Here is a 57,671-nt window from a genome sequence, read left to right on the forward strand (position 1 = left end):
GAACACTTGCTCCGACAAAACAATGTGGGAACTCCACGAACACTTGCTCCGACAAAACAATGTGGGAACTCCACGAACACTTGCTCCGACAAAACAATGTGGGAACTCCACGAACACTTGCTCCGACAAAACAATGTGGGAACTCCACGAACACTTGCTCCGACAAAACAATGTGGGAACTCCACGAACACTTGCTCCGACAAAACAATGTGGGAACTCCACGAACACTTGCTCCGACAAAACAATGTGGGAACTCCACGAAGGCTTGCTCCGACAAAACAATGTGGGAACTCCACGAAGGCTTGCTCCGACAAAACAATGTGGGAACTCCACCGTTTTTGTTTTTACAAGAAACGTAGGAACTCCTAAAAAAGACCAACTTCGCAAGAAAAGGGAGAGTCAAATCGAATGAAAAAGAGCTTCTGGATTCTATATTTATCATTGAGTATCGGATGTTCGAGCACCGGTTACGATCGCGGCCCTTTACCGGAAGTGAATCCGAGTAAAATCGTGATCGATTCCGAGGAAATCAAACACTATCTCTCCCTCAAACCCCAACTCCGATTTCCATTTCGAGTTGGAGTGTATTTTCTGGATCCGGAAGGATACAAATACAGAATCGACGCAAAGGATAAAACCGCGATTCTAAATAGCGAAGAAGTTTTAAAGGCGGAAAAAATCGTCTCTCAAATGTTTCTCATTTCTGCCTCCGTTTACGACTTGGATTCAGAAAAATACGAAAGCGGCTTTCGAAATCACTATCCGAACAGAACCAGAACCTTGGATGGAATCAAAAAGATTCGGATTCTCGCTTCTCGTTACGGAGCCGACGCGGTCTTGGTGATAAAGGCGACCCCGCGTTACGCACAAAAACCGAACATTCTCAGTCTTCTCTATGCGACGATCGTCGGTATTTGGCTAGTTCCCGGATCTTATGGAGAATCCACATTCACATTGGAAGGAACGCTCTGGGACGTAAGAAACGAATATCTTTATCTCACGACGGAATCGGAAGCCTCTTCATCCTCGACAAGACCGTACGGATGGATCGACGAATACTCGATCGTCGCCGAAAGCAAAGAGAAGGCGATTCGGGAATTCTCTGCCGAAATCGTAAAACGATTTAAGAGTATGAAATAAAATTCTAATTTTAGAATATTCTAAAATACTTCAATAGATTTCGATCGCGTACCCTCCGGGGACGCCGACCCCGGTAAATGCGGGGGTATTGTAGCTTAGATTACCGTTCGAATCTACGATCTTATACATGTAAACCGTATTCCCGGTAGATTCGGTAGAGTAGGCGTATTTTCCGCTTGGATCGACGATAAAATTCCTCGTACCTTGGCTTGCCATCAAAGGGCCTCCGACCGGAGTCAAAAGACCCGTCACCGGATTTAGAATTCCAATACTTACGTTAGTGCTAGCGGAAGCGCTGTTTGCCACATAAGCGAAACGGCCGAGCGGATCAAAGTGGATGCTCCACGGAGTTGTTCCCGTCAAAAACCCCCCCGCCAAACTCAGTAAACCGGTCGAATCCATACTAAAAATACTTACCGAATTACCGTTGGAATTGACCCAATAGAGAAATTTACCGGACGGATCCATATTGATTCCGACCGGATTTGAGCCTCCCGGTGTGATGGCGATCGGATTTAAAAGTCCGACGGAATCGATCGAATAACCATTGATATTCCCGCTTGCGAACAAAGGAACAAAAGCGTATTTACCCGTCGGGTCGATCGTAATGTCTCTCGGATCACCGATCGTAGAAATTTGTGCAATCGTGTTCGGAGTCAACGTGCCCGTGTTTGGATCGATCCTGTATTGGTAAATTTCGTTCGTAGGAGAGGCCGCAACCGCGAACGCAAAATTTCCGGAAGGATGAATTTTGAAACTTGTGGCGTTTGCCGCACCGATTCCATTGACGCTGGTTAAGTTACCGGTGGCAGGATCGATCGAATAATAATAAATCGAACCTGAGGATTGATTGGCGCAGTAGAGAAATTTTCCCGAAGGATGGATCGCGAGCGAGATCGCACCCGGCGCCGAAGGAATTGTTGCGGGACTGTTGTTGATCAGAACCCCCGTGGCCGGATCGATCGTAAACATCCAGATATCACCGGTAGTAGGATTGGTTGCATAAGCCCAGTAACCCCTTGTATAAAAACCAGTCTCGGAAGTAAACGTATCGACCATGTTTTCTCCGGAAGAATTGTAAACATCGTTCGTAATCCGAATCTTGTAATTCGTTCCACCTTTAAAAAGTTTCTTTGGTAGAATTTGGATCCTCGGATTTTCGCTCACGTCGAGGGACGCGCCTTCGCAAGAGCTGAAGTTATCCGTACTGAGTTGAATCGAACCGGAACAAACTCCAGGACTGCTCTGAATTGTAAGGCTGCTTGTGTCCATCGACTCGCTGAATGAAAATTGAATATTGCCTCCCCTGGAAACGGAAGAGGTTCCTTCCGCGGGAAAAAGATCCTTCACTTTTAGATTCGCGCTGACCTTGTTTCGGAATCCGCAGGTCGCACTTTTATCGTTGAGGGAAGCCTTGATTAAAAAGATCGTATTGAAGTCTTTGTGAAACGGATCGCACGTATTTTGAGACGGCAATGGTTGGCAATGGATCAGAGATAAAAGGAGAAAAATCGAACACAAAGACAAACCTAAGAACGAGGACTTTTTACAAACTTCTTCGCTCAAAACAAAAAAGGATCGTTTCCAAACCGACTTAAATCCGCCTCTTGGAATAGGACAATAAATTCTTTCCATGTCTCAGACTTGAAATAGAAAAACCCTCTGTCAAGAGGATCGGGGTTTTGAGGAAGGTGCAAAAAATCGTAACTTATAAATGGAATCTCCAAAGAAAATTAGGAAATTCTAATTTGTTTTTGATCCACCGACCGTTTTGTATAAAGTTTCAGTTTCCCGGAAAATTTCAGGTCAAAATTCGGTTATGTCTTTTGGGCCGGGAGGTTTTTTCAAAATGGGGTCGTTCGAAATTCAAACGGAAACAAACTCGAATTACGTTCGTCTTCCTTTTTCGAAGATGTCATCGAGGGAACGATCGGAAAGGATTTCCCCTTTGAAGGATGGAGGATCTATTTTAAAACTTTCGCGTATAAGGGACTTTTTTTGGAGCTCGAAAGTCGAATTTCGAAATCAAACCGTTTCTTCCGGGGAAGAATCCAAAGTTGCGTTGAATCTTATTTGTGGAAGAAAGTTGAATGACTAAAAAGAAAGAGAATGAAACACCTTCACTCGTGGCGCCGGTTTTGAAACAACTTCTTCTTTTTCTCCTCTTCTTCGGAAACCTATCCATAAGGTCTCAGACGGATCCTTTGCTTCGCGGATCTTGGTATGAAGATCAAGAGAAAAAAGAGGAAATACTACACAACAAAGTAATGAAACTCTTTCGAGCCGACGTGCATTTTGTATGGAAGACGGATCTTCAAGGAAGGAACTACAAATTTTATAAAGACGGAAGAGTGGAGTTTTTGATCGATCGGGATTACAAGGAAGTTTTTCCGGACGTCTCCGAGCTCGACGTTCACAGAAGCGAAGCCGAGGCATTGGCGCGATACGGGGAACCGTATTCCGCAATTCGTTTATTAAAAGGGATCGGACTTTGTTATCGGATTCAATTCGGAAAGTTGGTTCCCGAAGGATATCAAACCGCGACGGAAGAATTGAGCCGTTTGATGAAACACATGGCTCACAAAAACAAAGAAGTCTCCGATCTCACAGATCCTTACGGCTGTTCCAGAAAGAATATTCTAAAAATTGAAAGCGCTCCCTTTCGATTTTCTCTGGAGACGACTGCGGATTGGAAACATTATTTTCCGGAACCGGATTCTTCCGAAAGCGGAGAAGAGGAGGATCATATTTGGAAGGTTCGTAGATTTTATAAAACCGTATCTACTGATCTCGATTTGGGGGAATGGGAAAAGGTCTATCAATCCCAGTCTCAAAAATTTCTTGAATTCAAACCGGATCGAATCCTTTTTACGATCGGACTTTCCTATCATCCGGTCGCCGCGGTCTACACCTCAAAAAATTATTTCCAACTCTGGGATCTCAAACGAGGAATCAATCCTCGAACGATCCGAGAGATGAATCTTCGAAGAAAAAAAGAGGACGACGCCTATGTAACCCGGTTCAACTGGATTCACATCGACGGAAGACAAGTTCCTATGGTTATCTTGGAAAAATATTATTTACGGGAGAATCGAGGGCTTTTGTTTTCGATCTCGGGCCCCGAGAAACAGATCGATCCGATCAGACAACTCTGGTCGCAATTGAATCAAAAGTTAACCGTAGAATGAAGATATGATTTTAGCATTGGTAAAAATCGGAGACAGAACTCCGCCGCCAGGTCCTCCTTCGCAAAATTCTGATTGGAAACTTCTTTTTGTTGGCCTTTGTTTTGTGGATGGAATGGCTCTTCTTTTTATTCCTCTTGGAATTTACGGATCCGTATTGGTAACGGCGGCCTTGCTCCTTTTTTTATTTCTTCCGCTTCTATTTCTCGTGATCCGTTTGAGTTCCCGTTTCGGAAATTTATTGTTCGTCGCTTTTTTTTTAAGTCTTCTTTCCGCGGGAGTTTCTTCGCTTTATATCAGCCAGAGTGTAGGATTTTTTTTAAGAATTTCGATCGGACGAAATACAAACCTGATCGAAAACGGCAATTTAGAAAACGAAAGAATTCTGGTCTTTCGCGATGTCAAAATTCTCACCAACTATGTCTCGTCGAGATCCGCAAAAACCGGCAAGGATACCTCATCGCCTAAACCTACGAAGACGATCTACTTTCACGTGGCTCCGCTCGTTTCCAAGACTTGGAAGGAGGGGGATCCGATCTACGTTTGGGTTGCTTGTGAAAGGATGGAACTTCCGAACTGCGACTGGGGAGATTCCGTGCATTTTTGGGGAGAAAATCTCAAAAACCATTCCTTATACGCCTACTATAAACTCGCGGTGCAAGAAGCCGGAAAGATCTATAAGTTTCCGATCGCAGAAGCTCCGATCCTATTTCGGCGCATCGCAAACCCTGAGAAAAGGCTGATTCGGACCGGACTTTACGGACTTTCGGGGCTTTTTTTTCTGAATTATTCCTGGTTTGTCTGCATATTTCTGGGCAGATACTTCGGGAAGGGAAAATGAAAGGACAAAGAAAAAAATCTTCAATTCCCTAAAAAACTTTTTCGTTTGCTAATTTTGATCCTTTATCTTCCGATATTTATACAGAGACGGGTAGTAGAATCAGATTTTCCCTTTCTTCCGTGATACCTTTGGATGAATTCAAAGAATGGAATATAAAGGCGATTCGGATCCTCGGGATGCCTCGGCGCTTCTCTTTCTTTTTGGATCGTGAAGCGGTTAAAAGAATCGGACCTAAGTCTCTAAACGATTTTTTATTTTTGTATTTTGTAACCAGGAGAAATTCTCATGAGGAAGAAGATCATCTTACTTGCCGGACTGCTCTGCATTCTTGCTGTACCAGGTGTCTATAGCCAGCAAACCGGTAACAATCAGGCTGGTGGAAATCAGCAAACAGGCGCGGCCCCGGACCCTCTTGAGAAACTCATTCTCGAGAATTTCGAAGAGGCCGAAGACTGGAGAGCGAAATCCACGACTCCTCTGGGAGAAACCAAGGTTCTCAAAATGGTTCAACGCGGTTTGATGAGAGACGTATTCGACGAGAATACGGTTCCCGATAACGGCGGAGATCAGATCGAAAAGAACCACATCCTCGGAATCAAAACTCATTATACAAATCGAGGTTTTGACAGAGTGGAAGTGTTTCCTCCTCACGAGTATGTGGTGAAAGGAAAAGCTCGCCAGCTTTCGATTTGGGCCCTCGGAAGAAAATTCCGTCACACTCTCTTTGTTAAATTGAGAGATTATAGAGGAAACACTCATAACGTCCGTTTGGGAAGATTGGATTATTTCGGTTGGAGAAAACTGACCGCAACGATACCGGGTTACGTTCCTCAAAGCACAAGATTCGCTCTTCTTGATAAGAATCTTCACTTCGTTTCCTTGTTCGCGGTAAGCGACGTTCACGAAGTGGGCGGACAATTCTACTTTTATGTGGATGATTTGGAAATTCGTGCCGATAAATCGGATGCGAAGTATCCCGGATCTGAAATTAAAGATAACTGGTAATCTTCAAAGAAAGGAAGCAGGCATGGGAAGGTTCATGAACTCGTTCAAAATTACAACAGCTCTCGTGGCGATTCTTGGGGGAATAATTCTTCTGGGATTCGTAAACGGACAAAATATCATCAAAGGCAAACGTGGTATCGATACCGCGACCGGGATCGACGTGAGTGGAATGGAACTTCGTTCCATCACGGTGGAGTCTTGGGATAACCCGGCTCCTTCCGCGGCTTACGGCTGGGAAGTTGCGACGGACAAGGATACACAACAACCTCAGAACGGACAGCAAGTTCAGTATTCACCGACCGCGCAAAACGCTCAATCTTTGAGAGAGGTCAAGCTGATCTCCGGAAAACCCGGAGACATCAAGAATGTGGATTCCGGAACTGCTAAGGTTCTCGGGGTAAAATTTCAATTTACCTTTCCGGGTGAGAACGCGGTTACCGTTCGTCCTCCAAGAGTTCCCGAATATGAAGTTCTTCGTACAAAAGCTTATCTGGATGCAAACAACCAAAGGAAAATTTCCAAAATCTACGGTGTGGAATTTCCCGGGGTCAGTAAAGCGATCTCGGTTTGGGTGTGCGGAAGAGGAAACGAATACAATCTCGAAGGTTGGATTGAAGACTGGAAAGGAGATACTCACATTCTCCAATTCGGATCCCTGGACTTTATCGGATGGAGACCGCTTACGGTTTCTATTCCCCAAGGAGTTCCGCAAGACGTGAATTCTTATCCTCAGGTGAAGACGATCGTTTTCAAACAGTTTAAGATTCGTTCTCGTCCGGATACAAGCGGTGAAACTGTTTATCTTTTCTTTGACGAACTCCGAGTTCTTTCCGACGTCTTTGAAGTTCACTTTGACGGAGCTTCGATCGATTTCGACGACGAAGACTGCAAGAGCAAACACAAACTTGACAAGATGCTCAAGACAAAAGTGGAAAAGGAATGCGGCGGCTCTAACGCAAATAAATAAAACTTTCATCAACGGGATGTTCTAAAATCCCGTTTTCCTATCTCGGTAGGGCCCAAACGAAGGCTTTACCGGGAAATCCCCCTCTCTTTAAATTCTGGTTTACGGATAAGCCAACTCAGCTATAATTGATAAATACAGGGCTGTCAGAGAGGAATTTTACCCCAAACGTCCCAATTTTCATCAAGCCGAGACTCAATCGGTGGAGTATCCTATGTCTAACGAAATATCAGCAACTACGGAATCCAGACCGGCCAGCGATCTGGATAAGCTGACATCTCTTTTCAATGAAGAAATCTATGTTCGCACGGATGCGAATTCAATTCCAGCTTCCAAGTTCAAGATTTTCGACGATCTCATCGAATTTTACAAGTCCGCCGGAAAAATAGACGAAGCAAAACAAAAAATAGAAGAGTATCTTGCAGAACACGAGGATAGTATTTCCGCGCGTTATCTACTTGGAATTCTTTCCTTGGAGAGAGGAGAGATCAGCGACTCCGGTTTATTAAAAAATCTATTAGAATCCTTTAAAGTTGCGGGTAAATGGGCGATCATCGAGCACATTACCGATCAAATTCTAAAATACGGGGACCAAAGACTTGCTTTGAAATACAAAGCGGAAGCCCTGGAAAAATTAAAGAAGAATAAAGAACTCAAAGTCGTTCTTGAAAAACTTGCGAAACACGATCGTAAGAATCCTGAAATTCTAAAAAAATACGCCCTTTCGATCTTGGATGAGAACAAAGAAAGAGCGATCACATATCTCAAACAAGCGATCGAAACTTTTGCGAAAACAAAAGACTATCCTCAGCTGGAGGAAATTTGGCCGATCATCGTTTCGAACAACCACGAAGACATTCAATTTTTTGAAAGAATCGAAAGGATCATGCTCGGTCACAGAGAACGGACGAGACTCGTCGGTTATCTCTATCCGATCGTGGAACCCTATAAACAACTCGAGGATTGGGACAAGGTAGTCTATCTTTTAAAGAAAATTCTCGAACACGAGGCGTCTTCCAACAAAGCAAGAAACGAACTCATCCGCGCCTACAAAGCGAAGTATGCAAATCATTCTCTCTTGGAAGATTTTCTTAAAATGTCCGAGATCGGAAACAATCGTAAACCGATCAAGGTCTGTATCGCGAACTTCGAAAGAAACATCGTATTCGACACCAATAACTATGTTCTTCATAGAAACTGGGGAGTAGGTAAGATCACGTCGATTTCGCCTAACGGAGATTCTATCTTCGTCGATTTTAAAGATAAGAAGGATCACAAACTTTCCATTCAGATGGCGATCACGAGTTTAAAACCTCTGAAAAAGGATCATATCTGGGTGAAGTTTTACGAAAACAAAGAAGAGATCGTGGATCTTTTTAAAAATAATATTCCGGATTTTTTCAAAGAACTCTTAACTTCCTTCGACAACAGAATGGTGACCGCAGACATCAAATCGGAAGTCTCCGGAAAATTCTTACCCTTGGCGGAATGGTCAAAGTGGTGGAACAAAGCAAAGAACGTAATCAAAAAAGAACCGAACATCGGTTTTGATCCAAAGAAAAAGGACGAACTCGTCTACAGAGAGAAAGCGATTTCTCTTTCCGAAGAACTTTCCGAAAAATTCATTCATCAAGCGGATGTTAACAAAAAGTTGGACATCGCGATGGAAGCTCTGGACAACCGCGAGGACGCGGAAGGCGCGATCGAAGCATTCAATCACTTTTATTTCGAGGAAGAAGAAGCGGCGGATCCGGTTCGTAAACTGGTGGCTTATTTATATTTAGAAGCGGCATCGGAAGAACTCGGAGACGAGGAAATTCCCCGTCATTTAACCGAAGCAAAAATCGCGGAACTCATAAAATCGTTACCTACGAGCGCACTCGTTGAAATTTCCACGAAGATCGGAAACGTCGAGATCAAAAAAGGTTATGTGAATCTTCTTCGCAAACACGCAAAAAACCCGGATGAAATTCTTACGGGAATTCTTTTTGAAGTTCCGATCAAGGTTAACAAATACGTTTTCTCCATTCTGGAAGAAGAAGGAAAATTCGACCTTCTGAATGCGTTTATCAAATCGGCGGCCGCGAGAGCGAAAGAAGTTCCGGAAGTTTTTATCTGGATCGCAAAATCGATTCTTACCAAAGTTTGGGAAGGAGAGTGGCTGGCGGCGTCCAAACAAGAAGAACGTCTGGAACTCATTCTCAGAGTTTTCCGTATGTTCAAACCTCTCGCGAAGATCGAAGACAAAGGAACCAAACTCAAGAATGCGTGTAAGGAAATCCTACACGGAAACGAAGACGAAGTTCTCAAGGAAGCGATTCACGCGGGGGATTCCGAATACATCCGCAAACTTTTCGCTCTTTACAAAGAAGTCCCATACTTTACCGATCTAGAAAAGGATCGTCTCTACGCTCTGATCATCGAGTTGAAACCCGACGTCGCTTGGGAAGAAGACGAGGATGAAGACGAAGAAGACGACGATATTCTCAACAGAATTCCGGAAGGTGCGATTCTGGTTACAAGACGGGCGCTCAATCGCAAGAAAGACGAATTCGAACATCTACTCAATGTGGAAATGCCTGAAAACTCCAAAGATATCGGCGAGGCTCAGGAACGAGGCGACTTGCGAGAAAACGCGGAATACAAGGCCGCTATGGAGAAACAGGTTCAGCTGCAAGCCGCGATCAAAAGACTGGAAGCCGAGATTAAGAGCGCGATCATCTTGGATCTTACCAACGTCAAAACCGATAAGATTAATATCGGCGCTACCGTTAAGATGAAAAACGAATCCACGGGAGAAATTGTGACTTACTCGATTCTCGGAGCTTGGGATGCGGACACTGAAAAACATATCATCAGTTATCAGTCTCCGTTGGCAAAATCGCTTCTTAACAAAAAGGTCGGAGATTCTGCGGTTCTAAACCTCACCGGTGCGGAAACCAAGTTTACCGTCCTAGACATCGGACGATCGAACCTTAACCAAGAAGATTAAAAAGACATTCTCTTTTTTGAATGTGAAAATCCCGGGTTGCAGCCGCAATTCGGGATTTTTTTTGTTCCATTTGCAAAACAAGTTCCGATCGTGTTCGCAAAACTTACGCGGATTTGGAATCGTATTCGTTCTTTTCTTTTTCCAACTTTGCATTCAGGATTTCGTTCGGAAGAAGATGTCTCTGGATATAGAGCGATAATTCTTCCGCGTTCAGTTTTTGAATCAATGCATCCGGAATTTTTTCCCAACATCGATCAAACGTCGAGACCGGGTTTAAACCCTTTTCTTTGAGACTTCCCACTTGATCGCAGAGAAATCGAATTCGGATCCGATTTCGTTTGGTGGTGTTCGCCATTGTTTGTATTCTCCTGATACGATCTTTTTCTAAAATCGATATTAACCGACACCCCGGACAAAAACGAATCGAGAGTTATTTTTCTTTATCCTGGTCCCTATTACGTTCGATTTTGATTGGAAGAGTCCTTTCAAAACTTTGAATATACGTTCCGACTTGACAATATAGAACTCAGTCTTTCGTTTGGCTCATGCTTCAAAAACGGAACAACAAAGATCAAAAAAATCTTTCGGAAACAAAAACCCGAACGATTGCCGGTTATGCTCAGGATGGGTCCCTTTATAAAACCACTTTGAACCAAGATTTAAGATCGGGCAGAGTTTTAAAAGGTCTTCCTTCCGATCCCGCGGTTCCAAAGGATCCAAAAGATACGATGACTCCAAAGGAAGTTGCGGCTCTTCTGAAAAGAACCATCCGAAGGGTCGGAGATTATAGAAGGGAAGGTTTGCTCGGGAAGTTTTGGAGGCTTCGAGACGGAAGCGTTTTGTATTCCAGGATCGGCGTAGAAGAATTTTTTAGAAATCATTTTGTGGAAATCGAAGAGGATGTTTAGATCTTATCTATTTTTTTATTTTACAAACGATTTCCATTTACGGTTTTTATTGATTTGTTCGTCGAGCCTTGATAGGCAAAAGTAAAACCTCGTTTCGACGATCTAATTTGTTTTAGAATTCGTTCTCAATATTTTCAGATTTAATTCCTATATCTTATTATGAATCATTCCTGTTTCTATACGGTTTATTGATTCATCAATTTTTGACCTCCGCGCTTCGTATCTCTTCTTCCTCTTATCCTTTCTTTTTAGATTTTTTTCAGAATTTTGTTCTTAAGAATTCTTAGATTTTAAATCAAGATATCGTGTTTTTTGGGACCGATAGGAAATCCCGTCCTTTCCCGTTCATTCCAGACGTAGATTCGTTTTCCAATCCGTTGTAAACTCACCGCAGTGAATGGGATGAGCCGGTTTGGTTTTTCCGCTTTTACAAGGAAGTATTCGTATTTTATGAAATTTGAAGATATAGAATCCGTAATGAATAAGATGATCTTGGAAGTTTTAAAACCAGATCCTCCGATTCCTATGATTTTGGCGGACCAAATCGTGACTTCTCCCGTTTACCCGTACGGCACCTATAAAGTCCTCGAAATGATTCAGGATTTTTCTAAGAGCGCATCCAGATGGATTCAAAAAATCGATTCGGATAGTTTTAAAGAGATCAGTCGTAAAAATCAAAGAACTAGAATCGAAGTTTCCTTTTTGCACGATAGTTCCATCGCTTCGTGCTGGGATCTTTGCGAAAAGGCGATGGATTGGTTCGATTCTTTGGAAGGATTGATCGAATGCGAAAATCTCGGAGTAACACCGGATGTGATTTCGGCTAACGTTCTTGATAGAACCGTTTTGACGGATGCGGGCGTTTACGAATACAAAGCCGGGTTCGAGCTCTTTTTCAAATCGAGGAAATACGGTGAAAAACAAGGCGAATCAACTGCGAGCGCACCAACGGTTGAATTTCAGGAGGAAACATGAGCGCACAGACAATCTCAAAAATAGAACCGATCAGTATCAATCTATTTCTTAGAAATACACCGGTCTCTCAAATGGGGTTTGGATTACCTTTGATTCTTGGAATCAAGGCTCCTACCTACTTTCTACAAGTTTCGAACAATGCTTCGGGACTCGTTTGGAAATCGGCAACTCCTGGAGTTGTTTTTATCCAATTGAAATACGTCGTTTCTGGAAACAGCACGGCCCTCAGCGTAGTTCGCGTTGGAACAGGAACCGAAATCGATCCTTACGTGATTACGGTTAACGTTGCCACTGATTCCTCCGGGATTCCTACTTCTACGGCTCATCAGATCAAACTCGCAGCGGAAGCCGTCGCTAACGTCGCAGGAGCGAGCAAGATCGTGGAAATAATCGAAGTCGCAGAGTCGGGTTCCGGTATCGTCTCCTCTTTTGTTCAAACTCCGTTGGCTTACGAACGTTATATGGAGATTACTTCGGCGGACGATCTTTTGGGGCTCGGATTTACCTCTTTGGATAAGGAATACATTCAGGCGGCAAACGCTTTTAGACAAGCGCCAAGACCAAAGACCGTAGCCGTATTCTTGTTGACTTCCTGGTCGAACGCATCGACTGAAATTTCGACGCTAAGAAGTGGAGGAAAAGACGCTTGGTTTAAAACTATCGCAACCACACACGACAAGACCGAATTACATGCGTTAGGCGACTATCTTGCTTCCATAGAAAAAATGTTTTTTGCCTGCACGGACGATGTCAGCGTTCTGACCGGAAGAAATTCTATCTGGGAATATTTCATTCTTCATAAGAATCCGGATTCTTTTCCAGAAGCGGCTTGGGTTGGAAACTCGGCTCCCCGTAGAGTCGGTTCTTACAACTACGCCTATCTCCCGTTAGATGGTGTTGTTAACTCCGGATACGGCAACTCTCAAGTCAGTTCTATCTTTTCCGAGAACGGCAACTTGATCGTAGACTTCGGCGGTAAACAAGTTCCTTTTCCTGGAATTTCTACAGGACAAGTTTATGCGGACGTGGTCGAAAATCGGGCCTGGTTAAAAGCTCGTTTGAGGGAGAATATCACAAGTCTTTTTCTAAATTCCGACGTCGTGCCTTACACGATACAAGGAATTCAAATGATCGAAGCAAGGATGCGCGAGGTTTTTGTTCAAGCGGGTGTTCAAGGTATCATAGCTCCGGTTGAAACCGAAGCAGATAAAACCAGATCCGATCTCGGAGACTATCAATACAAAATCAACTTGCCTGAAACGATTGATGAAATCCCAACCAACGATCGAAACAATCGAATCCTTCCGAACATCACCTTCTCATGCCGTTTGAGAGGAGCGATCAACGAAGTGGATATCGACGGCGAACTAACCTAAGGAGCATTGGAATGAATGGAATTTGGGATCCAAAAAAATTAAACGTTAACTGCAACGGACGCGACGTATCCGGGATGAGTCAAGCGGACGGGTTCTTTAAAATCGAACCTGTAACAAAAGAATACATCCTGTCTCAAGTCGGCATCAAAGGAGATTGGAACATCTCCGAGGTGTATGACGGAAGGGTGAAACTGACTATCACACTTCTTGGAGATTCTCCGGAGAATGAATTCTTTTACGCGATGGGAGAGGGAAGACTTCCTTGTGTGTTCACGGTTAAGGATAAGAGCGACGGTGGAATGCTTGGTTTCTCCGCTCAGGGTAGAGTTTGGGAAAGGCCGAACATTGAAAAAGGAAAAGAATACAAAGACCGTGCATGGGTCTTTCTTCTTCCCGATTACAAAGGAGTTCTCACAGCATGACAAACGAAAATACAGAAATCGAATCTGCGAATAAAGAGCGTGTATCGGCTAAACGTTCGGCAGTTGGATCCGACACCTCTTCGTCTCCGAGCGAACCTATTTTGGAGACAGTGGATGACGACGCAAGAGTCGCGCAGATTCATTTCGTGGACGGACGGAAGTACAAACTTCAACATCCGGGGAATCGTAAGGCTCTTCGTTGGAGACAAGAGTCGATTTCCCTAACGGAAGGACTCAACCAAGACAAACTTCTAGATAAGTTCTTTAAGTTTTGTGTGAAAGGAGTCGGTCATAGTTTCGAACCTACGTTAGACACGATTGAACCGAATCACGTGGAGGTGTGGCTTCAGATAGCGAACCGATTTCTTAAGTGGGAGTTGGAATAGTCGATTCCCCGATTTCGGCGAGATACCCTCCGAAGAAGCATGGATGAAGTGGATCGATGAGGAAGTTGAAAAGGAACTTTTTATATGGAAACCCTTCATCCTCGGCGCGGCACATTTTTCGCAGCGAGAACTCGAAAATGCGTCCGCCGTACTCTACATTAAAATGATGGAAGTAGTCGATCGGAGAAAAAAAAGAGAAGCCGAAGAAAAGACCGAAGAGTTGAAGTTTTTAGCGAAGCTGATTCGAGGGTCGGGTTTTTGAGAATTTAATTAGAATAAGGTAAGGTTTGGAAATAGAGAGACTATGGCATCAAAAGAATTGAACACAACGATCAAATTGGATCTAAATCCTGCCGATCCTTTTTTGGAAGTTCGAAAAGAGTTAGAGGAACTTCAGTTTCTACTCGAAAACTTTTCGGACTTCACTTTTATTTTCTCCAAATCCGGGATGAGAGCATTTCAGAATTTTGGAGGCGCGATTCAGGAAACTTTTAAGGATGCGCCTGTATTGACTCGATTCTCAAGTAAGATCGGTTTAACCGAGAATGCGATTCGGAGTTTGTATTCTAATACGAGGGGAAATGTCGAATTGGAGAAAGGATTCTCCAATCTTGCAAGGACTTCCGGATTGTCCGAAAAGGAAGTCTCGAAGTTGAACTTTCAACTCGGAATTTCAACTCGAGTTTCGACTTTTCTTTCCTCCGCATTTAAATCAATGGCTACGATCGGGTTAGCCGTGTTTCGATCATTTGTCGGTTCTGCATTCGAAGTGGGTATCGCATTAGAGAAACAGAATACAACGTTGAAAAATATTTCCGGTTCCGAGTATCCAAAACTCAAATCGTCTATCGATGCAACTCTGAAAAGTTCGAAAGGACTTGTAAGCGAGGGAGATCTTCTAAAGTTCGCGAACGATGCTATCAAATCTGGAAATTCGATCGCTTTTATTTCCGAGAATATGGCCGGACTTCAACAAGTCGCAGCCCTAACTTCGACAGATATGTCGACTACGATGAACCAAGCTATGTCTTCGATCAAAGACGGTTCGTTGGATTTTTTTACTCATAACGGGAAACTATTCGAAGCTTACGCCGAGGATTTTGAAAATATCAATCGCTCCGGTTTGTCCGACGCGGCTAAGCGGATAGAAAGAGAAAAGCTCATCGGAACCGCACTTCAAAACAATACCGCATTACAAGGCGCGTATGATTCCCAGCTTAAAACATTCTCGGCTACGATAGAGCGCGTTGATAAGCTCGTTACCATCCTAAAAGAAACTTTCGGAAATCTGATCTTAAACGCATTGGAACCGTTCTTAAGCGTATTCATCAATATATTCGATTACTTCACCGTCGGCGAAAACGCGATGAATCGAGTAAAAAGCGCGATGGTAATACTCGGAAGCGTTATCGTCGGAGCGTTAGTTGCTATAGCTTTGGCTTCGGGAGTGACTCTTTCTTCGCTGCTTGGGATGGCGGTCTCAGCGATTCCCGCTTTGTTTTCGATGGCGGCGGCGGGATGGGCGGCGATTGCCCCTTGGATTCCGTTTATCGCAATTGGGATCGCAGTAGCTGCGGTCATTGCCGGAATCATTCTTCTCGTTCAAGATCTTCTTACTTGGATGGAAGGGGGAAGTTCCATCATCGGTAAATTTTTGGGCGAATCCAAAGAGGCCGCCGGGACGGGGGCTGATATAAAACAGACGCAGCTCGGGAATACCGCAGTGGCTGGGGGAAAGAGCGGTGCAAACGCTCTTGCGAATCTAAAAGGAGATCACAAATCCTTTCTGACCGCAATGACCCCCGGCTCGTCCTTAGGCATTAATAGTTTAAATAATTCTAATGGAGTTTCCAATTCGATGTCGGGATCCTCTTTGTTCCCGAGCCATTCGGGTTCAAATTCTCGAAACGGAAGTATCGTCGTGAATATATCGGAAGTTAATTTAGGTTCTGGTTCATCCAAAGAAGAAGCTCAATCCTTTGCGAAGTATTTGGAAAAAGAATTGGAAAAGGTCGCTCTAAAAATCGGACTCGGATCCGGTTTGTCTCCGGAGGCAATTTAATGGGAATTTTAACGGGAAGGGATCGGATCGCGCTAACGGACGGAGATGATGAAGTCGAGTTGAACGTTTCACTCGACGTTCAATACACATATCCGGCCGAAGTAACACAGCATACTGTAGAAAAAAAAGCAAGAATGACTTCGATAACGGATCACGTAATACCGGGGAAAAGAGGAATCGAATTGAACGCAATTTTATCCTCTTCGGTTTCTGCGCTTTCTCTGACGAATACGACGGTGGATAAAAAGTTAGAAACTCTCGTCCGCTGGCAATCGGATGGAACGTTAGTCACTCTTTTGGGATACGGAACCGGAGGAATCATCGGGCGCATTCTATCCATGCTTCCTTCCTTCTTTCGATTTGTAGAACCTAGCGACCCTGACAACAGATATCTTGGCAAGTCCACGGATGAAATTCCAAACTTACTTCTGGGAGACGTTTCGATTCAAGAAACTAAAGAAAACGGTGACAATGTTTCGGTAGGCATTTCCTTGTTTCCGGTTATGATAGCGGAGGCGAAAACCAGAGAGCTAAAAAGTTCAAAATCTGCCGGTAAAAAAAATCCGCAAAAACAAACAAAAGCCGGGAGTCCGCCTCCCGCAAAATCGACGAGTTGGCTGGGGGCCATGTTTCAATGAATGAGTTTAGCTATCTACCGGTTGATCCGAATGTATTCCCGATTCGTTATACCTATCCGATCGGCGATAACGAATACGAGTTCGAGTTTGCCCAAAACAAACTCGAAGATTTTATCACGGTTGTAGTTCGAGATCAGGAAGATCGAATTCTTTTTTCCTCTCGTTTAATCTACGGTGTTCCATTGAACCATATCGTCGTGGACGGTTTTCCGATTACGATTCGGATTACACCGTTTGATTTGAACGACTACTACAAGGACGAGTTTGTCGATATTCTCGTGAACGTCCGAACATTCGGCAACCAAGTAAAACTCTATTTAGGAGGGGAAATATGATAGGAAATTCTAAACTATTCGGCAGGGTCGCATCACTGGAAATTCTTCCAAAGTCCGGTTTAAGTAAGGAATTCAAATATCCTCCTTTCCACATCGAGTTTGAAACCGAATTGGATAAACTGAATCTTACTCAGGTTACGCTATATAACGTGAATGATGACAGTATGCAGTTGATAGGCGCTAAATCGAAAGGAAAAGGATTCCAATATCCCACGGCATTTTTGAGCGCCGGTTACAAGGATGAAAACGGACTCGTCGTCTCAGGAGAGGTTATCGATCCCAAGTTTAAACAGGACGGTACCAATAAAAAACTCGAGTTTAAGATCAGTGGAAATGTCGGCTCGTGGTCCGGATTTTATATTATGAAAACTTATTCTAATCTTCCCGCTCAGACAGTTATATTAGATATTTTGAAACAAGGTAATATCAAAGCGGGAAAAATCACTCTTGGAGAAAATAAAACGATCAGTTTTAGCGCCAATACGTCTCTCGGAGATTGTATTTCAAGATTCTGTAATTTGACAAAATCTCAATTTTGGTTCCAAGACGGTTTTTTCCATTTAGATAAACGGGATCCTGCAAAAAAGAACAGCGTCATTTTTTTGGACTATTCTTCCGGATTGATAGGAGTTCCTGAAAAAGGGCAGAATACCTGGAAGGTTACGAGTCTTTTTAGGCATAAGTTTAAGAAAAATCTTGTCGTAACCGTAAAAGGAGGGGGACTCGATTCTGATTGTCGAATTGTTGCCGGTAAACATAAATTTTCAACCTTTGATTCTTCCTGTTATTCCGAATTGGAGGTGTTGCCTATATGAAACTCGACGAAGCGGTCTTAGGAGCGATTCAAAATAACTTGTCTAAGGTTCAGGTCGGTCTTCCCGGAATTATTGAATCCTTTAATCCAAGAGAGATGACGGCTAACGTTAAAATTCCTTTTAAAAAAAAGGACGGTGCAGGAGAAGAAAGGCCGTTTCCAGTTTTATCCGGTATTCGGGTTGGAACTCTTTGGGCCGGCGACTTCTTTATCAAACCCGAATACAAACGCGGAGATAAGGTTTGGGTTTCTTTTTCCACACACGATATTTCCGGTGCAATTCGCGGTGCGGATTCGCTCGCATCCGATTCCCTTTTTGATCTTCAGAGCGCTTGTGTGGTTACGGGATTTAAAGGAAACGGAGATACGCCTGCGCTCGCTGCAAATCAACCGGGTCTTTTGATCGGACACAAGGAAGGGAAATCTTTGATACAGCTAAACGGCGATACGATTAAAATCCAAGGAGGTATGATCGATCTTTCCGAATATGCGGTGTTAGGCGAAACATTGGTCAATTTTATCAAATCTCTGATCGACGTTTTTGTGAATAATTCTTCGGTATTTACGACAAATACGGCGCCAGGCACTCCGGCGGGTTTGGCTTCTTCAGTCGTCTCGCAGTTGAATCTTAGGAAAGCAGAGGTTGAACAAATTTTGTCAGGTAAGGTTAAAATAGGATGAAAGGATTAAAGATTGAAAAAGGGGATGTAGTTCGTATTAACGGAAAGCCGGTCGTTATTCAAGATTTGGAATGTTATTCCCAAAGGATCAAACATTCGATCAGGCTCTCGCTTTCCGAATCCGTTTACGAACCTTTTACCGGAATCGATTGGCAAACCGTCTTTTCCTCGAAAATTCCCAGAGAAAGAATCCTGATCGAAATAAAAAAAATCATCCAAAAGGATTCGGAAACCGTATCGGTGAATAACATCGAATTGTTGGAAAACGATTCGAACAAAAGAATTATGAATATTCGATTTATTGCAACTACTATCTACGGAATTATTGCGGAGGAACTATAATGTCTGGCGTTACTGAACAAGGCTTTATTCGAAAAACCAGGGATGAGATCATAGCCGAACTGGAAGAAAATTATAAAACACGTCTTGGGAACGATATCGATCTTTCGATCGTGAGCGAGGATGGAATTCGAATGAGAATTCTCGCCGATGAACTCGATAAAATTCACCAACTTGCCGAAGCGGTCTTTTACTCCAATTTCGCGCATACGGCAACCGGTGTTTCCCTGGATCGGGTTTTGAATCCGCTCGGTTCCGAGCGTCAGCCGGCCAAACGTTCTATTGTCGCTCTTGCGTTTTCAGGACTTGAAGGTGCGTTGATCCCAGCCGGAGTGATTTGTCAGACTGGTTCTGGTATTCTGTTTATTACGATCGAATCCGGCGTCATCGCCGGTGGGACAACTCTTGTCAATGCACAAGCCGTGGAAATCGACTACGGTGTGTCGGGTAACGTTTTGGCAAATACGATCGATACGATCAACACGCCGGTTTCCGGAGTGGATTCCGTAACCAATCCGGAACCGGCTCGTGGCGGAAGATCGATCGAAACAGATTATGAATTTCTAAATCGTTTTATACAAGAAGGCGTAAACGGAGGCTCTTCGGCGGCCAATGTTCAAGGTGCGCTGAATAACTTGGAATCCATTCTGAACGCGGTCGTTTATGAGAACGTATCCGATTTTATGGACGAGGACGGAAGGCCGCCTCATTCGATGGAGGCTGTGATTGAAGGAGGTAGCCCGGAGGAAATCGGAGATCTCTTCTTAAAAAATTGGCCCGGTGGTATTGAAGCTTTCGGCGCTGAGATGACGACCGTCTTGGACAATAAAGGCGTAGCAAGGACTTATTACTTCAATCGCCCCGAGGATGTTTTAGTTTATGTTAATCTCGATATCGTAAAAGATTTGGGACTTTGGGTTCCCGGTTCCGAGTCGATAGTCAAAACGAATTGTATAAAAGTAATCGGCGGGGTGGACACGATCGGCGCAATTTCAACGGCATTCAAAGGAGATGGAACTGGGGCTGATGTTTTCGCGTGGAAGTTGATCGCAGCACAAAGCGGTTTGAGCGAATATGATTCCGTGAAAGTTCTCGGTATCAAATCGATGAACGCGAAGGTCGGATTTTCTTATCCTGCTTTGTTGGACACGTTGGTTATCAGTAGCAGGCAACGTGCCAAGTTGGTAACGGCTAACATTCAGGTGAATTTTGTATGACACATGTGGAAGATGTCTTAAAGAAATATCCGTCTTCTCTTTTCGATCAGGGTCCTGATTCAAACATTGGCAAGAAGTGGCAGGCGGAATTGGATTTATTGAACGAGTCGTTTACGGTCTTAGAAGGGATTCGAGGAATTTCCGACTATAGAAATCAGAGCGGCGCGATTTTAGACCTTATCGGAAAGAATCTAAAACAAGCCAGAAACGGAACCGACGATTTTAGATATCGGGTATTCCTTGCGATTGCAAGACAAAAAATAAAATCGAAAGGTGATATCTTTTCGATGAACGAAATCGGAACTCAAATCCTTGCGGGTACGGGAACGTTATATGAAATTCGAGAGCTATGTTACGGAGGGGTTCCGATGCTCTTGGATGGAAATCTTACGTTGAATGGCGATTATCCGCTTTCAGGCAGTACAAAAAGACCGGCAACAATTCGAGTGATCTTCAATGGTCACGTAGATTCATTGATCGTGGCACCGGAATTCAATTTGGCGATTTCTCAGATCCGAGCGGGAGGAGTGCGATCGATTATCAGCTATCGATTTGAAATTTCTACGTTAGACGGTCGTTTGTATGGTTCCGCATTGCGGCCTTTGGTGATGGACGGAACTTGGGATTGGAACGGTTCGACGTTACTATCAGGGGAGAATGTCAAAATTCTCCCGTATGAAATCGCCTTTGGCTCAAGCGGTCTGGGAGAATTAAGGACTCCACAACCGGAGGACACCGGATTACAAAACGAAGTGTTTCGAAAACTGGTCGAAATCCAAATCAATCTGGACGGCTCGAGAATTTTTAAAACCACGATTAGACAATCCGAATTGGTCGGGTATGACGTTGATGAGATCGGATTGTTTGACGAAGAAGGGAATCTTCTTTTTCTCAAGTCGTTTCCCGCGAAGTCTAAGGACAATTTGATTCTTTATGAATTCGTAATCCGGGAGGAGTTTTTATGATTTGGGTCTTAGCAAGAGAAACAAGCATCGAAATCGCCGGAAAGGATAAGATAAGAATCGAGTTGGTTCCGATTGGAAATTTTCGATCGCAGAAAGGACTGTTTCAATACTGCGAGAAGAAAGGTTGGAAACGTTCGGGATCGGATATGGAAACTGAATTCATTCGAGAATTGGATATGAAACAAATGAAAAAACAGTTGAAGTCCTATTTTTCAATCGAACAGGCGTTTAAGATATATGAAAGATTTATTATATTAGAACAAGACCTAATGGGGTAATTATGGCTGTATTCAACTCTTCTAAAACTAGGACATGGACAAGAAATACTCCGGCGGACGGCGATCTGTTTGACGATGAGGTCGACCGTCAGTATGAGAACTTGCAGTATTTAAAGGATCGTATCGATGTCGCCGAAACGAATTTTATAAACCTGATTCTTCCGCTGGGAAGTATCATAGAAGATAGTTTAAATTTGGCTCCGGTCGCCTACTTCAAAGAAGCGAACGCTCAGGGCATTTCTAGGACTACTTTTTCGGCTCTTTGGAATTCCGTTCGAAGAAACGTATTGGGGATTATACCTGCTACCGATCGGCTCAGCGTGAACTCGCATGGCTGCGAGGAGGGCCAGCTAATTAAATTTTCGTTCACAGGCGGCGGGGTTACGGCTCTTACGAATTATTATGTTCGAAATCCAAGTGAAAATGACTTCCAGATCTCATCCACGCCGACCGGAAGTATCCTCGATCTAACCTCTTCCCAAACGGGGGAAATGCTTGTAAACGTTGAATACGGTTTCGGCGACGGTGCGACAACGTATAACGTTCCGGATCGAAGAGGTCTGTTCTCAAGGGGAGCGGGGATACACGGAACTCGAAGCAAGGCCGCCGGCGGAAATTACGATGGCGGATCGGTAGGATTTGCAGGACAGGATCAAGTGCAAGGGCATGGTCATGAACTTTGGGGTGAGAATGGAAGCGCCGCTGGGTCGTCAACGGTCCATTTTAATTCTCTAGCAGCTAATGTGTCTAATTTATTTTCCGGAGGAGGACCAACAGGTCAACCTGTCCGTAATCTAAACACGGATGGAGTAAACGGCGCACCGCGTATTGGGACCGAAACCACACCCGTCTTTGTAGCGGTAAGATACAAGGTGAGGGTGATCTGAAGTGCGAAAGCGAACCTGATGTCTTTATTTTGGGACAAAGTCCGAACTTCGAAGTAGCGTTTTTAGGAAATTATAGAAACTCAAAGGGCATTAAAAAGTTATAATATATCAAGGTTAGGAAGGAGAAGAAATGGCAGTATTCAATTCGAGTAAAACAAGAACGTGGAGTAAGAATACTCCGGCCGACGGGGATTTGTTGGATGAAGAAATCGACCGTCAGTATGGAAACGATCAATATTTGAAGGACAGGATCGATCAGACGGATTTAAATCTTTCGGGAGCTCAAATACCGCTTGGTGGTATCATAGAAGACAATTTGGATCAAACAAACGCAGCCCTATATAAAGAGGCGACTGCACAAGCGATCTCGAGAACTACATATTCGGCGCTCTGGAATCTGATCCGTAGAAACGTAAGTGGTATCGCGCCTTCTACAGACCGAATCAGCGTGACGGCACACGGTCTCTTGGAAGGGCAGTTGGTTAAGTTTGCATTTACCGGAGGAGGAGTTACGGCTCTTACGAAATACTTTGTAAGGAACCCAACTACAAATGATTTTCAGATTTCATCCACACCGACAGGGAGTATTATAGATCTCACTTCTTCGCAGACGGGAGAGATGATCGTAAATGTCGAATATGGTTTTGGAGACGGTGCGACGACATACAACGTGCCGGATCGAAGGGGGATTTTTGTAAGAGGTGCTGGAGTTCATGGAACAAGAGCGAAAGCTATCGGAGGAAATTATGACGGAGGTGCCGTTGGTTTTGAAGGACAGGATCAGTTTCAAGGTCACAGGCATACTAACGATGGGATTTCAGCAAATTTAATTCACGCCGATAATTATTCAGGCTCCGGTACCTCTCAAGTTGGTCAAGCGGGTATAAACGTTCTCAACCCAAGCTCTGATGGTACGAACGGTAATCCGAGGACCGGAAACGAAACAACTCCTGCATACATAGCAGTAAAATACAAAGTGAGGGTGGCATGAACTATATCATTGAAAAGGAAAGTAAGAAAGTTGTTTGGATCAATTCTGATCCACAAAGGCTAACGGGGAAGAAAGTTTGGAACGAGTTTGATTCAGATCGACACGAGATCGTTTACGCGCTTCATTACAATCCCCAGATTCAGGAAACGTTCAAAGCGGTCGTTACGGACGGTCTCGCACAGGAATTTCAGTCTAAAGTTGTTTATGACAAGATCACCGGACATAAAAGAATTCTTCAGCATTGGAACGATGAAATGGATTCCGAAAAAGAAACCGAGGAAAAACCGCTTTGTGACGAGAATGGAAAAATCCTTTTACATCAGGCTTATACGAAATCAGGATGGAAGCTGGATCTCGATCGAAAAAAGAAAGAATCGATCGAACAAGTAAATCAGATTTGTTCAAAAAAGATCGTTTCGGGTTTTCATTCAAATGCATTGGGGACTTTGTATCAATACGAATCCGCCCGGGAGGACCAAATTAACTTGATGGAATCCGCTTTCTTGGAATCTGACGTTTCTTACAAATGCAAAAACTCCTCCGATGAAAATGAGTTTCGTATTCACACTCCCGAACAGATACGAAAAGTGTTAAACGACGGATCTATTCGAAAACGAGCCTTGTTGCAGAAGGCGAGTGAGTTGAAATCGATGATTCGTAACGTCGTATCTATCGAAGAGTTACAAGAGATCGATTTGGAATCCGGTTGGGCGTAACGTTCTTTCGGTGATAAACTTCGGTTGCGTTCGAAGCGAGAACGCAGCCGAATATACAGAAATTTTAATATGGAGAGAAACCGCATCGACAGCTTTCACTTTCACATTTCGAGTAAGACCTTCTAAAAAAGTGACTTAAATAAGACCGCTTGATTCTGAAATCTAAAATTGAAAGAATCTATCTGTTTTTGCAAAAGAAAAAATCTATTTGAATCTATTTCTTTTGAATAAAGTGGAATCAAAGAACAAATTCGGAAATGATTTTTTTAATGAGAATTTTTTGCGTCCAGGGAATAAAGTGATCTTCGTCTTCCAGAGAAATGGTCTTTAAAACGCTTTTGGAAAGTTGTTTCTCAAAAAATTCTAAGTTTTGATAAGGGACCAAAGAATCCTCTTTCCCATGAATGAGAATCGTCTCACAACGTATATCTTTCCAAAAGGGTTCTAATTCAATAAGCTGTTCTTTGAGTGGAAGCATTTCCGCGTTGCTATGATTGAGGTCTCGTGGAAGAAAAACTTGGACCCAAGTCCAATCCGCGATTCGATTGTACCACTGGACTTCTTCGACTTCTCCGCTGAGAGGAGCTGCCAAAAGTAAAAGTCCGTCGATTTTAAGAGTCGGAAACGAAGCGATTCTTGCGGCAATCGGTCCGCCGTAAGAATGTCCTACGAGAATCGTTTTTCCTTTCTTAGAATCGGTGACCTTTTTTTTAAAAGCGAGGATAGCCGTAGATAGAATCGAAGCCTGTTTATTCACGTCCGGTAAACTGATTTCAGCGCTCGACTTTCCGAATCCCGGCCTATCCACGGAAAGAATACAAAACTCTTTCAAAAGGTTTTTGTCTCCAAGGTAGGATGCGTAATTCTGCCAGCCTCCGGGGGAGCCGTGTATGAATATTATAATATTCTTATTATTAGATTGGCACCCGCTCGCGACACCGTAAATTTTGGTTTTATCGTGATAAAAATAAAACTCCCGAATTAGAACTCCTTCTTCTTTGAGTTGTTGAAAACTTTCTTCTGGATTTTTCTTCAGATCTTCCGGAATCATACAGGAGGAAAATAAGAGAAATACGAAAAATGCAATAATTCTAATGTAACAAAAATTGATCGACATAGAATCTTATATTACCGCTCGATTAGGAAACAGGAAATTCTCCTCTTTGTATTTGGTCGTAAAATCTCATAAACGTCCGGTTTGGCAGAAAAGGACTTTTGAGATCATAAAGACCCTCTCGGATCCCTTTGACGAGATACATGTCGATTTCACCTTTGTTCTTTGCTTTAATTTTTCCACGGTGTTCGCAAACAAAAAAATCTTTGATATGTTCATAGGTTTCGCTAGATATATTCACCTCGCCCGGAATTCCCGAACTTTCCATTCTACTCGCGGTGTTGACAGTGTCCCCCCAGATGTCGTAAGCGAACTTATCGGTTCCCACAACTCCCGCGACGACGGAACCGGTATGGATTCCCAGTCTGAGTTCCCAAAAGGGAAGGTTTTTACTTTCTCTTTCTGTTTTTTTGAGATGCATAAATCTCTGAAATTCCAATCCACAAAGGACCGAGTCTATACAATGAGTTTTATTTTTTAACGGAAGTCCGCCCGCAGCCATATAAGCGTCTCCGATCGTTTTGATTTTTTCCATCTTGTGACTTTTAATGATGGAATCAAATTCTCGGAAAAAAAGATCCAATTCGCTTAACAATTCTTCGGGTGTCATTGTTTCGGCGATTTGCGTAAAGCCGGCCATGTCCGTAAAGAGTACCGTGACGCTCTCGTAACGAATCGGCGCGACGGAATCGTTTCTTTTTAATTCTTCTGCGATCGCTTCGGGAAGAATGTTTAATAATAAAGAATCCGATTTTTTTCTTTCTATATTCAAGTTTCGAGTGAGAATGAAAATTAAAAGTCCCGTGAGAATCTGAACAAAAAGATAATTTCCGCCCGCGTCTAAATATCTTTCGGTTTCATTGGGATACGTCTTGATCCATCCTCGGTTGAAGAATTCGGTCGCGTAAAGAAATGCGGTTGCGGCGGCATACACCAAATAAACCATCCAAACGTTATGGTTCCTTAATAGAATAGTCGCGATTACGAGAGCCGGAATAAAGTAATAGTGATTCCCTCCGATCGATCCACCGTTAAAAAACCACATGGAAGAAAGATAAAGGAGGATCGTGAGGTTAAAAGGCCAGAACAGAGAGTAATAGAGATTTTTAATTCTGGAAACAAGATACATTCCCATCAGAAGGACTCCGGAAACAAAGTTCAAAAGGAAAATCACCATGAAGTTTTCGAGATAGAACGAGGAAAACGCCCCGAAAATATTGAGCGCTCCGTTTACAAAGGCGACGGTGTTGAACAGTCTATGTTCTAAGGAGTTTTTTTTCGGATCTCCGAACATAGAATAAACGAGTTTTAAAACTTTTTCGGTCATAGTCGATATTTTGCTCTCCATAAGATAGAGATAAATCATTTATTTCCGATCGTTCTAAAAAGCGAAAATCCGTTTACTCTCTTCAATCGGAACGGTGATTTACCTTTCTGTTCCCTCTGTAGAATTGAAAAACGGTCTTTACGATGTTGTAGAGGTTCGTTTTCCGAACTCCGAGTTTACGGTTTTGGGTACCGATTTGAAAAAGTAAATTCCACTGTTTGAACAGGATCGAATACATTTCAAAGAGTGAAAATTTCGGATCGTAGAGGTTCGTGGATTCCGAAGTGATTCCGTTCAATTCTACGATTCCGAATTCTTCCCCTTTTCTTAATTTTTCATCGGATCGATAACGGATATCGTATCTTCCAAAATAGAATCCAGTAAATGTCCGTGAGATCTCGTCTATTTTTGCAGTCAATTTGTCTGTGATTAAATCCTTTCCGTCCGTAAAAAGAGTTCCTTGGCAATGATTTCCAGCCTCGGCGAGTCTCATTTTTTTACCTTTAGGAATAACTTGTTTCCAAAGTTCTTTATGTCTTTCCCTGAATACTTTCCGTTGATATCGAAATCTAGAATGACTTAAAATCAATTCTTCTAAAGTGTTCGAGCCGTTGCCTTCGATGATTGGAAAAGTTTTTCTCGTAATGGATAAAATATGTCCGATCTTTTCGTTTGGAAATCGGTAATAAAAAACCCCGGCTTCTTCCGGGCCGGGATGATATTCTTGAAGAATGAAGTCCACGTTTGTACTTCTTAGGTATTCGATCGTGTCCTTTTCGCTTTTGACGAGTTTGACTCCGGAACCCCTTTGACCCGCGTCCGGTTTTAGTATATAAGGATATTGGAATCCATTTTCAAGCAAGGATCGATTTATATTTGATAAATCGGTTTCGAAATCGCTTCTTGTAATTTTAAAAAATTTTAATATGTTTTTCGATTGAATGTTTGTTAGAATTTCGTTTTTGGATTCTCCGACCAAGCCGCCTAATTGAATTCCTGGATTTGCGGCGCAGATCGTTCCGAAACCTCGGTGACGGATCGTTAAATAGACGAGATAAGGAACCAAGGGAATATAAAAAATCCACGCGGGCCAGAATTCGGGTCTTTTCATTCTTTTGACTAGAATTTTCCGAGCGGAAATTTATCCTTGGCTTCTTTCCGACTACACTTCTTTGTAGTTCTTTTTTTTCCGAAACTGTAGAGTGGAGAAGGCGACTCCGAATTCTTCCGATAAGGAAACATTCTCTAAAAAACACTCCGAGTAAATTTTTATAATCGCCATGTGATGAATGGTATGATCCTGAACGTATAAAAATTCTCTTTTAAGATTGCTGATCGTTTTTCCTTCGAGACCGGTCTCGGGATCCAGAAGATAACAAAGTTCGATCATCTGATTTTTATCGACCGCTTGCAAGTCGCTTAGCATTTCAAATATCTTATCTCTCGCCGCAAGAGGGGAAGTCTCGAAAAGTGGATTTCTTTTTCTTTGATCGTAAGAAACGTTCGAAGTTTTCAAACCGGAAACCAGGTTTTCCAAAATTTCCATACAATGGCGTACGTGTTTTCCAATACTCGATCCCTTTACTTGAGTAATCTCACGGGCATATTCGTTTTCTTCTATCGTGGAAAGCAGGTCCGCGAGCTGACCGAATATATGTTGTATGTTTTTAAATTGAATGTGTAACATCGCAAAGTTCTTCGGTATCAAACTTTTGAAGTTACATAGGAAATTCCGTTTTTTCTAAATTACAACAACTAAAATGAAAAAATGACAGAGTCAATACTCTGTCATTTTATTTAACGATTAATAAAGACTAAAACGAACCGGAATCAGAACTTTAACCGTAATTGCTTTTCCGTCTAAAATTGACGGTGAATACCTTTTTTTATAAAAGGCTTCGATCGCCGCTTCGTCCAGACCGAATCCCAACGGTTTTCCAACGGACCGAACCCTTAAGACTTGCCCATTCTCCGCGATGATTACTTCAAGAGTCGAAGTTCCGGTAATACCGGCCGATCTTGCTTCCGAAGGATACTCCGGAGTGATGTTAGGCGTTAGGTCGACGGGGGCAGTTGCTCCGGAAATGATCGCGTCTTGAGCTCCAGCGATTCTCGGATCTTCTTTCTTTTTGATCGTATCGGTCACTTCAAATTCTCCGTCGTCCGCCGCTTCGCCGACATTCGGATCTTGAATAACGAGGTTGTCTACGAAGGCGACCTCGTCTACGAGTCGATCCAAACGGTTGAATTCTATGGAAGGAGTATACCAAAAAAATAATATCAACATTTGAAGCACGAACGACGAGGATAGAAAGAATTCCATCCTGTATCGATCGATAAATCTTCTCAGTTTTCCTCTTCTAATTGCCGTTAGGATGGAGTTGGATTGTTCCATAGATCAAAGACCTCCGCCTTGCGTAGTCTTTGTAACTAAGGAGACCTTTAACGCCCCCGCTTCCTTTAAGAGTTCGAAAGTGTTGTCCAGTTCAGCATAGGATAAATCTTTATCCGCGTGAATTAATACTTTAAGATCGGGAGTAGTCGTTAGCTTTGCTCTTACGTTGTTGATCGCTTCGTTTAAAGGCATTCTTACCTGATTAAAATACACTGCCTTATCTTTGTCTGCGCTGAGATAAAGATTGGCGATTTTTTTATTGAGCTGCTCACCGCCGGGAACGTCCGGAAGTGCGATGGGAAGATCTGGATCCGTGTCCAAGACTGAAGTGACCATAAAAAATACTAAGAGCAAAAAGGCGATATCGGCCATCGAACTTACGGGAATAGAAGGAGGACTTTTTTTCTTTTTTAAGCTCATATCATTTCAGCCTTTTGACGGAGATCTGTTTGAATCCCCGAATTTGTACCGCGGACAAAGCGTCCAACATATTTCCGTACTTCGTTTCTCCCGTCGTTTTTATTAATGCGACTTTGTTTTCAATGTCCGGAATTTCCATTAGATTCAGTTGTTCTCTGAAATCGATCAGGTTACGATAGTCCTTGGTTCCAATCGACTTGTTCTTCATCTTAATAAGATCGCCTGCGATTAGAATTTCATAGATGTTGTCACGAAGAACCAGAGTCGGATTGGAATTCTTTCTAGGAAGTTGAATGTTCAACCCTTCCTTCACAAAGAAAACCGCAGTCACCATGAAAAACACCAATAGAAGGAATGCAATATCCGACATGGACGAGGCGGATATTTCCTCCAAAACGCGTTTCTTTTTGATACGGATCATAATGATTCCTTAATAAAGAAAAGCGATTACGCTTTTTTAGAGTTTCTTTTTAAGAATTCTTTATAAATTCTATTCGCAGCTTCTTCGATTTCGGACGTAAATCCGTCGATTCTGGAAGTAAGATACTGGTGAAAGGTCATCGCAGGGATCGCAACGATCAAACCTGCCGCGGTTGTGATCAAGGCTTCTTTGATACCGCCAGCGACAACTTTTGCGTTTACTTGGTCGGCATTCGCAATGGCGTCAAACGCGTTGATCATCCCGGATACGGTTCCTAAAAATCCGATCAAAGGAGCGATCGTCGAGACAGCGGCTAAGATAACGAGTCCTCTTTCGAGAACGGTAATCACTTCGGCGGCTTCTCTTTCCACGCCCTTTGCGAAAATTTCGGCGTCTCCGGAAGATACGTCGATTCCTCCCGCTAAAACTTGAGTGATCTTATATTCTTTTCTTTCATCCAGAAAACTCTGAACCGCATCCAGACCTTTGCTGTCCATCGCTTCGCCCAAATCGATATTATATCCTTTGGGAAGAAGTTTCGCTGTCGCGAGGAAGTAGAGTCTTTCGAAGATGATTCCTAAGGCGATGATCGAGGAAAGAGCGAGAGGATACATCGTCCAACCGCCGAGAAGAAAAAGATCAACAAAACCCCAGCTTTTTTCGGCCTTTGGGGCGGGTGCGTTTTTAGAATCCTCTGCGGGGGCCGTTTCCGTAGCTTCCGTTTTAGTAGGTTCAGAAACTTTGTCCTGTGCAAATATTACAGTTGTCGAAAGGGAAATGAGCCCGGAAAGAATGAGCGTTGTTGTCACCCATCTGAATTCTTTTTTTAGAGAAGAAAATTTCATCGATATCTCCGATTAAAATATTTCTGTAATATACTTTCAAATTGTTACTGAATGATTACAAAGAAGTTACGGATCTAAAACTTCGGACCGGACATTGGAATTTTAGGGGTAAGAATGGAGAACTCGATTAAAAGGCGAAACCATCCGTCGTATTCGATTGTCATAAGAATGGAAGAATCACCGAACGTTTTACGAAAGAAACGGCTCAAGTAGACTCGTTAGGATGGATTTCAGATTCCTTTTGACGATGAAAAAAAGTTTTTGAAAAGAATTCTTCAAAGAACGGTGGTGAAAAATTCGAAATTGAAAAAAATCCCAACCCGATCTGTGATTTTTGATCGGATTGGGATTTCTGATTAGAGTTTATATGTAGCCGAGAAAGAGATATCCAAACCGGTTCTGTATTTTTGGAACACGTATTCCTGACCTGTCAAAGGATCCGTTTGTGTGATTTTGAATTGGCTGTTCATCACGTTTCGAGCGGAGGATCTGAAATCCAAACGGTCGTTGTGTTTATAGGTGTAAACTATATCCGAGGTTCCTGTGCCTTTTTGAATCGCGTTGGGAACTCCGTCGGATCCGACGAGGGCGATTCTATCGCTGAAATAGTTATAGTAGAGTCCTATATTGTGTTTTTTGCTTTTGGTAGTAAAAACATCGATACGGACGTTCGCTACGAAATCGGATTGTCCTTGGAGAGGACGGTTCAGATTCGTCGGCGCATAAGCCGCGTAAGTCGAGGTCGGATCTACTTGGCCGGTCGCGATAAATCCGTAGATGTTTGCGTCGATCACGTCCACTCTGGATTTAATAAAGAATACGTTGGTTTCCAATCGAAGCCACCAAAGTATTTCCTTACGATAATCCAATTCTATACCGCGAATCGTCGCCTGTTGTGCGTTTGCGTATTTATAAACCAAACTCGCACTGCCGGCAACCGGTAGTCCGATCAATTCGATCGGGTTTGAAAGATTCTTATAGAACGCACCGACCCCGATATAATCCGTATTGGTAAGGTAATATTCCCAACGAACGTCGTAGTTATGAATATACGTTCTTTGTAAACTAGCGTTACCGAAAATTCTATCAGCTTGAAAGTAGGCGGAAAATCCGAAAGGGGACAATTCCCTTAGATCCGGTCTTGTCAGAGTTTGAGAATATCCGAAACGAAGATTCATATCCTTGGAGACTTCCCAAGCTACGTTTGCCGAAGGAAGTTTATCCTTAGTTCTGAGTTCCCCAATCCCGAGATTATTCACGTCGCAAACATTAGATCTTACTAATAGAAGTCTTTCTTCCTCGGAGTTGGTTTTGCAACCGTAATTCGCGTTGAATCCATTCCAACTGTTTTTAAGATCGTATGTTTGGGTTTTTTGATAACTGTCTTCGTATCTTACTCCGAAGATCGATTTTAATTTTGGAAGAATCGGAATCTCAGCTTGAGCGAACATAGCCCTTAGAGCCTGAGACGCATCGTAAGCGTTGTTTCCGGAAGCCCTTTCAAATATTTTCCGATTTCCATTCGCGTAAGTGAGAGGATTGTATATGATTTCTCCCGGAACAGGATAGAGATAATCCCTATCGCTTCCGGCGGCATTTCTTTGTGCAAATTCCCTAAATTCGAAATGTTTAAATCGATCTAAGTTGCTCACGCCGAATTTCAGTTTACTCTGAAGGCCGTCCCACTGACTGAATGGAATTTCGTATTTAAGAGACTGGCTTCTAACCGTGTCGGCGGTAGTAGAGAAATATCTAGTTCCGTCCGGGTTGTTTCCTAATCTTCTAAATCCGTTCGCCAAGTCGTTGCCACCTTGAGACCAAGCTTGGTTTCTCGCATCCGGTTCGTCCCTTTCCGCAAGAGCGTAGTTGACGTTCCATTCTACTTTGTGAGGTCTTGCGCTGAAAGTTCTCAGTTCGTGTTCGCCGCCCAATGTATTGTTGAAGATTGTTCTGCTGATATAACTTAAATTTGTGGACTTGAAGTTGAAGTTGTCGATGTAGTTAGTTCCTTCACCTTCCCTTACGGTCTTATCGGATTGCGCCGAATAGAGTGTTTTGATAAAAAATTGTTGGCCGACCTTAGGTTCATAGGCAAGGTTCAAGTTGTTTCCCCAAAGAACTTCTTCGGTATACAATTTTAAATTGTTTTGATTTAAAGGGCGCAACATGTTCGAATCTTTTAGAAAAAGGGAGATAGGGTTACTCGCCTGAAACCGCGAGTTTGCTTCTTCTCGATAGTTGTAACTTCTATTGTAAGTTGTTCCCGCGAGAACTCCGAATCGTCCCCATTTTTCAGAACGAAAAGAATTTCCTGCCGATACGCTGAACGATTTATTATAAGGAGAATCCGTTTCATTCGGAGACCACTGTTGGTTAAAGGATAGGGCTCCCGCTTTCATAAGATTGGTCGGAATCCCTCCAAAACGGTCTCCTTCCACAAATGGAATCACCTTGGGTAGTCCTCCGATCAAATCGGGAAGTTCCTGTTTTTTAGACGTGAGGCCCAAGTCGTTATACGAATCGCCTTGATTGAATGTTTTGAATTTATGACCTGCGACTTGTGTGTTCTTACCGACTCCTAAAGAAACTGATAATAACAGATTATCAGGATATTCTTTAGTTTCTATCTTTACGATCCCTCCGGAGAATTCGGCCGAATCCTCAGCGGAAGCGGTCTTAATCACTCGAATATTCTTGATCACACCCGCCGGAAATAAATCCAAAGGAACGATCCTTTTATCGGGTTCGGGAGACGGAATGAAGGAGTCGTTAAGAATGGTATTCGAATATCTTTCTCCAAGACCTCGAACAAAAATAAACTTACCACCTACGAGTGTTATACCTGTCACACGTCGAAGAACGTCCCCGGCGGAGGAGTCCGGACTTTTTTTGATCGATTCTTCGCTGATTCCGTCCGATACGACCCCACTCTTTCTCTGAAGAGCTAACAAGGCGGACTCCGAGTTGTCGAGGCCCCTTCCTTTTACTTCCACCGTATCAAGGACTTGGGCTCCCATCACGATGTTCATCGATTGTTGAGAACCGGCGGTTATATTCACTTTTTTGAATTGTGTCGCGAAGCCGATCATCTGGTATTCTACGTTATGCTCTCCGGGTGGAAGGTTTAATTCGTATTTACCGTCGAAGTCGCTTCGGGTCACCGCTTTGATCGAGCGCACGATCACGACCGCACCGAATACAGGATCTCCCGATTCGGAGTCGACGACCTTACCTCTTAATTTTCCCGTTGTTTGTCCGAAAATCGGAGTCGCAACTATGGAGAAAAAGAATAATAAACTGATTGTTTTGTTTTTCATGTTCCGTACGTACAAACTTTAAATTGATTTTTGTGTTCTAGAATGAGCTTTATTTCATCGATGCTGATGGTCTTTTGTCCCACTTGCAGTTTGAATTCCTTGATAATGTATCCGTTGATGTTGGTCAATTTACGGACGTTATAAGGACGGGGGAGTGGAAGAACTTTTATCGGTCCTTTACTTCCTCTGAGATTTTGTCTAACTTTGTCGATTCCGGCTTTTCTCCGGATCGATAGAAGATACATTGAATCTTCTATTTTGGAGTTGGCGACGATGTTGTTTTGATCCAGGTTATTCGGAAGATAGATCTCTCTGATTTCTTTAAGATTGCATGAATATTTTAAAAGGTCGTCGTCTTTGTCCGGAAAATCGCGGATTTCGTTCACTGCTCTGCTAAGGGCTTCTTCGACGGATTGGGATGAATTGGAGATCGTATAAGAACTTTTGAGTTCGGATTTTAGAAGTTCTTTATCTTTTTGAATCTCTAAAGCGATTTTAGGATCCGCGGGCAGGTTGTCGAAATCGGGTCTTTGTCCGCTTTTTTTACAATCGAATATCGAGAAGGATAGTAGGATGAAAAAAAGAATATTTGAAAAATTGAATGTAATCTGGGACATTTTTAAAATTCAGAGAGGATTCTCCGTAAAGAGAATCCTCTTTTGTTTCAGTTATTTCGCTCTATAAACGGTCCAACCTGAGGCCCAGTTAGAACCGGTAATCATACCACCGTAAGTGGTGTTATCGGTAAAAAATGTGTCAGCAGACTGTGCAGTCAGAGCCGATCCTGCGGTCGCCGCAGCTTCGCCAGCCGGTTGGTAATCAGGCTTGGTTGTAAATGTGCATCCGTCGGAATCTCCGGAACCTAAGGAAACAACGGGAAGTGCAGTCAAGCCGGTTGAAGGCAATGTGCAAGCCGCGGTGTTTCCGTTGTTTTTGGAAGCTTCCACTAAGACGTTTGCAAACGTTGGAGCAGTAGCTGGACCGCCGTTTGTCGCGTTGTTTACGCAATCGATGTTACCGGATTGAAAACCGTAAATTGCCCCGTTGGTAAATTTTCCTTGAAGACCTTCTCTCAATCTCGCTCCAAATCCGTTGGAAACGCTTTTTCCGAGAAGTGTGAAGTTGGAAAGTTTTACGTTCGTGGTCGGTTTTGCGGTAGCGGACGCGGTTCCTGCGCTGTGCGTTCCGTCCATTTCAAAACCGTGAGGATCTGTGGAAGCAGTTCCACCGCAAGAGGTTGCGTATTTATGAGAGATGAGGAATTGAACTTTTCCGGTAAAGGCTTCGTCCAAATCCAAGTCGTCATCCATTCCACCGGTCATGAGGAGATACTTTCCAGTCCATGCTCCGCCCCAAGCCTCGATTCCGTCATCCAAGTGTCTGTGGACTTGAATGTGATCCAGAGTGGTTCCGTTTCCGACTACATACATAGAAATTCCGTTTAACTCGTCACCGACTGCGACTTCGTTTCCTGCAAATTCAATGATTGTGTAGGCCAGACTTCCGGAGCTTCCGTTGTCGTTGGCACCGCTGTTGTATTGAAGACCGGTTCCACCTTCGGTGTTTTGAGCCGCAGCTCTCGAACCGATCCCATCTCCAACGATCAGAATTCCACCCCAATCTCCCGGACCTCTGTTTCCGGAGGTTTTAGAAGAAGTAAAACAAACGGGTGCGAGTGCGTCACCTTTGGTTACGATCTTCGCGCCTTGTTCGATGATCAGCGCGGAACCTGCGGTTCCGAAAACTACGGCGCCTCTTTCAAAAGTCACAGTAGCGCCCGTCTTTACTCGAACGATTCCACTCAAAGAAGTGGAAGAGTAAGCGGCGAAGGTTTGGCTGGATGTGATATTTCCGGAGACAGCAGTGTTTCCGCCTTGAATGGAAGCTCCGTCGCAGATTGCCGCACCGGCGTTCTCGCTCGCGGATCCGGCCAATAAAGCAAATAGGATCAGAGCAGTGTTGTCTACCTTGTCTTCTTTGCAATTTGCAAAAGAAGAAAGTAATAGAGCGGCGCTAACTAAAAGAAGCGAAACTCTTTGTGAATAAGTCGATTTCATCTTATGACTCCTTGAGAATAAACCTTAAAAGGTCTTGTAAGAAAATAGATGTAAGGCGTTACACGCGAGTTACAAACTGATATAAATCCCGTAACTTTCATTCGATCTGATTTCGTTCTCACTGTTCTCGGTTTTCCGTTTTGTAAGGTCGATGATTAAGGAAGTGCGAAAAAAAGAATCAAAAGGAACCCCAAAGAGCCGAATGCGAAGTAACGATCCCCTTTGGTTTCCTCTTTGGATTCTTCCCCTTTAGTCCAGGCAACGTCTTTTTTTTCGATGGTAACCGCATCTTTTTTAAAACCGCGTTTTGTTCCATCCTCGTATTCCACGATGATGCCTTGTTCGTTTTCGGAGGTTTTAACGTTCTCGATCACTTCGTTGGTTTTTGTATTTTTGACGGTGTCGGCAAAAGTTTCAGTGAATGAGATAAAAAGTAAGAATAGAATGAGTGTGGATAATCTTGTAATCATTTTGTAATCATTTTCCTTAGGGAATGTCTATCGCTTCTCATGATTACAATATCCTACAAGACGAAAAGTCTTGGGTTTGTTACAATCGTGTTAAAGATTCCGTTTTCCAAAGCGTTTCTTTTTGGTTTGAAAATCGAAAATGAAAAACTCTTTTTTGGTAAGGGAAAATTCTGGAGGATAAAACGGATGATAGAATGAAAGGAGTCGTTATAAATTAAGGAATACGGAGGAATGTCTGCTTTGTTTCCATTTTATCAGTCTAAAAATATTCAAAAAATGGAATGTCTTGTAGAGGTTTTTTGAAAAGAGGAGCTTAAAATTTTATTTCCGATTGCCTGAAAAAAGAGTTTTTAGTAGAATTTTGAAGTCGTCAGCTTTTGAGACTGAGATTCGTCAAAAAAATAAAATCCGAAGAGGATCATTCGTTTAGAAAGAGAAGGTTTTTGAGGAATAGAAAGAATCCTGATCCGACAGCAGGATGATAATTTTGATTGTTTCCAAAGTTTGTTGAAGTTTCGGAGAATTGAACCCTTCGGACTTTAATTTTTTCCGGCGGATGCGGATAAACTTTCGGTAAGAATTCTCATCCGGATCTTATGAGTTTGTCCCAAAATCTGAAAAAAGCTGTTCCCACGTTCCATATTCGGCAATAACTTCTGGAGTTTCCGCAGATTCACGTCCCTTGAGCGAGCTGCGAGTTTTCAAGCAAACTTTTGCCCTTAAATTTTGATTGGAGTTCCTACACTTCGAGGTTTAGAGACTAATTCTGTTTAGGGGGAGGGGCACAAAACGTCCTGCATTTTGTTAAAATATTCATTTGTGTTCTTCGGTTTTAAAAAAAGTTCTCTTCGATTTTACTTTGCTGGCCTAAGTTCCTTGGGAATTCTGGGAACCGGCTTTGCTTTACCTAGAGTCGGATGGTTGGAAGGAGGGGATTCTGTAATTCGCAGATTTTTACCGTTCCGGCATTTTTCGAAAGGAGAATCGTGCGTAAATTCAGACTGAGAATTTGTCCTAAACCTTTTCCGGGCTGCCGCCGACTCGTCCGGTCTTCGTATTGAAAAACGAGGAGTTCCAACGTATTCCGTCCCTTGAGCGATTCTAGAAGGTTTAACCTCTGATGTTTTTGTATGGGAGTTCCTACACTTTTGCGAAACACGGCGTTTTGTCTCAATTGGCGCGCAGGTCCTAATGAAATTCTCCAAAACTCGGTTCGTGGCATTGGAAGGAACCGTTTTTGCATTCATCCTTACGTTCGTGAATGAGGTTTACAAACAAGGGAATGGCCTCCGATTTATAGGATGAAAAGTATATTGTTCTCCAATTTTTTTTCTTGTCTTTTCGGTATCCTTATTATATAATAACTGTTGTTCTATAAAAACGATTGTTCGAAATTGAGGAAAATACGATGCCGAAGGTCGTGGATCACGAAGTCTACAGGATTTACATTCTCACAAGATGTTTGAGCCTTTTTGCCAAGAAAGGATATGCCTTGGTTACGATGAGGGAAATTTCCAGAGAACTTCGAGTTTCCACGGGTTCTTTGTATCACTACTTTTCGACCAAGGAAGTTTTGTTCGAAGAGATGGCGAGATGGGTAGTCCGAGAAGACGCCAAGCGATTGGTCGAAATCAGAGATCGAAATCTAAATCAAAATGCAGCCGAAAGACTCGAGCTTCTATTCGACTTTGTAAAGGAAAGAGAAGGACATTTTCAGAATTTGATATTGCTTGCTTGCGATCTGTATAGAAGAGAGGATTCCGAGCCCGCGAAAACGATTCTAAAGGAATGTTCGCTCGTCTTTCGGGATGCAATTGAAAGTCATCTTTCGTTAAAAAATCCGGAGATCGAAACCCTTTTTTTCAGCGTTCTGATAGGGACGATTTTTCAAAGAATGATGAATGAGGGAACGATCGATTTCGAAAAAACTTTTGAGGTCTTGCGAGTTTTTGCGCCGTTTTTGACAAATCAGGTTTTTATAGAACCAAAAAAGATCGGAAACGATTCGGGATAGAATCGATCGATCAATGAAAGATAGGGAGAGAAGTGATATGACCAATTTGAAACGTTATTCGTTCATTGTTTGTTTTTTAGTTCCCGCGTTTGCGGTGTTAGGTTTTTATTTAGGCGGAGCTTATAATTTTCTTACCTTCGCGATCGTTTTCGGCGTTCTTCCGATTTTGGATTTAACGATCGGGGCCGATCCTACCAATCCGATCGAAGAAGAGGTTCCCTCTTTGCAGAACGAATTCTACTTTCGATTTCTGACTTACGTTTGGGCGTGGGTTCAGATTGGTTTGGTGATTTGGGCGCTTTATGAGATTCAGACCAAAGAGCTTACATTATTGGAATGGTTCGGATTCGCTCTCGCGATCGGCATCAACACGGGAGGAATCGGAATCACCGTTGCGCACGAGTTGGGTCACAAGAGTAAAAAGATAGAACAATGGTATTCTAAATTCATTCTTATGACCGTTTGTTATATGCACTTTTTTATAGAGCACAATCGCGGACATCACGTAAACGTCTCCACTCACGAGGATCCTGCGTCTTCGAGAAAGGGAGAATCCTTTTATAAATTTTATCCAAGGACCGTGTTTGGTTCTTATTTTTCCGCTTGGAAGCTCGAAGAAAAAAGACTTTTGAAACAAGGAAAGACCGCGTGGTCTTTGGAGAATGAGATGATTTCAGCGACTGCAATTCCGATCTTGTTTATCGGAGTTTTGACGGGAGCTTTTACGTTTTATACGGGAAAATTTTCTTGGGAAGTTCCGGCTTTCTTTTTCGTTCAGAGTTTTATCGCGTTCTCCCTTTTAGAATTGGTAAACTATATCGAACACTACGGCCTTCAGAGAAAGGAAATCGCACCTGGTAAATTTGAAAAGGTGCTTCCGATTCATTCTTGGAATCAGAACTTCGCGGTGAGCAATGCTTTTTTATTCCACCTTCAGAGACATTCGGACCATCACGCAAACGCCGGAAGACGTTATTCGGCATTGCGTCATTTCGAGGAAAGTCCTCAGCTTCCCTACGGTTACGAAGTTATGGTTTTGGTGGCGTTGATTCCACCTCTTTGGTATAAGATTATGGATTGGAGATTAGAGGACTGGAAGAAAAAATATTACGGGAATTCGAATTCGGAAGCCGTAAGAAGAGCCGTCTGACGGTTTTGAATTTTAAAGAAGAATCAGGATTGAAAAAGGATTCGATCCTGATTCTAAAACATTCTGCGGTTCCCGTTTGTTTGTGATTTTTTATTCCTATTCTTTCCGTCTGAGATCCATCTTGAGCCCTAAGGGGACGTTGCGTGAATCGGCGGCAAAAAGAATTTTCGGTATGTTGAGATCCGTTTTGTTAGGATCAGTGTCGATTCCGTTGGAAAGATCGAAACTTACTGCGATTTCATAATCCTGCCAAGCGTATCTTTTTTTCGCCTCGTCGCTTTCTCCGTTGAACGTAAAAGTAAACGGTCCTTCATAAGGAACTAAAACTAAATTCAAATAATGTCTTCGTCTTGTTCCTTGTTCTACGAGAGAGAGGATAAAATTCGATTCCTCAGCAGATAAGGAACGGCTCGTGTTACCGATGGAAGGAATCGTATTTTGTTGGTTCCATTGGATTTCTACATTGGCCGCGCTTGTCAGGATATCGTTTCGAATAAAGATCACGCTCACTATATTGTATGGTGAAGTGAATCCGGTGAACGTAGGCCAGACTCTGTGTTTCGGTATTCCTTTCCATTCGGGATACTTAGTGAGCGGATCGACTTCTATGTCGGTATCTTCGCCGAAATTGTATATGTATTCTCCGTAATACTCGTTGTTATAAACGATTCCGGTGTTGAACATTGCGATTTCGAAAGCGTCGATTTCAAAATCGCGCTCGGATAACCTTTGGCGGCGTTCACTATGATACCAGTTCGGATTGATCTGTTCTCCGGCCTTGAGAATATTGTTTCTCGATTCTTCGTAACCGCTCGGCGCAACTGCCCAGTGGCTCCAATCTTTGCCGCTTCCGAAATTGCCTTCTTGATCGGCTTCCCCCGGCCGGTGGTCATATGCGAAAATTTCCAATTCTCCAAAATAAACTCCTTGGAGAAGTGAATTGGAAACCGGATGCGTCGAGGAAGCAAGCTTAGAAGACGAGAAAACGTTATGCGATCTTTGGATGAAGGCCGAATCCATCAGCCGTGTGGAGAGCACGGGTGTGTTGAATTGACCGAGAAGAAACAGCGAGAGATTAACTTTATTATCCTTTGTGTCTTTTTGGCAATCTGCAAAACTCAGGATTGTGATCGTGAAGATCGTGAAATATGGGACAGTGCTTCTCCCATCTGCTTGGACTGAGCGAATTCTTTTAATGATTTGGTTCACTTCCTTTCTCCAAAAAAGTTTTTCTTTGTTTGTTTCTTATGAATTCTTCCGGAGGAATGTGCCAAATTTTTGGGAATTAAATTCGTTTTTTGTGAAGAAGAATGGAAAACGTTACTGGGAAACGGTGAATATTTAGAAGTAGGATTTCGGAAAGTCGAGTGTAAAGAAGAATCTTTTGAAAGCAGATTTTGTTATAGTGTCGATGGGATTTTCAAAAAATTCTTACAAGATCCAAGGTGTCTTTCCTGGAGTTTTCTTTTTTTGTGTTCCGAAAGTTTCCAGGAAAGCGCGATCTTTAGCTCGGTGATTTATTCATTGTTTGGAAAGAATTTTTACCGTTCTTTCCAGGTCGTCCCTGTGTTGTTTTAGATCTTTTTTCAAAAGAGCCGGTATTTCTTTTTCTTCTTTTAAGAATCGATTCGTTTTATCAACCAGGTCTTGGCTCGGCTCTACTCCTGGAAATAAGATATTTCCGTAAGCTGAAGAAAAATGAGAATCTCTTTCTTTGTAAATCTTGACGACGTTCTGAAAGTATTTGTCTTCGTATATTTTCAAAATTTCTTCCTGATGATCCCAGTAAAAACCTCTCATTCCGTAACGGAGCATGTCCGTGGAATATTTTGTTTTCGGGTTGTTGAATTCATTCCAAGCCGAAGCTTTTGAACCGGCGTCCGGAAATGCAACCTTCGCTCCGTATGCTTTTTTGGCGCCGAGATCGGAAGTGTCTGATTTCGCTTCGTTCTCAATGAGAGCTAACGCGTCTTCTGCGCCGAAGGCGGAAAGCCTAGTTAGGATGCTCCATCTTCTTTCTTGATCGATTTTGATCCCTGGGATGTGGATTTTTCCGTCCAGAAGTTCCCGCAGATAGTTTAATTGTTTTTGAGTTCGGGAGGTTCCTTCCAACATTCGATACCAAACGATCTTTTCCTCGTCTTTTGTCTCAGAATCCAAGAGTTCTTTTTTGGCGAGATCGTTGAGTTTTGTGGACCATTCTTCCCTGTGTTGCTTTTTAAGATAACTCGCGGCGATCGATGTAGCTTTTGTAAGAATGTGACTGCTTCTTACCGAAAGATCTTCCTCGTGGATCCCTTGTGAAAAAACGATTTCCAAAAAGTCTTTCGGTGAGATTTCCGCGTCACGCGTCATTTGCCAGAGAGAACCCCAAAGGATTCTTCTCGCAAACCTGTCCTCCAATTTGTTAAGCGAAGTCTTTAACAGAAGTATGGAATCCTTGGGAAGATAGGTTTTGGCGTATGCGTGGTCGTTTGTGTTTAACACGACAATTTCGGAATTCCCAGGATCGTGTTTATAAGGAAGAATCGTTTCTTTTCCCTTAACTACGATTCTATCCCTCCAGACGGTCTCGAAAGAATTTCCTTGGAGAGAAAAGATCGTTACTTCCAACGCGTGGGTTCTATACAATCCGTTCTTTTCGGAAGGAAGTTGTCGAATCAAAAGATGGTCCTCTTTCCATTCGGGTAGAAGGGTGTTTACGCCGGTTGTATCGAGCCATTCTTTGCTCCATCCTCGAATGTCGATCCCGGAAGTTTCAGACATCGTATCCAAAAAGTCGTTTTGAACCGTATTTGAATTCGCGAATTTTTGAAAGTATTTCCGCATCGCCTTTCGAAAGGATTCCTCTCCGATATAATACATCAACTGACGTAATACCGAAGCTCCTTTGGAATAGGAGATTCCGTCGAAGTTGCTTATGGCGTCTAACGTGTTATCGGCGGTTCCGGCAATCGGGTGGGTCGTCGAAAGTTGATCCTCTCTGTAAGCCCATTCTTCTCTTACATAAAAGTGTTCGAGTGCGTCCGGAAAAATTTTTCCGTGAGACATCGCATAATAGGAGAGATAATCGGCAAAACTTTCGTTTAACCAGAGATCGTTCCACCATTTCATCGTGACAAGATTTCCAAACCACATGTGCACCATCTCGTGATAGATCGTATTGGCTCTTCCGAGATATTCGGAATAAATTCTCGGACTTCTGAAAATATAGTGTTCCGAAAACGTAACGGCTCCTACGTTTTCCATCGCGCCCATGTTGAATTCGGGAACGAAAATCTGATCGTATTTCCCGTATGGATACGGAACGTCGAAATAGGATTCCAAGAACGCGAAGGATTCTTTTGTGATTGCAAAGATGTTCTCCGCGTCCATAAACTTCGCGAGCGACTTTCTACAAAGAATTCTCAGAGGAATGTTTTTGTATTGGTCTTCCCATACTTCGTAAGGCCCGACGATCAAAGCGAAAAGATATGTGGAGAATAGCGCGGTCTTTTGAAATTGGATTTGGATTCTTCCTTCCTTAGTTTTTTCCTTGGAGGGGAGAGTGTTGTGAATGTATTTCCATTCTTTCGGGCCGCTGAGAGAAAGTTCGTATGTTGCCTTCAGATCGGGTTGATCAAAACAAGGAAACATTCGATGGGCTTCAAAGGGTTCGAAGTCCGTGTGAAGGTATTCGGATCCGTCGGCGGGATCTTGAAATTGGTGAAAGCCTGAGCCACTGTGATTGTATTCGTTTGTATATTCGATTTCGATTTCGTTCTTTCCCGGTTTGAGAAAATCGCCCGGAAGATCGAGACTCGAATCGGTTTTTGTGTAACTCGAAAATTCTTTTCCGTTTAACAAAAACACTTCGATCTTTTTCGTCACAAAGTCGATTTTGAGTTTTCCCTTTCCTTTGCCGGTATAAAAGAATAGAATTTTTGTCTTTCCCTGATATGTCGATGACCCCGCTTTCAAATCCAGTTGAATGGAATAGCTGACTTGATTTACGAGAGTTGCCCTTTCTAAGGCTTCCGTTTGTGTGAGTACGTTAGGAGCATCCATTCTATTGTTTTTCCTTTACATGATGTCTTTGAGTTCCATCTTTCGAAGCCGAGGAGCGATCGCTCCCACAAAACCGACCGTCAAAAGTGTGAGCGCTCCTCCGGCTACGATCGATCTGCGGATTCCCAACCATTCGGCTGTAACTCCGGATTCGAATTCTCCGATTTCGTTCGAGGAGCCGATGAAGATGTGATTCACCGCGGAAACCCTTCCTCTCATGTGATCAGGGGTGTGCATCTGCACGATCGTATGTCGGATTACGACGCTGACCATGTCAAAAGCGCCCGCCGCCATGAGACAGAGAAACGCAATTCTCCAGTCGGTCGAAAAACCGAAAAGAACGATACAAATTCCGAAACCAAAAACGCAGGAAAGTAGAATCCAACCCGAATTTTTTTTGGGAGGTCTTGCAGCGATAAAAAACGCGCACAAAACGGCTCCGAATCCTTGCGCCGAACGAAGGATCCCGAAGATCTCAGGGCTCTGACCCAAAATTCTTTCCGTAAAGGAAGGAAGAAGAGCGACCGCTCCTCCGAAAAGAACCGCAAAAAGGTCGAGAGAAATCGCTCCAAGAATGATTTGATGGCTGGAAACGAATTTCCAGCCGGAGCTGAGACTTTGCCAGATCGTTTCACCGATCTCCGGTTTTTCGGGAACGGGTTGGCTTCTTACGAGAAGCATCATTAAAAAACCGGAGCTCATCAAAAGCAGATCCACGGAATAGGCGAAATTAAGACCGAGCACGATCAACATTCCTCCGGTCAAAGGACCAAGAACCAAAGACGTTTGCCAAGCGATTCCGCTCCAAGTCGCCGAGTTTGGAAACGTTTCCTTGTCCACGAGCTGGGTTTGAAAAGCGGCGACCGCCGGATTGAGAAAACCTCTTGCGATTCCAGAAAGAAAGATTACGCAGTAGATAGGATAAACTCCGAAGTCCCTGATTACCCATTCCATATTAGGAACCACTAATATAAGAAGAAGGAGGGAGCAGATGGAAAGAAGTCCGAGCGCGGAGGAGACGATTCTTTTTCTAGGAAACGAGTCGATGATGAGGCCCGAAAAAAGAGCCATAGAAATCGAAGGGATCGCTTCCGTAAGGCCGATAAAACCTACGTGAAGATTGCTTCCCGTTAGGTGATACATCTGCCAACCGACGACGGTGGTTTGGATGCTGATGGAAAGAGTCACCATAAATTTACCGAGAAGAAAAGAGCGGAAATCGGCGATTCTCAGAGCTTGAAAGGGATCGTGTTTTTTTTGTGTTTGAGTCATCGTTTAGTTTTGAATCGGATGTTTGATAAAATACATTCCAAGAGCCGCGACCATCATCCCGTGATGAAGAATATTTTCGGAGATCAATTTCGGAATGTTTTCGAGAGAAGTTTCAAAAATTTCAATTTGTTCGCTGTCGTCCAAATCTTGCTCGTGAAGTTTACGAACGTTTTTCGCTACAAAAGTATGACACCAGTTGTTTAAGATCGCTGGATTGCCCGTGACCTTTCCGAGATATTCCCATTCTTCGGAGACGTAACCCGTTTCCTCCACGAGCTCGGCTTGTGCGGATTCTAAGAGAGTCGGTTTTTCGGCGATGCCGCCTGGGATTTCCAAACTAAAACGATGGATTCCGTGGCGATACTGATCGATGAGAAGAATTTTGTTTTCCGGAGTGAGAGCGATTACGTTGACCCAATCGAGAGATTCCAGATGAAAGAAGTCTCTGGAAATTTTTTGATCGGGAGAAGTTGTATGCCAGGAAACAAGTTTGAAAATCGGAGTTTGAATCAGGTCCTTTCGATTTTCTTTGGACCAGAGGTGATCGAAAGGATCGTAGGATTCAGGTTGAAATGGTTTCATAGAGTACCGCTTTTTTGAAAACGATTGCGGCTTCGGAATTGAATTCCGAAAAGACCGAGGAAGAGTTTCTTTTCTTGGAGATCATTTCGTTTTTTCGACCGGGGAGAATTTGCCGAATTTTTCCGAGAGAAGATCCGAAGACAAGTGTTGGATCCAATTTGAGCGTCCTTTGTTTTTGATTCCGGCCAAGAATCCCCGGAGGGAATTCGAAAGGAGAAGCGTTTTTGTAGGAGTTCCTACAAAAAAAGCGGGGGAGCTTTGTGCTTGCAAAATTAGAATTTCGTGATAGAGAAAAATCCCCCGAGTTTTCCCGCCACCTCTCCTCCACCACCCAATCAGGGTGGGGCGCGCGCATTTGACGGAGGGTGTCGGAATTCCGACAAAGTTTCTGTTGGTCTTGTTTTTTGAGGGGAACCAGGCGCATTCTCGTCTCCATTCTTTTCAGACCTCTCTTTTTCTCCAAGAGAGAAATCGGAGAAAGAAGAAGGTCGGAACTCCGATTCTTGTCGTTTGTTCTTTAGGATTCCAAGCGTACAGGATTGACAGAATCCTTCCCGCCCTAATTATGTCCCATGTCCCATGAAGCTCAATCCTGAACAGGAAAAAGCGGTCCGCCACGTAGACGGACCGATTCTAATATTTGCCGGAGCCGGATCCGGAAAAACCCGTGTAATTTCGAATCGAATCGCACATTTGATCGAGAACGCCGGAGTATCCGCCGGAAAGATCGTCGCGCTTTCTTTTACAAACAAGAGCGCGAGAGAAATGGAGGAACGGGTTCGGAAGATGATCCCGAGACAGAAGTTAAAAGGAATCGTTCTCTCCACGTTTCATTCCCTCGGCCTCAACATCCTAAAAAAACACATCGGGCTTATCGGGTACAAACATCCTTTTCTTCTTCTGAACCAAAACGATCAGGAAGGTTTCGTAACTACATTATTGATTGCGAATAAAGTAGAACTCAAAAAAACCAAGGTTTCCGAGATTCTCGGGAAAATTTCCAGGATCAAAAATTCGGGCCCGAGTTATAGGGAGTATCTGGATTCTTCCCTTGTGGAATCGGATCAAATCGCGAATCTGATCTATGACAGTTATCAGAATTCACTCAAAGAACAGAATTCCTTGGACTTTGACGATCTCATTCTTCTTCCGGGTCTTTTGTTGAAAGAATTTCAAGAAGTAAGGGAAGAATATCACAAGAAGTTTCAATACTTCATGGTCGACGAGTTTCAAGATACGAACCAAACTCAGTACACTTTTTTAAGAGCGCTTATGGGAGAGAATCGAAATCTCTGCGTCGTAGGCGACGACGATCAGTCCATCTACGCGTTTCGAGGATCCGACCTCAGTTTGATTCTCAACTTCGAACAGGACTTTCCGGAAAGCAACGTTGTGCGTCTTTTGGAGAATTATCGTTCGACCCAAGTCATCATCCAAGGAGCGAATTCGCTTATCAAAAACAATCTTTCGAGAAGATCGAAGGAGCTTTTCTCTTCCATTCCCGGAGGAAGAAAGATTCGTTATATAGAAAGAATGGACGAAAAGGACGAAGCCTCTTACGTCGTGGATAGTATCCGGGAAGAAATCATCAAGGAAGCAAGAATCGGAAGTCAGATCGCGATTCTATTTCGAACGAATTTTCAGACCAGACCTTTCGAGGAAGAACTTAGAAGTAGATCGATTCCTTACAAGTTGATCGGAGGATATAACTTCTTCGATCGAAAGGAAGTCCGGGATATGATTTCCTACATTCGTCTCATCGCAAACACGAGAGACGATGCGTCTCTTCTCCGTGTTTTGAACTATCCGAAACGAGGCATCGGACCCGGAAGTATCTCTCTGATTCACGAAAAAGCGGGACATCAAAAGGAATCCTTATATGAGATTCTTTTTCGAGTCTGCGAATCTCCCGATTTTATTCCGGGATTACAAAAAAAGATTCAATCTGAAATTTATAATTTTGTAAACCTTATCGAACGAACCAAAAAGAAATTCGCGACAATGCCGAAGATGTATCTCGCCTTTCGAGAGTTCATTCAAGAAGTGGGAATCGAAAAAGAAATTCTCCTCGAAGAGAAAGACGAAAAGATCGCAAAAGCTCGGACCTTCAATCTTTCCGAACTCGTAAACATGATGTCCTACTTTGAGGAGAATCATGATTCTCCCGAAAAGCCGACCCTCTTTGATTTTATAAATCGACTCAATCTTCTTATGGAAGACGAGACTCCTTCGGACGACGATAAGGAAGACAATCGGGTTCAGCTTCTCACGATTCATCAGTCCAAAGGTCTCGAGTTTGACTCGGTTTATGTCGCAGGATTGGAAGAAGGGATCTTGCCTAACTCTCGAGTGCTAACCGAAGAATCCTCCGTAGACGAGGAGAGGCGTCTTCTCTATGTGGCTATGACCCGAGCGAGGAAGCATTTATGCTTGACAGGGGCCGCAAATCGACGCAAATTTGGGGAGCAGATGGCTACCCAGGCTTCTCGGTTTCTTACTGAGATCGATCCCGAGACTTTGGACTGGGTTTCCAATGAAGAATCCAGAGAGCAGGAGACGGCAGACTTCTTCGCTGAACTGGAAAAATTGAAAACAGGATCGTAGAATGGCTTTAGATAAAAAAATACTGACTCTGGTAACAATACTCGTTCTCACCGCCTGTGCAAGCGGTCAGAAAACCGTGGATAACGGCGGTTCTCAGGAATCGGCGGTTCGCGCGAAAATTCAGGGAATCGATTCCCAGCTTTCCCTGTCTTTGGACGAGAAAAAACGTTCTTCTCTCCTCATGGAAAAAGCAAAACTTCTTCTGCAAATTGAATCTTATAAAGAAGCATCGATCGTTTTAAAAGAGATCCAAAGTTCGAAAGAAGGAAAGGGTCTGGAACACTTAGACCACTACCTCGGGACCGCGTATCTGGGAATCAACGATACCGAAAACGCGATCGTTCATTTTAGAAAATCGGAAACCGTGGATAAGAATTACGAGTCCACGACCCGCCGAAAGATGTATGCCAAGGCGCTTTACCAGGAAGAGAAATACGGTCTCGCTCTTGGGATCTTAGGACGCGCTTCGAGAGAAAAAGACTTTGAAAAAGACATTCTTTTCTACGAAACCGTAGCCAATAGTTTTATGAGAATCAAGGAATTCAAGAGATGCCAGATCGTTCTGGAAGAGGGTCTTCAGAAATTTCCGGAAAGCCCGGCTCTGAAAGAGATTCAGGAAAAACTTTCTCAGGTTCTTCCAAGATAATTCGTTCTTTTTTTCATTTAACCGTCGTTCACCGGGTTTGGCAAAAAGCAAAGTCCTTAGCCCCCGGTGATTTACTTCCCTTTCTCGGATCCTTTTTTCTTTTTCTAAGAAAAAACAGAAGAATCAAATTTATCCTTATCTCCTTTGTTTTGCTCCTGAGCGCTCATGCGATCGTCGTAGAATCCGTCGGATATTATGTGAGGACTCGTCTTTTGGACTTACGAGGTCTCAAAGAACTTTCGCGCAAATTTATCAACCAAGAGCTCGGCCGCGCGGTGACGCTCGGGGTTGTGGAATACGATTTTCCGAACGCGGTAGTTTTTGAGGATTTTCGGATTTCCTCTGAAGAAGATTTCGCCCTCAATCACATTCTTTTTAGAACAAATAAGATCCAATTCCGTCTCGGCGGTTTGTGGAAGGGGCAGCCGTATATCAAAGGAATCGTGGTCAAAGATTCTTCCATCAATCTGGATCTACAGGACGCGATCGCCGGAGAATTGATCGGTTACGTGCAGAAGATCAATATTCCCGAGATACGATTGCTCAACACAACGATTACGATCTCCAAAAGCGGTGAAGAGGTTTTAAACGCAATCAAAGGAATTGACATCGTCATCACCAAACAACCGGAAGGTGTGATCGTAAAGGTAAGTGATTCCCTTTTTCCGTTTCCTTATTCGAGATATATCCAGGGAACCTTCGAGACGAAGTTCAACTCCGAAGAATCCAAAAGTATATTCCATTTTCAGAATGTAAAGGCGGAAAAAATCAGAGGGCTTTATTCTCTATTTGGAAAGATGCTACTCACTTCCGGAAAAATTTCCGGAGAATATGAAATTCTCCTCAATGGAAAAAAACTTTCGGTTCGAGGAAAAAATCAGTTCACAAACGTTTCCGGCAAAATTCAACAGGAACTTCCTTTAGGTCTGAAAATTCCCGATCTAAAGGACGCGGACTTAATACACGAGATGGATCTCAAACTCGACGAGACCGGAGAAAAACAAATCCATACGTTTTCCAAAGAAGAGAACCTATTTCGCGTAACCTATGGACTGAATTTAAAGAAACTCGCGGTTTGGGAAATTTATGCGGATTGGAAGAATGTAAAAGAATTAAAATCCATCTTTCAGCTTCCGGGTGATTTGGAAATTCTCGAAGGGCAACTCAACCTAAAAGGAAAATGGGAAGAGACCGGGAATTATAACGATTGGATCAAAAGCAACGTTTCCTTTAATCTTTTGGGATTTCACTGGAAGGATCCGTTTTTCGACGTTCGTTTGGACCAGGTGATCGCAAGTGTTCTTCCCGGAAATATTTTGGAATTCAACGCCAAAGGGGCCCTTTTCCAGGAAACCCTGGCCACCTCGATTACGGGTAAAACCGGCTGGAAAAAATCTCCCCGCGCGAACGGCGCCTTTTTTTATCCTTTTTCAAACGATTGGAAATGGGAATTACAATTGGATCGTATCTCTGTTAAGGATTTTCTTCCCGTATATCATTCTTGGAAGAATTGGATTCGAACCGATATCCGAACAAGACAGGAAAAGCTCATTCCTGAAATTCGATGGACGAGGACGCCGTTTTATAAATATCTAATGGAGTATTTCACTGCCACGATTCACTGGAGGCTCAAGTCTTTTCGAATAAAGGAAAAAGATTTGGGAAGAATTACTCTCGACGGTAAAATCGTACCATTCTTCTCGCGATTGGATTTGAAAGGATATCAAAATGAAACCCCCTATGCGGAAGGATTTGCGAACTTCACTTTCGGTCAGGACAATCCTTATATGGATTTAAGGATGAAAGTCGACGAAATGCCTTGGGAGGAACCGGTAAACGGTTTTTGCGGATCCTGGATCATTCCTGAATCGGTGACTTCCGATACAACGATTCGGCTTTTTGGCGACGATTTTCTGGCGCTTCACAATTCTTTGAATGTTTTGCATAACGTGAGCTTTAATCGTTCCCGATTTCAAGACAAACGCTCCTTACCTCTGAATCTGCGAGAACCGTTCGACTTCGGTTACGAACACAATCTTTTGCCGACACTTTCGTATTATCGAAATATTTTTTGGAAGAATGAGTCCGCGGATCTTTCGGGTTACGGCGCCGTTGAAAACAATCGAATCCGAATCAGTGCAAACGGAAAACTCAACGAAACTTTTATCAGTCGAAAATTTAAGGAGGAAGCAGGGGAATGCAAACTGGAATCAATCGGAGACAGATAATTCTCATTTCTTCCGGGGTCGTGCTTACGATCCTATTATGTTTTGGAATCTATCTTTATTTTTTCGGATCCGCGGATCAAAAATTCGGCTCCGACTCCTCGACAAAAATCGATCTGATCGGAACCTGGAGAGTGGCACCGATCCATCCATTAGTTCAAATTCGTTTCTTAAGCGAAAAGGAAGCGGTTCTTTTGGAAGAGGAAAAGGAAACCAAATTATTTCTTCTGGAAGACGGGGAAGGGCTTCAACTCAGAAGAAGAGGAGAAGAAACCCCAAGCGGTTACTTTTTATTTCGCGAACTCAAATCCAATACGTGGCAAGGACTTTGGGGAGAAGACCTCGTCGTCTTAAAAAGAATCTCCGCCGAAAACAATTCGCGTTAGTCTTACAAGTTTATTTGTAATAGAATTTTGCCGTTAGGACAAAGGGGTTTCATCGTAAAAAAGATTTGTCGCGGACTTTTTAAGCCCGTTCCAAGCGTTCCAAGTTGGAAATCACGCGAAAGTATTTTTTTCCTAATTTTTGACGGAATTCCGATGGAAAAACTTTTTTCTATTTTCTCGGAATTCCTTTGATTAGCTTTGTGATTTCTCTTGCGGCGTGACGGGAAGAATTTTCACTTCCAAGAGATTCTTTAACTTTGCGAATATCTTCGATCGTTTTGTTTCGATATTTTTTATTTTCTAAAAGTTGAATCGATTCTTCTACGATATGAGTCGGAGTACATTCCGCTTGAACCAATTCTCTGCAAATTTCTTTTCCGGATAAAATGTTTACGAGTCCGATGTTCGGGGTTCGGATAAAAAGAGAACCGATCGTGTATGTAAACATACTCACCTTGTAAAGGATGACCATCGGTTTTTCAAAATAAGCGACTTCTAAAGTGGCGGTTCCGGACGTTACTAAAACGAGATCGGATGCTTCGATGGCCCTTAGAGATCGATCGAAAAGATATTCGATTTTTAAGTGGGAATACTTCGTCTTTGCAAGTTCGATCTGTTCGAGAATATACAATTCTTCTTTTTGATTGATGTTCGGAAGTAAGAAACGGACTTTCTTTTTTTCCAACTCATAGTGTTCGGAAAGTTGTCCCGCCGTTTCTAAAAGATCGTTTAAGATTCTTCTGATTTCCCCGCTTCTGGATCCAGGCATCAAAGTAACGATCGCGTGAAAATGAATTTTGTCTTCCGGTTCTTCGATCGGAGCTTCTTTTCGTATCTTTTCCCTGAGACGAACCGCGAGAGGATGCCCCACGAACTCGCAAGGAACTCCATAACGATCGTAGATCTCTTTTTCGAAAGGGAATAGAACGAGCATCAAGTCGATCGTTTCACGAATTCCATAAATCCGGTTGAACTTCCAAGCCCAGAGTTGCGGGGAAACGTAGAAGATGACGGTGATTCCGAGCTTTTTCAATTCTTTTGCGAGTCGAAGATTGAATCCGGGATAATCGATGAGAATCGCGTGTGTGCAATTTTTTTCCACGGCGGCGTCGAGAAGTCTTCCGATCAGAGCTTTTAAAAATCTATATTTGAAAAGGATCGCGGAAAAACCGATGATGGAAAGTTCCTCCATCGATTCTATGGACTCGAATCCTTCTTCGATCATTCTTTCTCCACCGACTCCGAAAGTTTCCAGTTCCGGAAAATTCTTTTTGAGTTCTCGGATCAATTCCCCGCCCAAGAGATCGCCCGAATGTTCTCCGGCGAGCATTAGAATTTTAGGATCTTCTTTTTTTAGAGCGTTGCTCTCTCGTTTGGACACGGGTTGGCTACTGGATTTTTTTGGTTGTAGAGTTGATTTTCGTAAGGTTGCCACTGCCGATACTCAAGATGTGAATTTTCAGTTTTTCTGCAAGGTTTATAAATTCTTTCGGATGGACGATGATCGTTTCTCCGGTTCTCAGAGCGAGAGTTCCGCAGTTGCTCTCGTGCATGATTCGGAGGGTTTCTTCTCCCACGGTGGGCAGGTCAAAACGATCGTCCTGATGCAGTTTTGAACTTTTACAAACGATCGCCTTTCCCTTTTTTGCGAAAGAGCCGCCTCTGCGAATCGCCTGATCGGTTCCTTCCACAGCCTCGACAGCAAGAACCGATTTATCTAAAACGACGACGGTCTGACCGATGTCAAGCCCCGCCATTTTCTCCGCGTATTCCATTCCGAAGGAGACGTCTTCCAATTCCTTTTTGTTTAAAGCCTTTTTTGTAAATCTTCCTTCGGGAAGAAAAAGAGATCTTAAGAAAGTCTTTTGAGAAATGATCGTGATCTTTTCTTTTGCGAACTCGTCCGAAACGGTCTTAAAGATAGAATAGTCGTGTTTGTTGACCATTCTCGCGAGAAGACTGATGGCCTTGAGATCGAACTTGAGATTTTTAAAGATGATCTCTTTTTTTACCTTCCCCAAAAGAAGAAGACGATCTATATTCTGTTGCTTGCATATTTTCATCAAGGTCCCGATTTTTACGATATGGATCGGGAAATTGCGATCCGCGTATTCTCCGACTTCGAACTCGGATTCTATGATGGAAAGCAAAAGAGGATCCTCGCCTGCGGAGAGCGCTTCTTTCATTCCGATATGAGGTAGTTCTCCGCCTCCGGCAAGGATTCCTAATCTTCCCACTAAATTTTAGTCCGAGGAAGAAGCGGAAGAGGTCGGGGAACCGGAGGATTCTCCGGAGCCGCTTTTTTTGTAATCGGTAACGTAGAATCCGGTTCCTTTGAAGATGATCCCGGACCCGTTGGAAATCATTCGATCAACTTCCCCTTTTTTTCCGCAGAGGGGACAATCCTGGATCGGATCGTCCTTCATAGAATGAAATTTCTCGAACGTTTGTCCGCAGGCTTTACATTTATAGTCGTATGTCGGCATATTGAGTCTCTCTATTAGAATTTTCTAATTTATCATTTATAGTCACGGAATAAACTTGAACTGAAAAACGCTCACACTCGAATCTCCGTTCTCTCTCGCCATCGGAAGACAAAGCCTCCATCGAATTCCGGAACTCATGTCGATCGGTTCCAGGGAATCGATTCCCGAAAGAACTTTTTTTTCCGAGAGCGTAAGCCCGCTGTTAATGCTCGAACCGGCGCTTTGTATATTTAGACGAAATCTCTTTTTAGAAAAATTATCCCCGGTGATATAACGGTTTCGATTGATGGAAATGCTTTCCTTATCGATTTCAATTTCAAACGCCTTGTTTAGATCCCCGGGCGAACCGGCGAACAAAGTAAAGACGGGAATACTTTCGTCTCCGCCCAAAAAGGAAACGTAAAATTCCAAATCGCGAAAAGGTTCCTCTACGGAACGACAAATAAAATCATATTTGTTTTTGGAAGAATGAAGAACGATTCCGATATCGCCGTCTAACGCGATTTTTTCGGTTGTATGGTATTCTCCCTGAAATCCGAAAGGAGGAGAGGATTCTTTCCAGGTTTCGAAATCCCAAACGGGAGCTCGATCCAAAGCGCGAAAGGATTCTTCCATCGTTTGAGAGATGGTTAGATCGGGAGAAACGGTTTTTAAGAATCCGGAGAAGATCCAGCCGACCGCGCCGTTTCGTGGATCGAGGACTTGGTTCCAGTTTCCTCTTTTACCTGCGATCGTTTCGGTGCGGGAATCCCGGTCCAAAATAAAAACGGTTTCTCCTCCCTTGAATTGAAACGCAATCGGGTTCTCGGTTCCGGGGCCCGTTCTTACGTTTAGATTCTTTCCTTCGATTTCCGCCTTACTCGCGCTAAATGGAGAATCTTCTCTTCCCGAAAAGTATTCAAGAAGTTTGGAAAGTTTCGCTCTTCCATTCTCATCCAATTCTTTCGCAGATCCGGACGCGAGCGATTTGAGCAGAGCCTGGTTGTATTCGTTGTAAAGCGGAAGAGGGTTGGATGAAATCAGTTTCGTGAGATGGCGGGAAAGAATATCGGAAGTCTCGTATTCTGCGCCGAGAGTTAATTTTTTACAAAGAGCTCTTGTTTTGAGAAAAGAGCCGTCCGGAAGAAAGGAAAAAAATCTATCTTCAAACGTATAGATCGTTCTTCCGGAAACTTCCCGTTTGGAAAATTTGAGCCCCGATTTTTCGGAGAATTTCTGTGTGAGTTTTTCTTTTTTTTCGGCGGGAAGAATCAACAAGGAAGAATTAAATTCCGCAAGCGCCATCGAAGCAAAGGAGTAGTCCTCTAAATCCGGGTCTTTCTTTTTTAAGACCTCAAAGATCACGTCCTCCCAGTTTCCTTTGGAAAAATTCTTATAAACCGAATCGGTTTTCCGAGTCAGGAATTTCCAGGTAAGAAAACCGAAAAGAATCGTAACAAAAACGGCGCCGAGGAAAACAAAAAAACTCTTTCTCAAGTCCTACCCCGGCTTTGCATCAATTTAGATTCGGAATCAGCTTATCTCGATCCACTTGAAAGCGTTCGAGAAGTGCATTTTTCGCGAGATAGTATCGGAGAAGATCGATGTTAAAATTCACTCTTGCTTGAGTCAGACGAAGCTGATCCTGAACATGAGTGTCTAACGCGTTCTTTACGGAAACGGCGTCGGCCCTACCTTGACGGAAACTTCTCAAAACTCCGTTGTAGTAGTTTTCAGTTTCTCTTTCCGTAACGATATTGTTTTTATAAATTCTATGGCTCGCTTCCAAAGCTTCGATTCTGGTCTTTACGTCGTCTCTGACTTCGTTCTTTAAATCTTCCTCTTTCAGAGTCGCTTGACGCATAGAAATGTTTGCGTCTCTCACACCCGCGAAAACTCCCTTGTCGCCCAAAGGATAGACGAAGTTCATTTGTCCGGTCCATTCTTTGTATTTTGCGGTTGTGATTCCGTTCGTATTGTCCGTGTAATTTTCCTGCGGAGAAATGACGTTCTGAGACTGACTCGCGCCTGTTCCGGAAATCGTGAGTGTAGGAAGTCTGTCGTTATTTGCGTTTTTCAGTGCGGCTTCCGCGATTTCTTTTTGTTTGAGAGCGTTTAAAAAATCCGCTCTATGTTTGTATGCGTATTCCAAATCCTTTGGATAGTCGGGTTTCTCGGTGAGTTCCTCCAAAAGATTGGTTTCTTCCGAAAGAGACGTTCCCTCCGGAATTTTTAAAGAACGAACGAGTTTTCTCTTCGCTTCTTCTTTTTGCACGACTGCGGTTTCCAATTGGTTTTCAGCCTGCGCGAGAAGTGCATTCCACTGATTGACCTCGAATCCTTCGGAAAGTCCGAGCCCTTGTTTGCGGATAGTAAGATTGCGGATATTTTTTGTATTTTCTACGAGTTGTTTGTAGGTTTTGACCGCTTGGGTTTTGATCGAGTAATCCCAAAAGTCCACGAGAGAATCCACGATCACTCCGGAAATCTGTTGTGATACTTGATTTTTTGCGATCTCGGCTTGGGATTCTAAAATTTTGACTTCGTTTCTTCCCTTGTAACCGAAAGAGTTTTTGAGAAGATCCTGGCTGATCGTTGCTCTTACAAATCCGGTATAAAGCGGAGGAATTCCTAAGGAAGAAAAGCCCGCTGGGGTGGTAGCCGCGTTTTCAAAAGCGTTCGAGTCGAATCTTCTGGTTCCCGCTTCTACTTTGAAATACGTTCCGGTTGTTTGGAGGGTTTTTTCGATCCCACCTTTGATGGTATCGTCCGAGATCTTTGTTCCCGAAAGCAGGTTTGCCTGGTTGAAAGGAAGAATCGACTGACTGGATTTTCCGTCGGCCACCAATCTCCAAGAATACTTTGAATCGTTTTTCAGGAAGTTTGTATCGGATTTCGCCAATTCGTAACGAAGGTTTTGTAAACTATAATTACTTTCCAGAGCTCTCTTGACCGTTTCTTCCGTTGTGAGTTTGAGGGTCTCATTGGCGGCAAGAGAGAAGGTTTGAAGAAGAACGAAACTTCCCAAGAAAATTCTCCCGAGATTCTTAATTTTAAGAATCCTTTGTTTCGAATTTTGTACTTTTTGATCCATTTCGAACCTCCCTCAGTTCTGGAACCCTTGTTAGAATAGACCCCGGTTAACCCAGAGCCTTCTTCATTTTTTCTCCAACTTCTGCAATCGACTGGCAAACGTGGATTCCCGCTTCCTGCATCGCCTTCATTTTAGAAGAAGCTGTTCCCAGTCCTCCGCTGATGATCGCGCCCGCGTGTCCCATCCTTTTGCCCGGAGGAGCCGTTTGACCGGCGATAAAACCGACTACCGGCTTTTTCACGTAGTTCTTGATGTATTCTGCGGCTTCTTCTTCCGAGGTTCCGCCGATCTCACCGATCATTACGATTCCTTTTGTTTCAGGATCTTCGTTTAAAAGTTTGATCGCTTCCGTGTGGTTCATACCGGGAACTGGGTCTCCCCCGATTCCGATACAAGTGGACTGACCTAAACCTTGTTTTGTGATCTGAGCTACGGACTCGTAAGTCAAGGTTCCGGAACGGGAAACGATTCCCACCGAACCCGGGCTATGAATAAAGCCGGGCATAATTCCCAGTTTTTGTTTTGCACGAGGAGTGATCACTCCGGGACAGTTTGGTCCCACGAGTCTGGTTTTAGAATTTCTAAGAACGCTGTAGACCTTGAGCATGTCGTGGGTTGGAATTCCTTCCGTAATACAAATCACGAGAGGAAGTTCTGCGAGAATTCCTTCGATGATCGCATCCGCCGCAAAAGCAGGCGGAACA

54 protein-coding genes and 1 pseudogene (1 of these 55 running past the window's edge) are annotated in these 57,671 nt (G+C 43.3%); 30 read left to right on the forward strand and 25 right to left on the reverse strand.

The window, feature by feature from the left end:
• The first annotated feature begins 408 nt into the window (after window positions 1-408).
• Window positions 409-1,140 carry a hypothetical protein gene (locus JWG45_RS07220; RefSeq protein ID WP_205279090.1) on the forward strand — a complete coding sequence of 244 codons (732 nt, stop codon included), beginning with the start codon at window positions 409-411 and terminating at the stop codon, window positions 1,138-1,140.
• 30 nt (window positions 1,141-1,170) lie between these two features.
• Here JWG45_RS07220 and JWG45_RS07225 read toward each other — a convergent pair whose 3' ends face one another.
• The gene (locus JWG45_RS07225) at window positions 1,171-2,775 is read right to left on the reverse strand and encodes a beta-propeller fold lactonase family protein (RefSeq protein WP_205279091.1); all 1,605 of its coding nucleotides are present in this window, start codon (window positions 2,773-2,775) and stop codon (window positions 1,171-1,173) included.
• Between the two features lie 548 nt (window positions 2,776-3,323).
• On the opposite strand from JWG45_RS07225, the pseudogene JWG45_RS07230 reads away from it, so the two are divergent.
• The 5 genes and pseudogenes from JWG45_RS07230 to greA all read left to right on the forward strand — a co-directional run.
• Window positions 3,324-4,328: pseudogene (locus JWG45_RS07230) on the forward strand (LIC10775 family protein); the annotation flags it as partial.
• Between the two features lie 4 nt (window positions 4,329-4,332).
• Complete coding sequence (locus JWG45_RS07235; RefSeq protein ID WP_205279093.1) at window positions 4,333-5,166, forward strand: hypothetical protein; 834 nt, start codon at window positions 4,333-4,335, stop codon at window positions 5,164-5,166.
• Between the two features lie 285 nt (window positions 5,167-5,451).
• Window positions 5,452-6,171: a flagellar filament outer layer protein FlaA2 gene (gene flaA2, locus JWG45_RS07240; RefSeq protein ID WP_205279094.1), complete on the forward strand. Its 720-nt coding sequence runs from the start codon at window positions 5,452-5,454 to the stop codon at window positions 6,169-6,171.
• A gap of 22 nt (window positions 6,172-6,193) precedes the next feature.
• Entirely contained in the window at window positions 6,194-7,138 is a 945-nt protein-coding gene (flaA1, locus tag JWG45_RS07245; protein WP_205279095.1) for a flagellar filament outer layer protein FlaA1, read from the forward strand.
• Window positions 7,139-7,349: 211 nt separating this feature from the next.
• Window positions 7,350-10,127 (forward strand): transcription elongation factor GreA, encoded by a 2,778-nt coding sequence (gene greA / locus JWG45_RS07250; RefSeq protein WP_205279096.1) that lies wholly within the window; start codon window positions 7,350-7,352, stop codon window positions 10,125-10,127.
• A gap of 103 nt (window positions 10,128-10,230) precedes the next feature.
• Here greA and JWG45_RS07255 read toward each other — a convergent pair whose 3' ends face one another.
• On the reverse strand, window positions 10,231-10,482 hold the full coding sequence (locus JWG45_RS07255; protein ID WP_205279097.1) for a hypothetical protein: 252 nt from the start codon (window positions 10,480-10,482) through the stop codon (window positions 10,231-10,233).
• Window positions 10,483-10,672: 190 nt separating this feature from the next.
• Between JWG45_RS07255 and JWG45_RS07260 the strand changes: the two genes are divergently transcribed.
• From JWG45_RS07260 to JWG45_RS07345, 18 genes are all read left to right on the forward strand, one after another.
• Window positions 10,673-11,035 carry a DNA-binding protein gene (locus JWG45_RS07260; protein ID WP_205279098.1) on the forward strand — a complete coding sequence of 121 codons (363 nt, stop codon included), beginning with the start codon at window positions 10,673-10,675 and terminating at the stop codon, window positions 11,033-11,035.
• 450 nt (window positions 11,036-11,485) lie between these two features.
• Entirely contained in the window at window positions 11,486-12,010 is a 525-nt protein-coding gene (locus tag JWG45_RS07265; protein WP_205279099.1) for a phage neck terminator protein, read from the forward strand.
• Window positions 12,007-13,386: a DUF3383 family protein gene (locus tag JWG45_RS07270; RefSeq protein WP_205279100.1), complete on the forward strand. Its 1,380-nt coding sequence runs from the start codon at window positions 12,007-12,009 to the stop codon at window positions 13,384-13,386. Before JWG45_RS07265 ends, JWG45_RS07270 begins: the two co-directional genes overlap by 4 nt.
• An 11-nt stretch (window positions 13,387-13,397) precedes the next feature.
• Entirely contained in the window at window positions 13,398-13,808 is a 411-nt protein-coding gene (locus JWG45_RS07275) for a phage structural protein (protein ID WP_205279101.1), read from the forward strand.
• Entirely contained in the window at window positions 13,805-14,194 is a 390-nt protein-coding gene (locus tag JWG45_RS07280; RefSeq protein WP_205279102.1) for an LIC_12613 family protein, read from the forward strand. Before JWG45_RS07275 ends, JWG45_RS07280 begins: the two co-directional genes overlap by 4 nt.
• Before the next feature lie 43 nt (window positions 14,195-14,237).
• Window positions 14,238-14,456: a hypothetical protein gene (locus JWG45_RS07285; RefSeq protein ID WP_205279103.1), complete on the forward strand. Its 219-nt coding sequence runs from the start codon at window positions 14,238-14,240 to the stop codon at window positions 14,454-14,456.
• Between the two features lie 42 nt (window positions 14,457-14,498).
• A complete protein-coding gene (locus JWG45_RS07290; RefSeq protein WP_205279104.1) occupies window positions 14,499-16,256 on the forward strand; it encodes an LIC12611 family phage tail protein in 1,758 nt (585 codons plus the stop codon).
• Complete coding sequence (locus tag JWG45_RS07295; protein WP_205279105.1) at window positions 16,256-16,894, forward strand: phage baseplate protein; 639 nt, start codon at window positions 16,256-16,258, stop codon at window positions 16,892-16,894. The genes JWG45_RS07290 and JWG45_RS07295 overlap by 1 nt, the downstream gene beginning before the upstream one ends.
• Window positions 16,891-17,229: a phage baseplate plug family protein gene (locus JWG45_RS07300; RefSeq protein WP_205279106.1), complete on the forward strand. Its 339-nt coding sequence runs from the start codon at window positions 16,891-16,893 to the stop codon at window positions 17,227-17,229. The genes JWG45_RS07295 and JWG45_RS07300 overlap by 4 nt, the downstream gene beginning before the upstream one ends.
• Window positions 17,226-18,044, forward strand: coding sequence for a phage protein (locus JWG45_RS07305; RefSeq protein ID WP_205279107.1), 819 nt, complete (start codon window positions 17,226-17,228; stop codon window positions 18,042-18,044). Before JWG45_RS07300 ends, JWG45_RS07305 begins: the two co-directional genes overlap by 4 nt.
• Window positions 18,041-18,724 (forward strand): Gp138 family membrane-puncturing spike protein, encoded by a 684-nt coding sequence (locus JWG45_RS07310; RefSeq protein WP_205279108.1) that lies wholly within the window; start codon window positions 18,041-18,043, stop codon window positions 18,722-18,724. Before JWG45_RS07305 ends, JWG45_RS07310 begins: the two co-directional genes overlap by 4 nt.
• Window positions 18,721-19,065, forward strand: a complete 345-nt coding sequence (locus JWG45_RS07315; RefSeq protein ID WP_205279109.1) for a GPW/gp25 family protein — start codon at window positions 18,721-18,723, stop codon at window positions 19,063-19,065. The genes JWG45_RS07310 and JWG45_RS07315 overlap by 4 nt, the downstream gene beginning before the upstream one ends.
• A complete protein-coding gene (locus JWG45_RS07320; RefSeq protein ID WP_205279110.1) occupies window positions 19,065-20,279 on the forward strand; it encodes a baseplate J/gp47 family protein in 1,215 nt (404 codons plus the stop codon). Before JWG45_RS07315 ends, JWG45_RS07320 begins: the two co-directional genes overlap by 1 nt.
• Window positions 20,276-21,244 (forward strand): phage tail protein, encoded by a 969-nt coding sequence (locus JWG45_RS07325; RefSeq protein WP_205279111.1) that lies wholly within the window; start codon window positions 20,276-20,278, stop codon window positions 21,242-21,244. The genes JWG45_RS07320 and JWG45_RS07325 overlap by 4 nt, the downstream gene beginning before the upstream one ends.
• Window positions 21,241-21,522 (forward strand): LA_1064 family peroxide-responsive upregulated protein, encoded by a 282-nt coding sequence (locus JWG45_RS07330; RefSeq protein WP_205279112.1) that lies wholly within the window; start codon window positions 21,241-21,243, stop codon window positions 21,520-21,522. Before JWG45_RS07325 ends, JWG45_RS07330 begins: the two co-directional genes overlap by 4 nt.
• Window positions 21,523-21,524: 2 nt before the next feature.
• The gene (locus tag JWG45_RS07335; RefSeq protein WP_205279113.1) at window positions 21,525-22,409 is read left to right on the forward strand and encodes a hypothetical protein; all 885 of its coding nucleotides are present in this window, start codon (window positions 21,525-21,527) and stop codon (window positions 22,407-22,409) included.
• A 130-nt stretch (window positions 22,410-22,539) separates the two neighbouring features.
• Window positions 22,540-23,400 (forward strand): hypothetical protein, encoded by an 861-nt coding sequence (locus JWG45_RS07340; protein ID WP_205279114.1) that lies wholly within the window; start codon window positions 22,540-22,542, stop codon window positions 23,398-23,400.
• The gene (locus JWG45_RS07345) at window positions 23,397-24,116 is read left to right on the forward strand and encodes a DUF4376 domain-containing protein (protein ID WP_205279115.1); all 720 of its coding nucleotides are present in this window, start codon (window positions 23,397-23,399) and stop codon (window positions 24,114-24,116) included. Before JWG45_RS07340 ends, JWG45_RS07345 begins: the two co-directional genes overlap by 4 nt.
• A gap of 238 nt (window positions 24,117-24,354) precedes the next feature.
• Here JWG45_RS07345 and JWG45_RS07350 read toward each other — a convergent pair whose 3' ends face one another.
• The 13 genes from JWG45_RS07350 to JWG45_RS07405 all read right to left on the reverse strand — a co-directional run bounded on the left by JWG45_RS07350 (window position 24,355) and on the right by JWG45_RS07405 (window position 36,482).
• A complete protein-coding gene (locus JWG45_RS07350) occupies window positions 24,355-25,233 on the reverse strand; it encodes an alpha/beta fold hydrolase (RefSeq protein ID WP_205279116.1) in 879 nt (292 codons plus the stop codon).
• A 22-nt stretch (window positions 25,234-25,255) separates the two neighbouring features.
• Window positions 25,256-26,557, reverse strand: coding sequence for an adenylate/guanylate cyclase domain-containing protein (locus tag JWG45_RS07355; protein WP_205279198.1), 1,302 nt, complete (start codon window positions 26,555-26,557; stop codon window positions 25,256-25,258).
• An 82-nt stretch (window positions 26,558-26,639) separates the two neighbouring features.
• Entirely contained in the window at window positions 26,640-27,668 is a 1,029-nt protein-coding gene (locus JWG45_RS07360) for a carboxylate--amine ligase (protein ID WP_232380576.1), read from the reverse strand.
• A 51-nt stretch (window positions 27,669-27,719) separates the two neighbouring features.
• Window positions 27,720-28,244, reverse strand: coding sequence for a hypothetical protein (locus tag JWG45_RS07365; protein ID WP_205279117.1), 525 nt, complete (start codon window positions 28,242-28,244; stop codon window positions 27,720-27,722).
• 117 nt (window positions 28,245-28,361) lie between these two features.
• Window positions 28,362-28,952 (reverse strand): energy transducer TonB, encoded by a 591-nt coding sequence (locus tag JWG45_RS07370; protein ID WP_205279118.1) that lies wholly within the window; start codon window positions 28,950-28,952, stop codon window positions 28,362-28,364.
• A 3-nt stretch (window positions 28,953-28,955) separates the two neighbouring features.
• Window positions 28,956-29,372, reverse strand: coding sequence for an ExbD/TolR family protein (locus tag JWG45_RS07375; protein WP_205279119.1), 417 nt, complete (start codon window positions 29,370-29,372; stop codon window positions 28,956-28,958).
• Window position 29,373: 1 nt separating this feature from the next.
• The gene (locus JWG45_RS07380) at window positions 29,374-29,793 is read right to left on the reverse strand and encodes an ExbD/TolR family protein (protein ID WP_118969816.1); all 420 of its coding nucleotides are present in this window, start codon (window positions 29,791-29,793) and stop codon (window positions 29,374-29,376) included.
• Between the two features lie 26 nt (window positions 29,794-29,819).
• Window positions 29,820-30,638, reverse strand: a complete 819-nt coding sequence (locus tag JWG45_RS07385; RefSeq protein ID WP_205279120.1) for a MotA/TolQ/ExbB proton channel family protein — start codon at window positions 30,636-30,638, stop codon at window positions 29,820-29,822.
• A 74-nt stretch (window positions 30,639-30,712) separates the two neighbouring features.
• Complete coding sequence (locus tag JWG45_RS22410) at window positions 30,713-30,847, reverse strand: hypothetical protein (RefSeq protein WP_269750280.1); 135 nt, start codon at window positions 30,845-30,847, stop codon at window positions 30,713-30,715.
• 147 nt (window positions 30,848-30,994) lie between these two features.
• A complete protein-coding gene (locus JWG45_RS07390) occupies window positions 30,995-33,955 on the reverse strand; it encodes a TonB-dependent receptor (protein ID WP_205279121.1) in 2,961 nt (986 codons plus the stop codon).
• Window positions 33,952-34,572, reverse strand: coding sequence for an LA3241 family PerA/PerB upregulated protein (locus JWG45_RS07395; RefSeq protein WP_205279122.1), 621 nt, complete (start codon window positions 34,570-34,572; stop codon window positions 33,952-33,954). The genes JWG45_RS07390 and JWG45_RS07395 overlap by 4 nt, the downstream gene beginning before the upstream one ends.
• Before the next feature lie 51 nt (window positions 34,573-34,623).
• Entirely contained in the window at window positions 34,624-36,012 is a 1,389-nt protein-coding gene (gene lipL48 / locus JWG45_RS07400; RefSeq protein WP_205279123.1) for an oxidative stress response protein LipL48, read from the reverse strand.
• A 155-nt stretch (window positions 36,013-36,167) separates the two neighbouring features.
• Window positions 36,168-36,482 (reverse strand): LIMLP_04285 family protein, encoded by a 315-nt coding sequence (locus JWG45_RS07405; RefSeq protein ID WP_205279124.1) that lies wholly within the window; start codon window positions 36,480-36,482, stop codon window positions 36,168-36,170.
• 1,408 nt (window positions 36,483-37,890) lie between these two features.
• Here JWG45_RS07405 and JWG45_RS07410 point away from each other — a divergent pair.
• The gene (locus JWG45_RS07410) at window positions 37,891-38,496 is read left to right on the forward strand and encodes a TetR/AcrR family transcriptional regulator (RefSeq protein WP_205279125.1); all 606 of its coding nucleotides are present in this window, start codon (window positions 37,891-37,893) and stop codon (window positions 38,494-38,496) included.
• Window positions 38,497-38,533: 37 nt separating this feature from the next.
• The gene (locus tag JWG45_RS07415) at window positions 38,534-39,646 is read left to right on the forward strand and encodes an alkane 1-monooxygenase (RefSeq protein ID WP_205279126.1); all 1,113 of its coding nucleotides are present in this window, start codon (window positions 38,534-38,536) and stop codon (window positions 39,644-39,646) included.
• Between the two features lie 96 nt (window positions 39,647-39,742).
• Here the strand turns inward: JWG45_RS07415 and JWG45_RS07420 are convergent, their stop codons facing one another.
• The 4 genes from JWG45_RS07420 to JWG45_RS07435 form a co-directional block, all read right to left on the reverse strand.
• The gene (locus tag JWG45_RS07420; protein ID WP_205279127.1) at window positions 39,743-40,855 is read right to left on the reverse strand and encodes a hypothetical protein; all 1,113 of its coding nucleotides are present in this window, start codon (window positions 40,853-40,855) and stop codon (window positions 39,743-39,745) included.
• Window positions 40,856-41,167: 312 nt separating this feature from the next.
• A complete protein-coding gene (gene pepN, locus JWG45_RS07425) occupies window positions 41,168-43,693 on the reverse strand; it encodes an aminopeptidase N (RefSeq protein WP_205279128.1) in 2,526 nt (841 codons plus the stop codon).
• A gap of 15 nt (window positions 43,694-43,708) precedes the next feature.
• A complete protein-coding gene (locus JWG45_RS07430; protein WP_205279129.1) occupies window positions 43,709-44,965 on the reverse strand; it encodes an MFS transporter in 1,257 nt (418 codons plus the stop codon).
• A gap of 3 nt (window positions 44,966-44,968) precedes the next feature.
• A complete protein-coding gene (locus JWG45_RS07435) occupies window positions 44,969-45,547 on the reverse strand; it encodes an NUDIX hydrolase (RefSeq protein ID WP_205279130.1) in 579 nt (192 codons plus the stop codon).
• A 579-nt stretch (window positions 45,548-46,126) separates the two neighbouring features.
• Here JWG45_RS07435 and JWG45_RS07440 point away from each other — a divergent pair.
• The 4 genes from JWG45_RS07440 to JWG45_RS07455 are packed head-to-tail and all read left to right on the forward strand — an operon-like array spanning window position 46,127 to window position 51,408.
• Window positions 46,127-48,151 (forward strand): ATP-dependent helicase, encoded by a 2,025-nt coding sequence (locus JWG45_RS07440; RefSeq protein ID WP_205279131.1) that lies wholly within the window; start codon window positions 46,127-46,129, stop codon window positions 48,149-48,151.
• A gap of 1 nt (window position 48,152) precedes the next feature.
• Window positions 48,153-48,797, forward strand: coding sequence for a tetratricopeptide repeat protein (locus JWG45_RS07445; protein ID WP_232380577.1), 645 nt, complete (start codon window positions 48,153-48,155; stop codon window positions 48,795-48,797).
• A complete protein-coding gene (locus JWG45_RS07450) occupies window positions 48,701-51,025 on the forward strand; it encodes an LIC_12586 family protein (RefSeq protein WP_232380578.1) in 2,325 nt (774 codons plus the stop codon). The genes JWG45_RS07445 and JWG45_RS07450 overlap by 97 nt, the downstream gene beginning before the upstream one ends.
• Window positions 50,995-51,408, forward strand: a complete 414-nt coding sequence (locus tag JWG45_RS07455) for a hypothetical protein (RefSeq protein WP_205279132.1) — start codon at window positions 50,995-50,997, stop codon at window positions 51,406-51,408. Before JWG45_RS07450 ends, JWG45_RS07455 begins: the two co-directional genes overlap by 31 nt.
• Window positions 51,409-51,577: 169 nt before the next feature.
• Here JWG45_RS07455 and lpxB read toward each other — a convergent pair whose 3' ends face one another.
• The 6 genes in view from lpxB to sucD are tightly spaced (at most 46 nt apart) and all read right to left on the reverse strand, a layout consistent with a single transcriptional unit that may run on beyond the window.
• On the reverse strand, window positions 51,578-52,843 hold the full coding sequence (lpxB, locus tag JWG45_RS07460; RefSeq protein ID WP_205279133.1) for a lipid-A-disaccharide synthase: 1,266 nt from the start codon (window positions 52,841-52,843) through the stop codon (window positions 51,578-51,580).
• The gene (locus JWG45_RS07465; protein WP_205279134.1) at window positions 52,797-53,645 is read right to left on the reverse strand and encodes an LpxI family protein; all 849 of its coding nucleotides are present in this window, start codon (window positions 53,643-53,645) and stop codon (window positions 52,797-52,799) included. The genes lpxB and JWG45_RS07465 overlap by 47 nt, the downstream gene beginning before the upstream one ends.
• 6 nt (window positions 53,646-53,651) lie before the next feature.
• Entirely contained in the window at window positions 53,652-53,894 is a 243-nt protein-coding gene (locus JWG45_RS07470; protein ID WP_205279135.1) for an FmdB family zinc ribbon protein, read from the reverse strand.
• Window positions 53,895-53,936: 42 nt separating this feature from the next.
• Complete coding sequence (locus JWG45_RS07475) at window positions 53,937-55,370, reverse strand: SH3 domain-containing protein (protein ID WP_205279136.1); 1,434 nt, start codon at window positions 55,368-55,370, stop codon at window positions 53,937-53,939.
• 19 nt (window positions 55,371-55,389) lie between these two features.
• Window positions 55,390-56,967, reverse strand: a complete 1,578-nt coding sequence (locus JWG45_RS07480; protein WP_205279137.1) for a TolC family protein — start codon at window positions 56,965-56,967, stop codon at window positions 55,390-55,392.
• Between the two features lie 46 nt (window positions 56,968-57,013).
• Window positions 57,014-57,671, reverse strand: partial view of a succinate--CoA ligase subunit alpha gene (sucD, locus tag JWG45_RS07485; protein ID WP_069606686.1) — the 3' portion only. 218 nt of this gene lie beyond the right edge of the window; the window shows 658 of its 876 coding nt (coding positions 219-876); its start codon lies beyond the right edge, outside the window — the gene reads right to left on this strand; the stop codon is at window positions 57,014-57,016.

Source organism: Leptospira ainlahdjerensis, from assembly GCF_016919175.1.
GTDB classification, from domain to species: Bacteria; Spirochaetota; Leptospiria; order Leptospirales; family Leptospiraceae; genus Leptospira; species Leptospira ainlahdjerensis.

Coding starts and splice junctions, on each gene's coding strand:
- JWG45_RS07220 (WP_205279090.1), top strand. CDS start 409: ATGAAAAAGAGCTTCTGGATTCTATATTTATCATTGAGTATCGGATGT.
- JWG45_RS07225 (WP_205279091.1), bottom strand. CDS start 2,775: ATGGAAAGAATTTATTGTCCTATTCCAAGAGGCGGATTTAAGTCGGTT.
- JWG45_RS07235 (WP_205279093.1), top strand. CDS start 4,333: ATGATTTTAGCATTGGTAAAAATCGGAGACAGAACTCCGCCGCCAGGT.
- flaA2 (WP_205279094.1), top strand. CDS start 5,452: ATGAGGAAGAAGATCATCTTACTTGCCGGACTGCTCTGCATTCTTGCT.
- flaA1 (WP_205279095.1), top strand. CDS start 6,194: ATGGGAAGGTTCATGAACTCGTTCAAAATTACAACAGCTCTCGTGGCG.
- greA (WP_205279096.1), top strand. CDS start 7,350: ATGTCTAACGAAATATCAGCAACTACGGAATCCAGACCGGCCAGCGAT.
- JWG45_RS07255 (WP_205279097.1), bottom strand. CDS start 10,482: ATGGCGAACACCACCAAACGAAATCGGATCCGAATTCGATTTCTCTGC.
- JWG45_RS07260 (WP_205279098.1), top strand. CDS start 10,673: ATGCTTCAAAAACGGAACAACAAAGATCAAAAAAATCTTTCGGAAACA.
- JWG45_RS07265 (WP_205279099.1), top strand. CDS start 11,486: ATGAAATTTGAAGATATAGAATCCGTAATGAATAAGATGATCTTGGAA.
- JWG45_RS07270 (WP_205279100.1), top strand. CDS start 12,007: ATGAGCGCACAGACAATCTCAAAAATAGAACCGATCAGTATCAATCTA.
- JWG45_RS07275 (WP_205279101.1), top strand. CDS start 13,398: ATGAATGGAATTTGGGATCCAAAAAAATTAAACGTTAACTGCAACGGA.
- JWG45_RS07280 (WP_205279102.1), top strand. CDS start 13,805: ATGACAAACGAAAATACAGAAATCGAATCTGCGAATAAAGAGCGTGTA.
- JWG45_RS07285 (WP_205279103.1), top strand. CDS start 14,238: ATGAAGTGGATCGATGAGGAAGTTGAAAAGGAACTTTTTATATGGAAA.
- JWG45_RS07290 (WP_205279104.1), top strand. CDS start 14,499: ATGGCATCAAAAGAATTGAACACAACGATCAAATTGGATCTAAATCCT.
- JWG45_RS07295 (WP_205279105.1), top strand. CDS start 16,256: ATGGGAATTTTAACGGGAAGGGATCGGATCGCGCTAACGGACGGAGAT.
- JWG45_RS07300 (WP_205279106.1), top strand. CDS start 16,891: ATGAATGAGTTTAGCTATCTACCGGTTGATCCGAATGTATTCCCGATT.
- JWG45_RS07305 (WP_205279107.1), top strand. CDS start 17,226: ATGATAGGAAATTCTAAACTATTCGGCAGGGTCGCATCACTGGAAATT.
- JWG45_RS07310 (WP_205279108.1), top strand. CDS start 18,041: ATGAAACTCGACGAAGCGGTCTTAGGAGCGATTCAAAATAACTTGTCT.
- JWG45_RS07315 (WP_205279109.1), top strand. CDS start 18,721: ATGAAAGGATTAAAGATTGAAAAAGGGGATGTAGTTCGTATTAACGGA.
- JWG45_RS07320 (WP_205279110.1), top strand. CDS start 19,065: ATGTCTGGCGTTACTGAACAAGGCTTTATTCGAAAAACCAGGGATGAG.
- JWG45_RS07325 (WP_205279111.1), top strand. CDS start 20,276: ATGACACATGTGGAAGATGTCTTAAAGAAATATCCGTCTTCTCTTTTC.
- JWG45_RS07330 (WP_205279112.1), top strand. CDS start 21,241: ATGATTTGGGTCTTAGCAAGAGAAACAAGCATCGAAATCGCCGGAAAG.
- JWG45_RS07335 (WP_205279113.1), top strand. CDS start 21,525: ATGGCTGTATTCAACTCTTCTAAAACTAGGACATGGACAAGAAATACT.
- JWG45_RS07340 (WP_205279114.1), top strand. CDS start 22,540: ATGGCAGTATTCAATTCGAGTAAAACAAGAACGTGGAGTAAGAATACT.
- JWG45_RS07345 (WP_205279115.1), top strand. CDS start 23,397: ATGAACTATATCATTGAAAAGGAAAGTAAGAAAGTTGTTTGGATCAAT.
- JWG45_RS07350 (WP_205279116.1), bottom strand. CDS start 25,233: ATGTCGATCAATTTTTGTTACATTAGAATTATTGCATTTTTCGTATTT.
- JWG45_RS07355 (WP_205279198.1), bottom strand. CDS start 26,557: ATGACCGAAAAAGTTTTAAAACTCGTTTATTCTATGTTCGGAGATCCG.
- JWG45_RS07360 (WP_232380576.1), bottom strand. CDS start 27,668: ATGAAAAGACCCGAATTCTGGCCCGCGTGGATTTTTTATATTCCCTTG.
- JWG45_RS07365 (WP_205279117.1), bottom strand. CDS start 28,244: ATGTTACACATTCAATTTAAAAACATACAACATATATTCGGTCAGCTC.
- JWG45_RS07370 (WP_205279118.1), bottom strand. CDS start 28,952: ATGGAACAATCCAACTCCATCCTAACGGCAATTAGAAGAGGAAAACTG.
- JWG45_RS07375 (WP_205279119.1), bottom strand. CDS start 29,372: ATGAGCTTAAAAAAGAAAAAAAGTCCTCCTTCTATTCCCGTAAGTTCG.
- JWG45_RS07380 (WP_118969816.1), bottom strand. CDS start 29,793: ATGATCCGTATCAAAAAGAAACGCGTTTTGGAGGAAATATCCGCCTCG.
- JWG45_RS07385 (WP_205279120.1), bottom strand. CDS start 30,638: ATGAAATTTTCTTCTCTAAAAAAAGAATTCAGATGGGTGACAACAACG.
- JWG45_RS07390 (WP_205279121.1), bottom strand. CDS start 33,955: ATGAAAAACAAAACAATCAGTTTATTATTCTTTTTCTCCATAGTTGCG.
- JWG45_RS07395 (WP_205279122.1), bottom strand. CDS start 34,572: ATGTCCCAGATTACATTCAATTTTTCAAATATTCTTTTTTTCATCCTA.
- lipL48 (WP_205279123.1), bottom strand. CDS start 36,012: ATGAAATCGACTTATTCACAAAGAGTTTCGCTTCTTTTAGTTAGCGCC.
- JWG45_RS07405 (WP_205279124.1), bottom strand. CDS start 36,482: ATGATTACAAGATTATCCACACTCATTCTATTCTTACTTTTTATCTCA.
- JWG45_RS07410 (WP_205279125.1), top strand. CDS start 37,891: ATGCCGAAGGTCGTGGATCACGAAGTCTACAGGATTTACATTCTCACA.
- JWG45_RS07415 (WP_205279126.1), top strand. CDS start 38,534: ATGACCAATTTGAAACGTTATTCGTTCATTGTTTGTTTTTTAGTTCCC.
- pepN (WP_205279128.1), bottom strand. CDS start 43,693: ATGGATGCTCCTAACGTACTCACACAAACGGAAGCCTTAGAAAGGGCA.
- JWG45_RS07430 (WP_205279129.1), bottom strand. CDS start 44,965: ATGACTCAAACACAAAAAAAACACGATCCCTTTCAAGCTCTGAGAATC.
- JWG45_RS07435 (WP_205279130.1), bottom strand. CDS start 45,547: ATGAAACCATTTCAACCTGAATCCTACGATCCTTTCGATCACCTCTGG.
- JWG45_RS07440 (WP_205279131.1), top strand. CDS start 46,127: ATGAAGCTCAATCCTGAACAGGAAAAAGCGGTCCGCCACGTAGACGGA.
- JWG45_RS07445 (WP_232380577.1), top strand. CDS start 48,153: ATGGCTTTAGATAAAAAAATACTGACTCTGGTAACAATACTCGTTCTC.
- JWG45_RS07450 (WP_232380578.1), top strand. CDS start 48,701: ATGCCAGATCGTTCTGGAAGAGGGTCTTCAGAAATTTCCGGAAAGCCC.
- JWG45_RS07455 (WP_205279132.1), top strand. CDS start 50,995: ATGCAAACTGGAATCAATCGGAGACAGATAATTCTCATTTCTTCCGGG.
- JWG45_RS07470 (WP_205279135.1), bottom strand. CDS start 53,894: ATGCCGACATACGACTATAAATGTAAAGCCTGCGGACAAACGTTCGAG.
- JWG45_RS07480 (WP_205279137.1), bottom strand. CDS start 56,967: ATGGATCAAAAAGTACAAAATTCGAAACAAAGGATTCTTAAAATTAAG.